79 protein-coding genes and 5 pseudogenes (2 of these 84 running past the window's edge) are annotated in these 55,386 nt (G+C 45.2%); 18 read left to right on the top strand and 66 right to left on the bottom strand.

Annotated features, from left to right (window positions below; translation table 11 throughout):
• The 8 genes from RS881_RS27205 to RS881_RS27170 form a co-directional block, all read left to right on the top strand.
• A protein-coding gene (locus RS881_RS27205) for a hypothetical protein (protein ID WP_315823982.1) crosses the window boundary here: on the top strand, positions 1-697 show its 3' portion. It extends 290 nt beyond the left edge of the window; the window shows 697 of its 987 coding nt (coding positions 291-987); its start codon lies beyond the left edge, outside the window; the stop codon is at positions 695-697.
• Positions 698-1,002: 305 nt separating this feature from the next.
• The gene (locus RS881_RS27200; protein WP_315823981.1) at positions 1,003-1,218 is read left to right on the top strand and encodes a hypothetical protein; all 216 of its coding nucleotides are present in this window, start codon (positions 1,003-1,005) and stop codon (positions 1,216-1,218) included.
• Between the two features lie 69 nt (positions 1,219-1,287).
• Positions 1,288-1,884, top strand: a complete 597-nt coding sequence (locus RS881_RS27195) for a hypothetical protein (RefSeq protein WP_315823980.1) — start codon at positions 1,288-1,290, stop codon at positions 1,882-1,884.
• A gap of 273 nt (positions 1,885-2,157) precedes the next feature.
• Complete coding sequence (locus tag RS881_RS27190) at positions 2,158-2,427, top strand: hypothetical protein (RefSeq protein WP_315823979.1); 270 nt, start codon at positions 2,158-2,160, stop codon at positions 2,425-2,427.
• Positions 2,403-2,873, top strand: a complete 471-nt coding sequence (locus tag RS881_RS27185; protein WP_315823978.1) for an AAA family ATPase — start codon at positions 2,403-2,405, stop codon at positions 2,871-2,873. The genes RS881_RS27190 and RS881_RS27185 overlap by 25 nt, the downstream gene beginning before the upstream one ends.
• Positions 2,874-4,218: 1,345 nt before the next feature.
• Complete coding sequence (locus RS881_RS27180) at positions 4,219-4,806, top strand: SDR family NAD(P)-dependent oxidoreductase (RefSeq protein WP_315823977.1); 588 nt, start codon at positions 4,219-4,221, stop codon at positions 4,804-4,806.
• A gap of 97 nt (positions 4,807-4,903) precedes the next feature.
• A complete protein-coding gene (locus tag RS881_RS27175; protein WP_315823976.1) occupies positions 4,904-5,011 on the top strand; it encodes a hypothetical protein in 108 nt (35 codons plus the stop codon).
• Between the two features lie 61 nt (positions 5,012-5,072).
• Positions 5,073-5,213, top strand: coding sequence for an NUDIX hydrolase (locus RS881_RS27170; RefSeq protein ID WP_315823975.1), 141 nt, complete (start codon positions 5,073-5,075; stop codon positions 5,211-5,213).
• A gap of 122 nt (positions 5,214-5,335) precedes the next feature.
• Here RS881_RS27170 and RS881_RS27165 read toward each other — a convergent pair whose 3' ends face one another.
• The 3 genes from RS881_RS27165 to RS881_RS27155 are packed head-to-tail and all read right to left on the bottom strand — an operon-like array spanning position 5,336 to position 6,003.
• Positions 5,336-5,566, bottom strand: a complete 231-nt coding sequence (locus RS881_RS27165) for a hypothetical protein (RefSeq protein WP_315823974.1) — start codon at positions 5,564-5,566, stop codon at positions 5,336-5,338.
• The gene (locus RS881_RS27160) at positions 5,550-5,798 is read right to left on the bottom strand and encodes a hypothetical protein (RefSeq protein WP_315823973.1); all 249 of its coding nucleotides are present in this window, start codon (positions 5,796-5,798) and stop codon (positions 5,550-5,552) included. Before RS881_RS27160 ends, RS881_RS27165 begins: the two co-directional genes overlap by 17 nt.
• Positions 5,782-6,003 (bottom strand): hypothetical protein, encoded by a 222-nt coding sequence (locus RS881_RS27155; RefSeq protein WP_315823972.1) that lies wholly within the window; start codon positions 6,001-6,003, stop codon positions 5,782-5,784. The genes RS881_RS27160 and RS881_RS27155 overlap by 17 nt, the downstream gene beginning before the upstream one ends.
• A 433-nt stretch (positions 6,004-6,436) precedes the next feature.
• On the opposite strand from RS881_RS27155, the gene RS881_RS27150 reads away from it, so the two are divergent.
• The 6 genes and pseudogenes from RS881_RS27150 (at position 6,437) to RS881_RS27125 (ending at position 9,292) form a co-directional block, all read left to right on the top strand.
• Positions 6,437-7,294, top strand: coding sequence for a chromate resistance protein ChrB domain-containing protein (locus RS881_RS27150; protein ID WP_315823971.1), 858 nt, complete (start codon positions 6,437-6,439; stop codon positions 7,292-7,294).
• An 82-nt stretch (positions 7,295-7,376) separates the two neighbouring features.
• Complete coding sequence (gene chrA / locus RS881_RS27145) at positions 7,377-7,832, top strand: chromate efflux transporter (RefSeq protein WP_315823970.1); 456 nt, start codon at positions 7,377-7,379, stop codon at positions 7,830-7,832.
• Positions 7,833-7,873: 41 nt separating this feature from the next.
• Entirely contained in the window at positions 7,874-8,089 is a 216-nt protein-coding gene (locus RS881_RS27140) for a hypothetical protein (protein ID WP_315823969.1), read from the top strand.
• Entirely contained in the window at positions 8,065-8,517 is a 453-nt protein-coding gene (chrA, locus tag RS881_RS27135) for a chromate efflux transporter (RefSeq protein ID WP_315823968.1), read from the top strand. The genes RS881_RS27140 and chrA (RS881_RS27135) overlap by 25 nt, the downstream gene beginning before the upstream one ends.
• 20 nt (positions 8,518-8,537) lie before the next feature.
• A pseudogene (locus RS881_RS27130) lies at positions 8,538-8,977 on the top strand (DUF1259 domain-containing protein); the annotation flags it as partial.
• Positions 8,969-9,292, top strand: a complete 324-nt coding sequence (locus RS881_RS27125; protein ID WP_350340254.1) for a DUF1259 domain-containing protein — start codon at positions 8,969-8,971, stop codon at positions 9,290-9,292. The pseudogene RS881_RS27130 and the gene RS881_RS27125, both read left to right, overlap by 9 nt.
• 696 nt (positions 9,293-9,988) lie before the next feature.
• On the opposite strand, the gene RS881_RS27120 is transcribed toward RS881_RS27125, so the two are convergent.
• The 6 genes from RS881_RS27120 to RS881_RS27095 form a co-directional block, all read right to left on the bottom strand.
• Complete coding sequence (locus RS881_RS27120; RefSeq protein WP_315823965.1) at positions 9,989-10,552, bottom strand: Wadjet anti-phage system protein JetD domain-containing protein; 564 nt, start codon at positions 10,550-10,552, stop codon at positions 9,989-9,991.
• 124 nt (positions 10,553-10,676) lie between these two features.
• Complete coding sequence (locus tag RS881_RS27115) at positions 10,677-11,117, bottom strand: DUF3322 domain-containing protein (RefSeq protein WP_315823964.1); 441 nt, start codon at positions 11,115-11,117, stop codon at positions 10,677-10,679.
• 41 nt (positions 11,118-11,158) lie between these two features.
• Positions 11,159-12,094: an SbcC/MukB-like Walker B domain-containing protein gene (locus RS881_RS27110; protein WP_315823963.1), complete on the bottom strand. Its 936-nt coding sequence runs from the start codon at positions 12,092-12,094 to the stop codon at positions 11,159-11,161.
• Between the two features lie 145 nt (positions 12,095-12,239).
• Positions 12,240-14,564 (bottom strand): ATP-binding protein, encoded by a 2,325-nt coding sequence (locus tag RS881_RS27105; RefSeq protein WP_315823962.1) that lies wholly within the window; start codon positions 14,562-14,564, stop codon positions 12,240-12,242.
• An 8-nt stretch (positions 14,565-14,572) separates the two neighbouring features.
• Entirely contained in the window at positions 14,573-14,884 is a 312-nt protein-coding gene (locus RS881_RS27100; protein WP_315824633.1) for a DUF4194 domain-containing protein, read from the bottom strand.
• 258 nt (positions 14,885-15,142) lie between these two features.
• Complete coding sequence (locus RS881_RS27095; protein ID WP_315823961.1) at positions 15,143-16,570, bottom strand: DUF3375 domain-containing protein; 1,428 nt, start codon at positions 16,568-16,570, stop codon at positions 15,143-15,145.
• A 488-nt stretch (positions 16,571-17,058) separates the two neighbouring features.
• Between RS881_RS27095 and RS881_RS27090 the strand changes: the two genes are divergently transcribed.
• Positions 17,059-17,628 carry a dihydrofolate reductase family protein gene (locus RS881_RS27090; protein ID WP_315823960.1) on the top strand — a complete coding sequence of 190 codons (570 nt, stop codon included), beginning with the start codon at positions 17,059-17,061 and terminating at the stop codon, positions 17,626-17,628.
• A 1,705-nt stretch (positions 17,629-19,333) separates the two neighbouring features.
• On the opposite strand, the gene RS881_RS27085 is transcribed toward RS881_RS27090, so the two are convergent.
• The 19 genes and pseudogenes from RS881_RS27085 to RS881_RS26985 all read right to left on the bottom strand — a co-directional run.
• Complete coding sequence (locus tag RS881_RS27085) at positions 19,334-19,693, bottom strand: beta-L-arabinofuranosidase domain-containing protein (RefSeq protein WP_315823959.1); 360 nt, start codon at positions 19,691-19,693, stop codon at positions 19,334-19,336.
• Positions 19,690-20,130 carry a beta-L-arabinofuranosidase domain-containing protein gene (locus RS881_RS27080; RefSeq protein ID WP_315823958.1) on the bottom strand — a complete coding sequence of 147 codons (441 nt, stop codon included), beginning with the start codon at positions 20,128-20,130 and terminating at the stop codon, positions 19,690-19,692. Before RS881_RS27080 ends, RS881_RS27085 begins: the two co-directional genes overlap by 4 nt.
• Positions 20,118-21,718: pseudogene (locus tag RS881_RS27070) on the bottom strand (beta-L-arabinofuranosidase domain-containing protein). Before RS881_RS27070 ends, RS881_RS27080 begins: the two are co-directional and overlap by 13 nt.
• Before the next feature lie 186 nt (positions 21,719-21,904).
• On the bottom strand, positions 21,905-22,396 hold the full coding sequence (locus tag RS881_RS27060) for a hypothetical protein (RefSeq protein WP_315823955.1): 492 nt from the start codon (positions 22,394-22,396) through the stop codon (positions 21,905-21,907).
• A gap of 166 nt (positions 22,397-22,562) precedes the next feature.
• On the bottom strand, positions 22,563-22,772 hold the full coding sequence (locus tag RS881_RS27055) for a hypothetical protein (protein WP_315823954.1): 210 nt from the start codon (positions 22,770-22,772) through the stop codon (positions 22,563-22,565).
• A gap of 147 nt (positions 22,773-22,919) precedes the next feature.
• Entirely contained in the window at positions 22,920-23,306 is a 387-nt protein-coding gene (locus RS881_RS61720) for a hypothetical protein (RefSeq protein WP_425476369.1), read from the bottom strand.
• 222 nt (positions 23,307-23,528) lie between these two features.
• Positions 23,529-24,032: a sodium:solute symporter family transporter gene (locus tag RS881_RS27045; protein WP_315823953.1), complete on the bottom strand. Its 504-nt coding sequence runs from the start codon at positions 24,030-24,032 to the stop codon at positions 23,529-23,531.
• Positions 24,033-24,170: 138 nt separating this feature from the next.
• Positions 24,171-24,698 (bottom strand): hypothetical protein, encoded by a 528-nt coding sequence (locus RS881_RS27040; protein ID WP_315823952.1) that lies wholly within the window; start codon positions 24,696-24,698, stop codon positions 24,171-24,173.
• Positions 24,698-25,096: a hypothetical protein gene (locus RS881_RS27035; protein WP_315823951.1), complete on the bottom strand. Its 399-nt coding sequence runs from the start codon at positions 25,094-25,096 to the stop codon at positions 24,698-24,700. The genes RS881_RS27040 and RS881_RS27035 overlap by 1 nt, the downstream gene beginning before the upstream one ends.
• Entirely contained in the window at positions 25,093-25,503 is a 411-nt protein-coding gene (locus tag RS881_RS27030) for a hypothetical protein (RefSeq protein WP_315823950.1), read from the bottom strand. The genes RS881_RS27035 and RS881_RS27030 overlap by 4 nt, the downstream gene beginning before the upstream one ends.
• Positions 25,504-25,523: 20 nt before the next feature.
• Positions 25,524-26,366 (bottom strand): hypothetical protein, encoded by an 843-nt coding sequence (locus RS881_RS27025; protein ID WP_315823949.1) that lies wholly within the window; start codon positions 26,364-26,366, stop codon positions 25,524-25,526.
• Positions 26,367-26,478: 112 nt separating this feature from the next.
• Positions 26,479-26,889 carry a hypothetical protein gene (locus RS881_RS27020; RefSeq protein ID WP_315823948.1) on the bottom strand — a complete coding sequence of 137 codons (411 nt, stop codon included), beginning with the start codon at positions 26,887-26,889 and terminating at the stop codon, positions 26,479-26,481.
• Between the two features lie 38 nt (positions 26,890-26,927).
• A complete protein-coding gene (locus tag RS881_RS27015) occupies positions 26,928-27,176 on the bottom strand; it encodes a hypothetical protein (RefSeq protein WP_315823947.1) in 249 nt (82 codons plus the stop codon).
• A gap of 47 nt (positions 27,177-27,223) precedes the next feature.
• The gene (locus tag RS881_RS27010; protein WP_315823946.1) at positions 27,224-27,865 is read right to left on the bottom strand and encodes a hypothetical protein; all 642 of its coding nucleotides are present in this window, start codon (positions 27,863-27,865) and stop codon (positions 27,224-27,226) included.
• Positions 27,866-28,139: 274 nt separating this feature from the next.
• Positions 28,140-28,313 (bottom strand): hypothetical protein, encoded by a 174-nt coding sequence (locus RS881_RS27005; protein ID WP_315823945.1) that lies wholly within the window; start codon positions 28,311-28,313, stop codon positions 28,140-28,142.
• The gene (locus RS881_RS27000; protein ID WP_315823944.1) at positions 28,310-28,651 is read right to left on the bottom strand and encodes a hypothetical protein; all 342 of its coding nucleotides are present in this window, start codon (positions 28,649-28,651) and stop codon (positions 28,310-28,312) included. Before RS881_RS27000 ends, RS881_RS27005 begins: the two co-directional genes overlap by 4 nt.
• 103 nt (positions 28,652-28,754) lie before the next feature.
• Positions 28,755-30,425 carry a RagB/SusD family nutrient uptake outer membrane protein gene (locus RS881_RS26995; RefSeq protein ID WP_315823943.1) on the bottom strand — a complete coding sequence of 557 codons (1,671 nt, stop codon included), beginning with the start codon at positions 30,423-30,425 and terminating at the stop codon, positions 28,755-28,757.
• Positions 30,426-30,452: 27 nt separating this feature from the next.
• Positions 30,453-31,454, bottom strand: coding sequence for a SusC/RagA family TonB-linked outer membrane protein (locus RS881_RS26990; RefSeq protein ID WP_350340185.1), 1,002 nt, complete (start codon positions 31,452-31,454; stop codon positions 30,453-30,455).
• Positions 31,455-31,655: 201 nt separating this feature from the next.
• Positions 31,656-33,125: pseudogene (locus RS881_RS26985) on the bottom strand (SusC/RagA family TonB-linked outer membrane protein); the annotation flags it as partial.
• A 14-nt stretch (positions 33,126-33,139) separates the two neighbouring features.
• Here RS881_RS26985 and RS881_RS26980 point away from each other — a divergent pair.
• Entirely contained in the window at positions 33,140-33,373 is a 234-nt protein-coding gene (locus RS881_RS26980) for a hypothetical protein (RefSeq protein WP_315823942.1), read from the top strand.
• A 501-nt stretch (positions 33,374-33,874) separates the two neighbouring features.
• Here the strand turns inward: RS881_RS26980 and RS881_RS26975 are convergent.
• The 26 genes and pseudogenes from RS881_RS26975 to RS881_RS26845 all read right to left on the bottom strand — a co-directional run bounded on the left by RS881_RS26975 (position 33,875) and on the right by RS881_RS26845 (position 48,290).
• Complete coding sequence (locus tag RS881_RS26975) at positions 33,875-34,030, bottom strand: hypothetical protein (RefSeq protein ID WP_315823941.1); 156 nt, start codon at positions 34,028-34,030, stop codon at positions 33,875-33,877.
• On the bottom strand, positions 34,011-34,217 hold the full coding sequence (locus RS881_RS26970; protein WP_315823940.1) for a hypothetical protein: 207 nt from the start codon (positions 34,215-34,217) through the stop codon (positions 34,011-34,013). Before RS881_RS26970 ends, RS881_RS26975 begins: the two co-directional genes overlap by 20 nt.
• A gap of 117 nt (positions 34,218-34,334) precedes the next feature.
• Positions 34,335-34,433 carry a hypothetical protein gene (locus RS881_RS26965; RefSeq protein WP_350340253.1) on the bottom strand — a complete coding sequence of 33 codons (99 nt, stop codon included), beginning with the start codon at positions 34,431-34,433 and terminating at the stop codon, positions 34,335-34,337.
• Positions 34,425-34,807 (bottom strand): annotated as a pseudogene (locus RS881_RS26960) (HAD family hydrolase); the annotation flags it as partial. The pseudogene RS881_RS26960 and the gene RS881_RS26965, both read right to left, overlap by 9 nt.
• 154 nt (positions 34,808-34,961) lie before the next feature.
• Positions 34,962-35,837 (bottom strand): phosphatase PAP2 family protein, encoded by an 876-nt coding sequence (locus RS881_RS26955; protein ID WP_315823937.1) that lies wholly within the window; start codon positions 35,835-35,837, stop codon positions 34,962-34,964.
• A gap of 57 nt (positions 35,838-35,894) precedes the next feature.
• Positions 35,895-36,065, bottom strand: a complete 171-nt coding sequence (locus RS881_RS26950) for a sterol desaturase family protein (protein ID WP_315823936.1) — start codon at positions 36,063-36,065, stop codon at positions 35,895-35,897.
• Positions 36,062-36,481 carry a sterol desaturase family protein gene (locus RS881_RS26945; protein ID WP_315823935.1) on the bottom strand — a complete coding sequence of 140 codons (420 nt, stop codon included), beginning with the start codon at positions 36,479-36,481 and terminating at the stop codon, positions 36,062-36,064. The genes RS881_RS26950 and RS881_RS26945 overlap by 4 nt, the downstream gene beginning before the upstream one ends.
• 68 nt (positions 36,482-36,549) lie before the next feature.
• Positions 36,550-37,080: a DUF4833 domain-containing protein gene (locus RS881_RS26940; protein WP_315823934.1), complete on the bottom strand. Its 531-nt coding sequence runs from the start codon at positions 37,078-37,080 to the stop codon at positions 36,550-36,552.
• A gap of 10 nt (positions 37,081-37,090) precedes the next feature.
• Positions 37,091-37,414 carry a hypothetical protein gene (locus RS881_RS26935; protein WP_315823933.1) on the bottom strand — a complete coding sequence of 108 codons (324 nt, stop codon included), beginning with the start codon at positions 37,412-37,414 and terminating at the stop codon, positions 37,091-37,093.
• Positions 37,415-37,419: 5 nt separating this feature from the next.
• Positions 37,420-37,908: a CDP-alcohol phosphatidyltransferase family protein gene (locus RS881_RS26930; protein WP_315823932.1), complete on the bottom strand. Its 489-nt coding sequence runs from the start codon at positions 37,906-37,908 to the stop codon at positions 37,420-37,422.
• On the bottom strand, positions 37,887-38,840 hold the full coding sequence (locus RS881_RS26925; protein ID WP_315823931.1) for a DUF5686 family C-terminal domain-containing protein: 954 nt from the start codon (positions 38,838-38,840) through the stop codon (positions 37,887-37,889). The genes RS881_RS26930 and RS881_RS26925 overlap by 22 nt, the downstream gene beginning before the upstream one ends.
• Positions 38,841-39,048: 208 nt before the next feature.
• A complete protein-coding gene (locus RS881_RS26920) occupies positions 39,049-40,194 on the bottom strand; it encodes a DUF5686 family protein (protein ID WP_315823930.1) in 1,146 nt (381 codons plus the stop codon).
• Positions 40,188-40,361: a peptidase associated/transthyretin-like domain-containing protein gene (locus tag RS881_RS26915; protein WP_315823929.1), complete on the bottom strand. Its 174-nt coding sequence runs from the start codon at positions 40,359-40,361 to the stop codon at positions 40,188-40,190. The genes RS881_RS26920 and RS881_RS26915 overlap by 7 nt, the downstream gene beginning before the upstream one ends.
• Positions 40,362-40,610, bottom strand: a complete 249-nt coding sequence (locus tag RS881_RS26910) for a GtrA family protein (RefSeq protein ID WP_315823928.1) — start codon at positions 40,608-40,610, stop codon at positions 40,362-40,364.
• 129 nt (positions 40,611-40,739) lie between these two features.
• Positions 40,740-41,185, bottom strand: a pseudogene (locus tag RS881_RS61715) (phosphatidylglycerophosphatase A family protein).
• Positions 41,182-42,507 carry an inositol-3-phosphate synthase gene (locus RS881_RS26895; protein WP_315823925.1) on the bottom strand — a complete coding sequence of 442 codons (1,326 nt, stop codon included), beginning with the start codon at positions 42,505-42,507 and terminating at the stop codon, positions 41,182-41,184. Before RS881_RS26895 ends, RS881_RS61715 begins: the two are co-directional and overlap by 4 nt.
• 17 nt (positions 42,508-42,524) lie before the next feature.
• Positions 42,525-43,025 carry an NAD-dependent epimerase/dehydratase family protein gene (locus RS881_RS26890; RefSeq protein ID WP_350340184.1) on the bottom strand — a complete coding sequence of 167 codons (501 nt, stop codon included), beginning with the start codon at positions 43,023-43,025 and terminating at the stop codon, positions 42,525-42,527.
• Positions 42,914-43,516, bottom strand: a complete 603-nt coding sequence (locus RS881_RS26885; protein WP_315823923.1) for an NAD-dependent epimerase/dehydratase family protein — start codon at positions 43,514-43,516, stop codon at positions 42,914-42,916. Before RS881_RS26885 ends, RS881_RS26890 begins: the two co-directional genes overlap by 112 nt.
• On the bottom strand, positions 43,513-44,079 hold the full coding sequence (locus RS881_RS26880; protein WP_315823922.1) for a GNAT family N-acetyltransferase: 567 nt from the start codon (positions 44,077-44,079) through the stop codon (positions 43,513-43,515). The genes RS881_RS26885 and RS881_RS26880 overlap by 4 nt, the downstream gene beginning before the upstream one ends.
• A gap of 17 nt (positions 44,080-44,096) precedes the next feature.
• On the bottom strand, positions 44,097-44,510 hold the full coding sequence (locus RS881_RS26875) for a hypothetical protein (protein WP_315823921.1): 414 nt from the start codon (positions 44,508-44,510) through the stop codon (positions 44,097-44,099).
• A 118-nt stretch (positions 44,511-44,628) separates the two neighbouring features.
• Positions 44,629-45,570 carry an aminotransferase class I/II-fold pyridoxal phosphate-dependent enzyme gene (locus tag RS881_RS26870; protein ID WP_315823920.1) on the bottom strand — a complete coding sequence of 314 codons (942 nt, stop codon included), beginning with the start codon at positions 45,568-45,570 and terminating at the stop codon, positions 44,629-44,631.
• A 524-nt stretch (positions 45,571-46,094) separates the two neighbouring features.
• Entirely contained in the window at positions 46,095-46,286 is a 192-nt protein-coding gene (locus tag RS881_RS26865) for a helix-turn-helix domain-containing protein (protein ID WP_315823919.1), read from the bottom strand.
• On the bottom strand, positions 46,244-46,594 hold the full coding sequence (locus RS881_RS26860; protein ID WP_315823918.1) for a hypothetical protein: 351 nt from the start codon (positions 46,592-46,594) through the stop codon (positions 46,244-46,246). The genes RS881_RS26865 and RS881_RS26860 overlap by 43 nt, the downstream gene beginning before the upstream one ends.
• Positions 46,595-46,664: 70 nt before the next feature.
• On the bottom strand, positions 46,665-46,796 hold the full coding sequence (locus RS881_RS26855; protein WP_315823917.1) for a hypothetical protein: 132 nt from the start codon (positions 46,794-46,796) through the stop codon (positions 46,665-46,667).
• A complete protein-coding gene (locus RS881_RS26850; protein ID WP_315823916.1) occupies positions 46,793-46,996 on the bottom strand; it encodes a hypothetical protein in 204 nt (67 codons plus the stop codon). Before RS881_RS26850 ends, RS881_RS26855 begins: the two co-directional genes overlap by 4 nt.
• 646 nt (positions 46,997-47,642) lie before the next feature.
• Entirely contained in the window at positions 47,643-48,290 is a 648-nt protein-coding gene (locus tag RS881_RS26845; protein ID WP_315823915.1) for a class I SAM-dependent methyltransferase, read from the bottom strand.
• A gap of 46 nt (positions 48,291-48,336) precedes the next feature.
• On the opposite strand from RS881_RS26845, the gene RS881_RS60050 reads away from it, so the two are divergent.
• A complete protein-coding gene (locus RS881_RS60050; RefSeq protein WP_350340183.1) occupies positions 48,337-48,540 on the top strand; it encodes an ATP-binding protein in 204 nt (67 codons plus the stop codon).
• Entirely contained in the window at positions 48,503-48,595 is a 93-nt protein-coding gene (locus RS881_RS60045) for a helix-turn-helix domain-containing protein (RefSeq protein ID WP_350340182.1), read from the top strand. Before RS881_RS60050 ends, RS881_RS60045 begins: the two co-directional genes overlap by 38 nt.
• A gap of 218 nt (positions 48,596-48,813) precedes the next feature.
• Here RS881_RS60045 and RS881_RS26835 read toward each other — a convergent pair whose 3' ends face one another.
• The 12 genes from RS881_RS26835 to RS881_RS26780 form a co-directional block, all read right to left on the bottom strand.
• Positions 48,814-49,416, bottom strand: a complete 603-nt coding sequence (locus tag RS881_RS26835) for a peroxidase family protein (RefSeq protein ID WP_315823913.1) — start codon at positions 49,414-49,416, stop codon at positions 48,814-48,816.
• The gene (locus RS881_RS26830; RefSeq protein WP_315823912.1) at positions 49,404-49,664 is read right to left on the bottom strand and encodes a peroxidase family protein; all 261 of its coding nucleotides are present in this window, start codon (positions 49,662-49,664) and stop codon (positions 49,404-49,406) included. The genes RS881_RS26835 and RS881_RS26830 overlap by 13 nt, the downstream gene beginning before the upstream one ends.
• 25 nt (positions 49,665-49,689) lie before the next feature.
• Complete coding sequence (locus RS881_RS26825; RefSeq protein ID WP_315823911.1) at positions 49,690-50,850, bottom strand: peroxidase family protein; 1,161 nt, start codon at positions 50,848-50,850, stop codon at positions 49,690-49,692.
• Positions 50,850-51,080: a hypothetical protein gene (locus RS881_RS26820; RefSeq protein WP_315823910.1), complete on the bottom strand. Its 231-nt coding sequence runs from the start codon at positions 51,078-51,080 to the stop codon at positions 50,850-50,852. Before RS881_RS26820 ends, RS881_RS26825 begins: the two co-directional genes overlap by 1 nt.
• 502 nt (positions 51,081-51,582) lie before the next feature.
• On the bottom strand, positions 51,583-51,858 hold the full coding sequence (locus RS881_RS26815) for a hypothetical protein (RefSeq protein ID WP_315823909.1): 276 nt from the start codon (positions 51,856-51,858) through the stop codon (positions 51,583-51,585).
• 86 nt (positions 51,859-51,944) lie between these two features.
• Positions 51,945-52,445: a tetratricopeptide repeat protein gene (locus RS881_RS26810; RefSeq protein ID WP_315823908.1), complete on the bottom strand. Its 501-nt coding sequence runs from the start codon at positions 52,443-52,445 to the stop codon at positions 51,945-51,947.
• Entirely contained in the window at positions 52,409-52,789 is a 381-nt protein-coding gene (locus RS881_RS26805; protein WP_315823907.1) for a tetratricopeptide repeat protein, read from the bottom strand. The genes RS881_RS26810 and RS881_RS26805 overlap by 37 nt, the downstream gene beginning before the upstream one ends.
• A 14-nt stretch (positions 52,790-52,803) precedes the next feature.
• A complete protein-coding gene (locus tag RS881_RS26800) occupies positions 52,804-53,229 on the bottom strand; it encodes a hypothetical protein (RefSeq protein WP_315823906.1) in 426 nt (141 codons plus the stop codon).
• A 228-nt stretch (positions 53,230-53,457) separates the two neighbouring features.
• Positions 53,458-53,790, bottom strand: a complete 333-nt coding sequence (locus tag RS881_RS26795) for a hypothetical protein (RefSeq protein WP_315823905.1) — start codon at positions 53,788-53,790, stop codon at positions 53,458-53,460.
• On the bottom strand, positions 53,787-54,377 hold the full coding sequence (locus RS881_RS26790) for an AAA family ATPase (protein ID WP_315823904.1): 591 nt from the start codon (positions 54,375-54,377) through the stop codon (positions 53,787-53,789). Before RS881_RS26790 ends, RS881_RS26795 begins: the two co-directional genes overlap by 4 nt.
• A gap of 115 nt (positions 54,378-54,492) precedes the next feature.
• Positions 54,493-55,038 carry a hypothetical protein gene (locus RS881_RS26785; RefSeq protein WP_350340252.1) on the bottom strand — a complete coding sequence of 182 codons (546 nt, stop codon included), beginning with the start codon at positions 55,036-55,038 and terminating at the stop codon, positions 54,493-54,495.
• A 70-nt stretch (positions 55,039-55,108) separates the two neighbouring features.
• Positions 55,109-55,386: the 3' portion of a caspase family protein gene (locus RS881_RS26780; RefSeq protein WP_315824628.1), read on the bottom strand. Its footprint extends 64 nt past the window's final position; the window shows 278 of its 342 coding nt (coding positions 65-342); its start codon lies beyond the right edge, outside the window; it ends in the stop codon at positions 55,109-55,111.

The raw sequence follows: 55,386 nt of genomic DNA, 5'->3' as shown, positions 1-55,386 counted from the left end.
CCTAAAAAAAACAAACATGGCAAAAGAACCATCAAAGGGGTTAGCCTCTGACAGGATCAAGAATGACCCCACCTTCGAGCGTACCAGGGAGAACATGGCCGAGTTTGGCCGTGCGGGCAAAGCGTCCAGACTGACACGCGAAATTTTCCGGGACGTAACCATCTTCGCAAAAGACAGCGTCACCCAGGCCAGGTTGCACAAAGTCTTTTCGCGGGTGCTTATGACCGATCCCGTAAGCCGGCGCGGCGAACGAACCGTTGGCAAAGGCGATCAATTGCAATTAAAGGGTTTCAATTTCAATGTACGTGCAGGTTTACGCGAAACCTTTTATGTACGCTGCCCAATTGTGATTAATCGCCCTACCGGCCAGGTAGTGATTACTATTCCTTCGTTTGTGCCCAAAGTAATGGTACAGGCGCCAGGCGGTACTACGCACTTTAGGATTGTAGCTGCTACGGCTACTGTCAATTTTGATACTGAAGCCTATGAATATATGCGGGCAAGTACGGATGAGGTGTTGTGGGATCAGGTTCCCTACCCAGGAACCAACCTGGAACTAACACTACCCATCAACAGTCCCGATACCATCCTGGTGGCATTAGGTATCGAATTCTCCCAAAGGGTCAACAATCAATCCTATGCACTGAAGACGGGCGATTGCAATGCCACGACTATCATGCGGGTGGATCAACTTTAATCCTTGAAACAATGGTTACCGGCAACCATGAATGACGCCTTTCCTTGTCAGGAATCCGCTGCCTGTTGTTACAGCAGCCATACCATCAGCGCTTATTTTCATCTGTTGTCAGTAACCGGTCCCAACCATTCCGCCTTACTGTTATTCGCTGGCAGGCATGTTTATTCAGAAGCTTCCATGCCAGCTAGTGAACCCCGGTTGCAACTGCTCATGCGCAGGAGCTGTGGCAACCGGGTGGCAGCAAGGCAGTTAAGATTGCTGAATAGTAGCAGGAGTTTTATTTATTAATCAGTCAATTATTCACTATGAGCAATATCATCAACCGGATGTCGGACAAGACACCGAAGTTCTTCAAGCTACTGCGTACCATCGGTATTTCGCTGGCAGCCGCCAGTGGTACCGTACTGGCCGCCCCGGTCGCCTTGCCTGCGATCGTGAGCACCATCGCCGGCTACCTCGCTGTAGCAGGTAGTGTAATGGGCGCGGTGAGCCAGACCGCCGTACTCAACGAAGAAGAGTAGGTTTTACCAGGGCGCTTCTTGCGGGAGGCGCCCTTTTATAGTTGATGATCGCTCACAAAATCTATCATAATGAAACAGTCAAAAGTTATGCATTTCTGGACCTGGTTCAGACGCAACCAGCACCATTACCTGAATTACGAAGCGCTGATACCAGCAGCGAAGGCCTACTGGATGGCCGAACTGCAAACACATGCGGCGGCTTACCACCGTTTCCTGGTGCCGTTCCTGTATGGTAGCCAGGATGGTCACAAAAGGCGTTGCAAACTGGTGATCTCGGCTTTAGGGCGCAGCAAGTCATTCAAGGCGGCAGACAGGTTGATCAACAAAGCGCCCAAACTGGCCACCTGGGAGCTGGTGGCGCTGATGCCCGCCACGGGTCCGGAGGAGGGTATGGCAGAGGAGTTGGAAACTGCCGGGCTGGGGGCAGACTCCTTTTGGTTTGATGTGCGGGAGACGCCGCAATTCCGGCAGTCATTCTATGTATTTGTTAACACCCGCCTGGGGTATACCCGCAACATGGAAGACCTGGCCCGGCAGGTCTTGTTCAATGTGCTGGGGAGCGGGTTTACGGGGAGTGCATCGATTATGTGCGGATCGTTTTATTTCCGGACGTACTACCCGAAAACATGGCTTTCCTGGCTCCCCTGGAAGAACTGCCAGGCATAATGAACATACGCGATCTATCGGGTATGGCAGTGGGAAAGGATGGCGGACTGAGGGTGAGGTGGTGAGTACAATTCAGTAGCCAGCTGGCCCTGCATTTCTATGCGGGGCATTTTTTAGGGACAGGGCTTATAGTTTTCAATCTATTGATAATCAGGGAGGTCTATTTTGGGGGCGCTTTGGATCCTGCTATCCCCGTCCAAAATCGCCTTTTTTACTACTTTTGGCTGGGTATAGAAATCTATATCCGTCCATTTTGTATAAAATTTACCTGTTTTGGCTGACAATAAAATAGTAGGGCGAAAGGAAGAACAGAAGATCCTGCAGTCCCGGTTGAACACTCCTGAAGCTGAATTGATCGCACTTTACGGGCGTCGACGAGTTGGTAAAACCTATTTGATCCGTACTTATTATAAGGAGTTCATTGCTTTTGAGTTTACGGGCGCTCAAAAGCCAGTTACAAAAGTCAATTGGAAAATTTTAGGCTTGCCCTCCAAAGTGCCACCCAAAGTACTATCCCGTTGGCCAATCCAGCTACCTGGTTAGAAGCTTTTAGCATGCTAACAACTTATATGCTGAATTTGCCGCCAGACAAACCTGCTGTATTTTTCTTTGACGAATTTCCATGGATAGAAACACATAAATCCGGCTTTTTAAAGGTTTTTGATCATTGGTGGAATACACAGGCATCTAAATTGTCGCATGTAAAAGTGGTCATTTGTGGGTCAGCGGCTTCCTGGATGATAGATAAAATTCTGAATGATAAGGGCGGGTTACATAATCGTGTTACACAAACGATCAGGCTTATGCCGTTCAATCTTGGTGAAACTGAAGCGTATCTACAGAGTCGCGGTGTGGTGTTGGAAAAGTATGGCATATTACAACTGTATATGGCGATGGGCGGAATTCCCCATTACTTAAGAAATATAAATGCCGGTGAAAGCCCCGCTCAAATAATTGACCGTCTCTTTTTACTAAAGATGGGCAGTTAAAAAATGAGTTCAAAAACTTATATGCGGCGCTTTTACCAATGCGGAACAGCACGAACAGGTAATCCGGATTTTAGCGATCAAACCTGGTGGGCTGACAAGAAATGAAATTATTAAAGCGTGCGGATTTACAACAGGTGGATCAACCAGCAATATTCTGAACGAGCTAGCAGAATCTGGCTTTATTGCTGCTTACGTACCATTCAAAAGAATAAAAACGAAAGCATCTACAAACTTTCAGATGAGTATTCCCTTTTTACTTAAAATTTGTTGAACATTCAAGGGACACAGGCGCTGGCGTCTGGTTAAGGCAATACAATACCTCCACCTACGCTATATGGAGTGGGTCGGCATTTGAAACCGTATGTCTGAAGCACGAACTTCAAATAAAACGGGCGCTGGGCATTGAAGGTGTTTTGACCAATGCCTGTACCTTTCGGCATAAGTCTGGTAAAGGTGGGCAGGGTGCACAAATAGATCTGTTGCTTGACAGGCAGGATCACTGTATCAATATTTGTGAGATAAAATTTTCCAATGCAGTGTTTGTCATTGAAAAAAATATGCACAGGAATTAGATCAAAAATAGAAGTTTTTCGGAGCGAAACAAAGACCAGGAGTAATCTGTTTTTGACAATGATCACAACCTACGGAACCAAGATGAATGAGCATTATCTCGGGCGAGTTCAGGCTGAGGTTAATATGGAAGATCTATTTAATTAAGAAGGTTACACTTGCTGAGGGGAATGGGTTTCCGGGATGACGGCTTCAAGCTATCATACAGGCGTAAGCATTGTCAATACACACACCCAATGAGCCCCATTCCATGTAAAAACGCTCGTCGACCATTCATAAAGGCTGAAAAACTCCCCTTATAGATACCTTCACTTATACCCTTTGCCGTGACGACTCCGGTATCTCCATAAATTTTGATCCTGCTTTCCTCCATACTCATCTTCGAATGGATCAGGTCGCCTGAAATAACCGATCCCAGGAAATCAGTCCGGGTTGTAATTCCACTGCCTGTTCCCACGATCACCCAGTCGGGGACATATACCGCTCCATTTCCGGAATATCGTTACGGGCCAGCGCATCATCCCAATCTTGCATTGCTTTTAGGAGTGTTTCTTCTTTTTCCATGGTCGTAAATGTTAATGATGTAATGCATCTGATACGGGCTCAAAACTAGCAGGAGAGCAATCATTAGAATTGTAAAAAAGCGACAACCTTAGCTCACTACTATTAGTCACAGGAAAATCGCCTATTTTCGGGGATGTTGGACAGTGAACGTTATCGGATAATTTGCAATCGTAGTAATTATGAAAATGTATAACCTATAAACGATTTAAAAATGGATTTAAAACTCAATAATAAGACGGTGTTTGTTAGCGGCTCAACAGCCGGTATTGGTTTTGCCATTGCGCATAGATTTTTGCAGGAAGGTGCTATAGTTATTATTAATGGCAGAACAAAAGAGGGGGTTGATAAGGCCATAGACGAGTTAAAGTCATTGGTTAAGCAGGCAAGTGTATCAGGAATCGCTGCCGACTTTTCCAGGGTTGAAGAAGTCAACAAGTTAATCACAGAATTACCTGAGATAGATATATTGATCAATAATACAGGGATTTTCGAGCCAAAACCATTTGCTGAAATACCAGATGAAGATTGGTTTAGATTCTTTGAAGTAAACGTTATGAGCGGCATCCGGCTGTCACGACATTGTTTTCCTAAAATGCTTGCGAAAAACTGGGGCCGTATTATTTTCATATCAAGCGAATCTGCTGTATTTATTCCGGAAGAAATGATTCATTATGGAATGACAAAGACTGCGCAAATTGCAGTGAGCAGAGGATTGGCAGAACTAACGAAAGGTACCAATGTGACTGTAAATTCTATTTTGCCCGGTCCTACCAGGTCTAAAGGTGTTGGAGGCTTTTAGAAGATCTTTCAAAAGCAAGTAATAAATCTATACGTGAGGTCGAAGAAGACTTTTTAAAAATATACGTCCGACATCGCTCCTGCAGCGCTTTGCCAGTGTGGAAGAGATTGCGGATACCACTGTTTATTTCTCCAGCCCATTGGCTTCTGCTACAAATGGAGCATCCATAAGAGTGGAAGGCGGATTGATAAAGTCAATTTTATAGTTCTTGCAAAAGGTGTCATTAAACGTACCCAACCGGAGTGATTGTAAAAATGACCTGTTATATGGCAGACTTTATGGGGGAATTAAAAGCAGCCGCTGAAATTGAAGAAATCAAATGGCTGCAATATTCAGATAGGGACAAGGTTTCAGCAGTAGATAAATTGATCTTTGGTTTCTTAAAAGAAAAGGGTATGTTGGATTAGCCAGGGGGCATGGGGTTTCATATTATAGGTAAAAATCAGGCGTTTGCCTTTCTAAGGTACTCGGAACAGGACAAGCTCTATGGCCTAATTGCTTTTAACGAATTTCAGGAATGTCAAAGTGATTAATCACCCGATGTTAATTTTTCAATATCATCTAAATCTTTATGGCGTCCTGCTGCTTTTTTAGCCTGAATCAGGTTGTCTAAATGCAAAAAGCGAATCATTAATTGGTTTTCGTTGAAAATCTGGGCATGAGAAAAAGCATCGTCGAATTGTACGCCTTTGAGCTCGGTTATTATATCGATACTTACCGGTGGTCTTCCATAGGAAAATACATCAGTTTTTTTTTGCATCCAAAAACTTTTCCTCCGTCATATCGAACAGTGGAAGGCGAAACTCAGCAAATGCATGAGTAAGTTTAGAATAATTGTCTTGGGTTCTTTTTACCCATATATCCATATCGCCAGTAACTCTCCTGTAACCGTGCAGAATAACAGCATAACCACCAACCAAAATATACTCAACATTATGGTTGTTCATTGCCTGAATAAAATCCCTGAAGTCATCGTTAAAAATATTCCCCATTATTTTTTTGTTTCCGGCTTGAAAAATGGGTTCTATCCAGTTTGGGCTGATCGGTCATTGAAAAGCCATAAGCCTGGGCGATAAGATAATAGGCTTGACGTAAACGTTCAGAATAGGAGATACTCTTTTCAAACACATTGGCTTTATCTGCTTCGTTAAAAGTCAGCATTCTGAATGCGGTTCTATCAAATCTATAATCTGACATAAATACAATTTGACAGTAAATGTACAAATCAGGAGAGACAGTACCTATTAGGGAAATGCTAAATAAGAAATACTTTGTAAACTAATAGCCTACAAAGCGTTGTGCCAAGAACAAAAAAGAACACCTGATCAGGGTATAACCAATTGTGAAATTCGCATATCAGATATGTGTCGTAAATATTTGATAGTGAATGCTGTATAATTTTTTGAACTTTTACCTGTCTGGGTAAATAGGCTAATCCCGATTAAACCGCAACCTTTTTTACGCATTATTTTGTATGTGTATTACCAGTGCATGGTGCTTATTGTTGTGCCGGGATAAGTAGATTTTGTATACGATCAACAACCAGGCAGGTGATCTATATTTGCTCCTATGCCCTCCACCGACGGGACGAAACCCTCACCATCAATTTAACCAACAACGGGCACTGACTATGAAGTGGATTACACGAGAACACCCCAAAATCGACCGCATTGCCTGCCCCTGGCTGATCAGGCGCTTTATTGATAAAAATGCCGAGATCATTTTTATGCCATTCGACCAGGTGATCAGCAAAGCGAAGGAATTAAAGGCGATTCCATTTGATCTGCCGGATGTAGAATACACACACTATGGGGACCACTGTACTTTTGACTACCTGATCAAAAAACATCACATCACCGATGAAGCAGTATTGGCTATGGCCCCCATTGTGCGCGGAGCAGATACTGATCGCCATGAAATAGCAGTCCAGGCTTCCGGCTTATGGGCAATCTCCGCAGGTCTTGCTTACAATCACAAGGATGACTATGAACTGCTGGAAAAAGGCATGCTTATCTATGACGCATTATACAGTTGGGCCAAACACTTACAAAAGGTGAAACATACGCAGCAGCCATTTGAAAACTTGCTACTCGGTGTGTTGCAAAAGTTTTTGAAAAGCAAAGCAGGCGCCGGAAAACGTATACCAGCCTGGGCGAAGGAACTTAAGGAACTCATACAAGACCATATCGACACGAACCTGAGCCTGAAAGAAATTTCCAAAAACCTTGATATTAACCCCTCCTATTTGTCCCGTGAATTTTCAAAGCATTTCGACAACTTATCCTTTGGAGATTACATACGAAAACAGCGCATTGAAAAAGCAAAGGAACTCATGGCGACTGCATCGTACTCCCTAACGGATATTGCCTACTTAACTGGTTTTTCCGACCAAAGCCATTTTACAAGGATATTTAAGACCCATATGGGCGTCAGCCCCTCCGGGTACCGGAAAAAAGTAAGAAAAAGTAAATTCCGTTCTAAAACGTAATTTCTATTCTATTTTCAGAAAGGCTGGTTTCATAAAATTGCGGTTTGATCATACCTGGATTGATCAACCAAAAGCAGTGCAAATGAGCCAGATAACCTATACTTTACGCCAGATGGTCTTATACTTCCTGAAACTTGGCACCATTGGTTTTGGTGGTCCGGTGGCCCTGGTAGGCTATATGCACCGCGACCTCGTCGAAAAAAGAAAGTGGATAGCTGAAGATGATTATAAGGAGGGACTGGCCCTCGCTCAACTCGCACCGGGACCTCTGGCCGCTCAATTGGCCATCTACATGGGATATGTCCACTACCGGACTTGGGGAGCGACATTAGCAGGTATTGCATTTGTCATACCATCTTTTCTCATGGTTATTAGCCTGGGATGGGTATATGTACTGGCTGGTGGCCTTCCGTGGATGCAGGCAGTATTTTATGGCATCGGCGCTGCCGTTATTGGTATTATTGTGGTCAGCAGCTATAAACTAAGCAAAAAAGCCTCGGAAAGGATTGGCTGCTTTGGGTTATTGCGGTCATTGTAGCCGTAGTCACTTTTATTACCGGGAGGGAAATGCTGTGGCTGGTGCTAGCTGCCGGAGTGATCGTGTGGCTGTATAAAGTGCCTCCCTCTTCAAAGCGATCACTGAACAGCAATTTCCTGATACCTGTCTTACTGCAGGTCATTAACAACGACTGGACAAATGAGAAGATCAATCAAATAGGCTGGTTCTTTTTAAGGCTGGTGCATTTGTATTTGGGAGCGGCCTGGCCATTGTGCCCTTTCTTTATGGCGGAGTAGTGAAGGAATACGGCTGGTTAACCGAGCAACAATTCCTCGATGCAGTAGCGGTGGCAATGATCACACCCGGGCCGGTCGTTATTACGGTAGGGTTTATTGGGTACCTGGTGGCTGGCTTCCCCGGAGCCAGCGTAGCTGCCCTGGCAACATTTTTGCCCTGCTATCTTTTTACCATACTCCCGGCTCCTTACTTTAAGAAGTACGGCAAGCATCCCGGTATCAAAGCCTTTGTTGACGGTGTAACGGCTGCCGCCATTGGAGCTATCATAGGAGCTGTTTGCGTATTAACGAAACGGCAGCTAACCGATGTAATAGCTGTTTTGATTGCTGTTACAACGGCGGCTCTGTTGTTCCGCTTTAAGAAAATTCAGGAACCTTTCATTATATTAGTGGCTGCTATTGCCGGCCTGCTCGTCAAAAGTCTTTGATCATACCAAATACTACATTTATGAAGTTACCAGCATTATTGTTGTCAGGACTGATTGTTCATGCCGTCTCCTGCTCCAGCCCTGTCCTCAACGATACCGCAACCACCACGGAAGCAAAGAAAGATACGATCTCCTGTCCGCCCGGTAGTAGCAAACTGAATATTCAGACAATAGAACAAGTGACCGGTATGAAAGGAGTTGAGAAGAACGGAGAATATAAGATCACAGTTCCCCAGCATGATTTGCATGTTACAGTAGATGGGTTTAAGATCATTCCGCCGATGGGTCTGGGAAGCTGGGCCGCTTTTACCCCTGTGCTGACACCGCAATGGTGATGGGCGACATCATCATTACAGAAAACGACCTCAAACCAGTTCAGCAGGAAGTGATCCGGCAAGGATTCAAAATAACAGCCATTCACAACCATTTTGTGCGCAATCATCCCAATGTAATGTACATGCACATTGATAAGGCGGGCGTTGTGCAAGACCTTGCAAAAGGTGTGAAAGCTATATTTGATAAGGTGAAAGAATCCCGTGGACAAGACCCCAAAGCAGTACCGGCAGACAGTGTTCTGAACACCCTTAACATAGCAGCCCTCGATTCTGTCATTGGCTATAAGGGTGAATTGAGCAAAGGCGTTTATAAGTATACTATAGGCCGTCCGGATATTCAGTTGCGCGAACACGGCATTCCTGTTAGCACATTTATGGGCTTCAATACCTGGGCTGCCTGGCAGGGTACACCAGAAAGGGCGGCTGTAGCATCTGCTTAAATTATAGTCCAACTGCATATCAAGCATAAAGGGCACAACTCATTAAATATATCTTCCTTGTTAAAATGCTAAAACAGTGCGCCATTCTTGAAAAATGGAAGCGTCTTCATAAATTATTTCTACATTTAATCATTCTATAACCGGAACCCAGCGAGAGAAATAACCCTTTTTATGAAATCCCTTACTGTACCCTTTCTTACTTTAATTTTGTTGTTGAGTTTCACTTCATTTGATACTTATTCCCAGTCGGTTGATAAAAAAACACTTCATGAAATTGACTTCAGCAAAGTCAATACAAAACAATTTGTCAGCTATCATCCACGCAGCCCGGGTAAGTTTATCTGTTTAACCTGTTGGCGGTGCTGCAGACAATAGCACCTACCGTCAGGCAGGACGGCCAGGAAGAGGCGGCTCTTATGGGCCGCCAGTATTGATTTATGATGCCAATCACAACATGTATCACCTAAAACCAAAGATTATTAAGGCAGAGCAATGAGCTTATTCAGATTAGCATAAAACCTGACTTATAGCGCATTCTTCCTCTGTCCACTCTACCGGTTCTTGCGTTTGCTGAACTCCCTCTTTTCTGTATTTTTTTATATGACAGCACTCCAAAGAGACTCCATTGCACATTTTGGCGCTAAGGTGAATTAACAGGGTATGATCGAACAAAGGATCGGATTGACATTCGTCCAATCATATATTGATCCCTAACTGAGAAAAAGCAACTTCAACATATTCCTGTGGAATCTTTTCCTGTTCCAGCCTGTTGTTTTGTATTGATTTAAGGGTTTGGTACAATGCTGCTTCATCCTCATTCAGGAGACTTAGTTTATCCGGCTTGTTTCGTTCGCCTATACTACTAAATTCCCGAAACCGGTCGAATGTTTTGTTATCCATCATCACACTTTTGACTTGTGCGTAGTAGCTACGTAACTGGTGAAGAATCTGGAAGCCATGTTCATCAATATCCCCCCAGTAATAAATTTGTTTGTCTTTCAGCCACCGGGCATTTTTAAGATAACTAAGCTTGAAACCACCGCCACTCCAAATGGCTATAGCGGATGGCACTGGAGGAAGGGTCAGGAAATTCATCTTATTCTCCGTGATCACCACATTTACGTTATTCCATGCTCCTTTTTCAAAATCCGACAGGCGGATACTGTAGTCCATTATATTATTAACTAAAGCCAGGTTTTCATCCAGCATCCTTGTCCGGATCAATGGTTCATCCCTTTGAAGGAAATACCTATCAGCCATTTTTTTCTGACCTCTATCCCGGATATGATCCGGAATAAGAAAATCCAACAGGGATTGGATCAACGCTTCGTTGTTCTCAATAAACTTTGTGTGAACCAGGATTGGTAATTGCCTGATATAAAGATCAGGTCTTGATTGAAATAAAGTATTTACAGACGGCTATAATGCCAGTCCAATCCCTGCCAGGTAAAGTAAGATGTAAGGGATTTTCGAGAATCCAGGCCTTCAGTTGAGGAAGTGCTTTTATCAGCAATTCATAATTCCGGTTAAACAGCTGCCATTCTGATTTTTTCCTGGTGAAATGAAGATAGTCTTCAGCAGTTTCAAATGCAATGCTCTCTGGCAGTTGGTGATTGCCTGTACGCCGGAAGTTCTTTTCCGTTGTTTTCACCAGGTAGCCCAATCCGGTTTCATTTTTTGCGTGCTTATACAAGACAGCTACTTCTTCCTGCAGCAAATCGAATCTCCCGGTAATATCCGCTGCCTTTGCTTTACCGATACGGTCTATCTCTTTAGGAAAAACCGATCGCCGGTTATTATGCTTTGCAGGAAAGGTTTCCACCATTTCAGGGCCTGTTGGCTGATTTCTTCCGGACTTATCATTTTTTATTGTGGTGATGTGGAAATATGCTGAAAAAGGTTGTTATGTTTCGCCTTTTCCTGCTCGTATTCTTCCTTGGTAAAGTTGCTGACCTGGGAATTGTTACCGTCCTTATTGCTGACAAAATGGAAGGAATTCACATGTCCTTCGATGATATGCAACTTTTGCAAGGGAGTAACGATCAGTAATTGCAGGTTTAGTTTATTGAACAACTCCAGCCCATACCGGGTACTTTCATCGCTTCCCCTCCCAAAAGCCTCGTCAATGACCACAAAACGAAAGCTACGACTCTTGACCTCTCCAAACTGCAAACCGAACTGGTAAGCCAGTGCGCTGGCTAAAATAGTATAGGCCAATTTTTCTTTTTGCCCTCCGCTCTTGCCGCCGGAACCTTCATAAAATTCTTTCTCGGAATCATCTGCCAGAAACCGCTCACTGGCATTGAATTCAAACCACTGGCGTACGTCAGTGACAGTATTCGTCCATTCGCGGTTGCTGTTCTCTGCGCTGGCAAACCGGTCCAGAATTTGTTTTACCTGTTCATACTTTTCTTCGGTGTACAGCTCGTTGTTGCTGCTGAATGAATGCATATAACATTTTTTCAACTCTTCCTTGAACAGCCTCACTTCCTTATTGGGAGTAGCGTCCATCAGGATGGTGATATAGGTTTCCTGGGTGGCATTATAAACGATCTCGCGAAGATGCTGGTTAATAGTCTTTATCTTTTGCCGGATATCCTTTTCATGCTTTTCCAACTGGTTATCGAATACGGCAATGCTGTGAATGGTATGTTTATTCAGTTCTTCCTTGAATCGTTCTTCGTGCCGTTTCAGGTCCTCTGTAACAAGCCGTTCGAACTTCTTTATATATTCCACCCTGGCATCTATGTTTTCAGGTATTTCGCTGTATTCTGCTTTGGAATGTTCTTTAATTTCACGCATCTTACTTTCTATCCGGGAGCGTAGGGTGCTATGACGGTAACGAAGTTTTTCAGTTCTCCCGTATCTCCCTCAAACAGCTTTCTGAACTTTTCCTGTTGGCTATCGACCGAAGTAAGCCGTAGATTATTGCCGGTCAGTTTTGATGCTATAAGGGGATAATAGATTTCTTTTTTGAGTGATCTGCCTGAGCGATGGTTTCATCTGCCCGCTGAATTTCTTTTTCGTAATGCTCAATATCCTTTTTAAACCCTCCTATTTCCTGGTTCTTTGCTGTTTCCTGTTGGACTAATTCATTAAGCAAAGCGATAACTTCATTTCTTTTTTGAGTCAGCAAGGAAAGGACGTCATTGTTGTGCAGCAGTTCATGCCTTTCCTTTTCAAGCAGATGGATCTGTTCCAGATGAAAGGTCCAGTCGATACGGCTATAGTCGGTAATGCTGAGCAGCAAGGTAATCTGTTGCCGGAGATCGGCATTTTTCTGCTGTTCCGCCTCTATAGAGGTTCTCAGTGATCGTTGTTGAAGAATTTGGTCATTCAGGTTGGCAATTGTTTCTTCCAAAGCTTTGATCTTAGAGGCATTGCTCCAACCAAGTACATAATTGCGCTTATCATTAATATCTCTTCTATCATCCTTTGTGTGGCGGATCTTACCACTTTTGATCAATCCTTGTCGAGTGACGCCGTAAGAAACATTGGGGAGTTGGCTGACATCAACACAAATAAAATCACCAAAGGTTCTTTGCAGGTAGCTATCCAACCAGGTTTTAAACGGAGAATCGGGCTTGATCTCCAGTTTGTATACAATACTGCCGTTGTCCAATTGCTTTTTATAACCAAAGGAGCCATCGGGATCGGCTTCCAGGTAGGTAAGCTTGATACCCTTTCCATCTCCCCCTCTTACCGGATTGTCGTTCACATATTTGCTCACACTCCGGTAATGCTGTTTGGGGACGAGTAAGCTAATACCCATATCGTGCAGCAGTTTTTCAATGGCGCCTTCCCAGGATTTTTCTGATTCACTTACCTGTAACAATTCACCGGCAAAGGGAAGTTCTTCTTCCCCGATAGCAAGGTCAGCACAAAGCTGTGACCTGAAACTGATATACTTTCCAGGGATTTGGGTTTTCCTTTCCATCAAGGAAGCAAGCTCTTCTTCTTCTACCTTCAAGATGTTCTCATTTCTCCGGAGCTCGCTCATCAGGTCATCCCGCTGATACCGAAGTGTTTCCTCACGGTTGGTACAATCCGTATGTAAGGATCTCGCTTTATGGATGTTGGTCTGAAAATCAAGGATGCTACCTGGAGAGGACAGGCCACAGAACCGGGCCAGCTTTTCATAATCCCCAAAGTCTGTTTTCTTAAGCTTCTTGTCCTTTTCATGTTGGGTGATCTCCATGGTAATTTGTTCCAGCCTTTTTCCCCCATTATTGGCAATATCCTGCAATAGCCCCATCTTCTTATTTTCCAACATTTCCCGTTCAACTGCCAGTTTTTGCTGGATGATAACTGCGAGATCCCACTCTTCTTTTGACGAATTTATAGCCTCTGTTAATAATTTCTTTTTCTGTTCAGCAAACCAGGCTGGTATCACTTCCAACATGAACTCAATGTTTTCAATTTCCCTGCCCGCATCCCCAAACTCTACAGCTGCTTCTGTTAACGGTTTCAGGATATGGAATTGTTCTCTCGCATGGACAACGGCGGCATGTGCTTTGTTGAGATCATCGAACCGCTTCAGCAGGGTAGCGATCTGCTCCTTTACATCAGTCCGTTCCAGCATTTGATCACGAACAAAGTCTGTCAGGCTGCTTACCGATTTCATGGAAACCGTCTGGTAAAACAAGTCGATAGCCTTATCGCTGTTCATGCCAAAAAGCCGCCTGAAATGATCGCTATACTGACTGAAATTGTCGTTGTACAACTGGATCCCTTCTGTTTGGCGTAATCTTTTCCGGAGGTCATTGATATCGGTGAAGCCATTGAAGTGACGTGTAATGGTCAGTGGCTTTGTACTGATGATGAGTAATTTCTCCACTTTCCCGTCATTGCCAATCCAGAACACCTGTGCCAGGCAGATATTTTCGCCGTATCCTTCATTGTAGAAATTCCCAATAACCACAGTATAGGTATTGTCATCCGGGCGCAAATAAACCCGCTTGGCGGTTTTGGTAATTTCCTCCTTTTCTTTCTTGTATTCTCCTTTTACATAACTAAGCAGGTTCCTTTCTTTTCCTTCTGCACCTGCGGCCTTGTTGAATACAATCTTATTGTGTGGAACCAGTAAACAGGTAAGGGCATCTACCAGCGTAGATTTGCCAGAACCGATATCTCCTGTCAGTAATGCATTATAGCCATCCGGTTCAATCTTCCAGCGAACCTTGTTGAAGGTTCCCCAGTTAAGTACTTCGAGGTATTGAAGCCGGAAACCGGCATTCGTGGAAGGCATTATATCAAAGACAAGTTGTTCCATGACTATTTTTAATCTGTAATGTTCTTCTCTGTTGCATAACGCTCCAATCTCCGGAGCATATCGTCGATCACACCGGCATTTACGAATCCCTTGATGATTCGATGTACCTCATAATTATGGACGTCGTCTTCCAGTTGCCTTAGAAAACCCATGTCGATCACCTTGTTGATGGTTGTCAGGATTTTGTCCTGTTGTTTGGCTTCATCAGAAGCAGGAGGCAGAAATGAACGGGTTCGCAGGATGATTTCCTGCCGGGAAATAATGGCACGTACAGATCCTCCCTGCGCATCCTGTTCCAGGAGATATTTGCGTAATACGATACAAAGGAGTGAAGTAAAGAAATTGAGTTGCCTTTTTCCGCCAGTTTCGGCAAGTCCGTTTCTTCTTCGTACTCTACTTGTTGTAAATAAGCATATCCCTCGCTTTTGTCAATATATACTTCAAGCCCTATGGAGGCAAAGTATTTTTCACTTCTGGTTCGTATTGAAGCAAATTTTCCCAGGCTGTCTTTTGATGGCTATATAGTATTCCCTTTAAAAGGATGATGAGGCTTAACGAATATCCAGCTGTCATATATATTACCTATTGAATATAATAAGAGGTGTTTTTAAGGAATAGGGATTTCCGTTACCCGTATTGGCAATATATACTTGCTCAGTTTCCTCGTTATTCACATAGTGTCTTCTATCACTTGTTGCGATCTGCATATACCCCAAAATTTCTGCTATTCCCTTTGTGGGTTGATAGTGGTCTACCAGTTCAGAAAGCGCTACCTGTGATTTTGCCCGGAGAAGAGCTTTGACGTTCTCCCGTAATTCATTCATATCCACGTAAAACTGGTCAAATAGCATATCGGTATCTGCATCGGCTTTACCTTCCTCAACAGCGTTTTCCATAAAGGATATCTTAACAGGAGGTGTAAACAATGGACGTTCCATCAGAAGAGAAGGACGGAACAGGCCATCAATTTCCATTAATATATCCTGCTGGTTTATCTTTTCCCTGTATTCCAGCAACAAATGTTCGATGGATTCAATACTTTTTAAAATATGCCTGCTCTCGGCAAGATTCTTTTGTTCCACGAACTTTCGCAGTTGTTCGATCAGGCCGTCATTACTTCTGTTCACCTTGTCGCCTGCATCTACCAGGTTGGTTTTGATCCTGTCGACGACCTGCTCTTGTTTTATTTGCCGGATAGCAGGAATTTCATTCAACTTAGTGATCAATCCCTCCAGTTCCTGCTGCATATTTTCGCTCATCAGGAATTCCCAAAAAGCTTTAAAGCTTTTGCCCTGGTCTGTGTTCCACAAATAATCCTGTTGCTCAAAAATAGTATCTAGCAAAGTTCCTTTAGCGAGGTTGCTTTTGATGATGGTTTGCCGGGTTTTTGTATCCAGCTCTCTAAAGTTTTCTTCCACTTGCCTGAAGTCGGACAATAACCGCCGGGCCGTTTCCTCTGCCAAAAAATAATCTTCTTTGAGTTGAGTTTCGGTAGGTTTAGTATAGTGACCTTTCTTTATTTGCTCAATCTCTTCCTCTATTTTTTTCTTTTCCTCCTGTAGCTGCTGGATCCTTTCATAGGGACCGGCTGTTCTGTTGACTATCTGTTGCAAAAGCGAAAAGAATTGCAATAAGCGGCTGTGAGTTCCGATAAATTGCTGTTTATTCAGATCTTCCAGCCATTTCATTGCATTTTCACTGGCCGGTGATAATTCATAAATGGGTTCGTCAGACGACTCGTAATAACGGCGTAAGTAGCCTTGCTGCGCCCATTTTTCAAGAAATCCTACAGGCGGCTTCCGCTGGTAGTCCAATATTCCTTGCCTTTCCAGGGCAAACAGAAAATCTCCCAGCAGGCTTGCGAGATCCGATTGGGTATAAGCGATTGCTTCCTGTTGTTTGAAAGCCAAATGAAAAAAGCTGGCCAACAAAGGAAAATGCTCAGCACGAAGAATTTGCAGGGTCTTGTCATTCCGGTACAAGACCATCGCTTTTTCAAAATTCATAGAAAATGGCAGGATTTAAGCACATCAATCCTTGCAAATTAGTAAAACTAAATATATTAGTAGTGTTTTATTAATTGTTTGAGGGTACGAGGATCATTCTACCATACCGGATTTTGTAATTTTTGCTGATATGCGTCAATATCCCATTGGTATACAGAGCTTAAAAAAATAAGAGAAGGCTACTACCTGTATGGAAAGAAAATCAGTGGAAATGGGAACAAAAGCATCCTGTTATCCTACCTTGCTGGTAAAAGGGTTAAAAAAAACAAAGGCAATACGAATTTGACCGGGTTAAAGTAACGCTAACAGAACTGGGTAGCTTTGATCTTAACAATCCTGTATCTGAAGCACTTTCAAATTTCAAAAATCTTACCCTGCTTATCTTGCAACCAAATGGTTGAATAACACCCGTATAATGTCGGAATCGCCCCCAGGTGGGTATTGGGTCTGCCCTACATTTGAGCAATCAATAAACAAAAAGCTTTAAAATGAGAAACATTAGAATATTCGAGCATGTCTCGCTGGATGGAGTTATTGAGCACGACAAAAACTACACGTACGGCGGATGGACAGCACCTTATCGCACCCCTGCGGGGATGGCTATGCTTCTCGAAGGTTACGGTACAGGGTTTGACATGCTGCTTGGCCGCAAGACCTACGATGAGTTTTTAGGATACTGGCCAAATGCCGGAGACTTTCCGATGGCCAACGCTATAAACGCCGCAACAAAATACATAGTCACCCACAGGCCTGAGAGTCTTGAATGGGGACCAGTAAAGAACCTGAGCAAGGACATCATAGAGGAGGTTCGCAACCTCAAGTCGACAGACGGCCCTGACCTGGTTCTTTGTGGAAGTATATCACTAACGTCTTTACTACTCGACGCAGGATTGACAGATGAGGTTACCCTGATCGTATACCCGGTATTACTGGGCAGGGGCAAACGCCTTCTTTCAGATAGTTTTGACGCACGCAAACTCGAATTTGTGAGAACAGCAAACACGCCAACAGGGGTGCTGCTCAATACTTACCGCCACCTGGGATCGCTGAAAAGCTGAGGATGCAAAGATTTCAACACCAGGGTCTCCGTAGAAAAGGCAGAAGCTTTTACGCGATCCCAATCCGATCCGTACCAAGCTGAACTATACAGTACCAGGGCAATCATGGGGCGGGAAGGCGGGTGAGAGGCGCCAGCCCCCTTCCATTTTGTGTAAAAATGGGCTGTTTTTGTGTTTAGTGCTATTAGCATACTCTATCTATAGGGAAGGTATACTGAAGCTATAGAGAAGCTATACTGAAGGGGTTGAGATTATTGATTACTCCGGGCTTTGTATATGCTTTACTGTTGTCTTCGGTACTTTTCTTCCCGTCCTAATCCTTTCTTTTCTTTTTCAGTAACACTGCAGGGCAAACGTACGACAAAGGCCATGCCATTTCCAAATGCCTTCTGACAGTTATCGAAATTTTCGTGCGAAACGATGCATAATGGTTGATTTTCTCAATCAAAATAACCAGAAACAAACGAAAATTGCGATATCGCTCATGCCAGATTTGGAAACGGGTATTTGCATGTTGTATGTTTGTCTCTGATTCATTGTTTATGCCTTTTTTGAATTCCTGGAATTACTCTATGGTCTCTTCGGTTTGTAACACCTCTGTGCAAACGTACAACACAGGATATGCCATTTCCAAATGTGTTGTTGTCGTTTCGGCTATTTTATGTCGAAAGTGCTATAAATCGACGTAATTGACGTCGATTTATAGCCGAAACAACATAAACCGGCAATGGGGTATTGGAAAGGGGTAGGTGGATGTTGTATGTTTGTAATCGCAGATAGAATCGCTGATTAATGGATTAAACGGATTTCGCAGATTTAAACGCGGATATAATCGCGGATTAAGGGATGAGGGATTTTGATTTTTAAGATTTCAACTTTTGCTTCGCTGAGTGCCTGTGAGGGGATTGAGCGGGGTATCAATAAAAATGCTGATCGACTGTGTGGACGGGGCCCCTAAGCACGGTTGATGAATGGTAGTGTTGTGCAACACGAATTGATGAGTAAGAAACAGCTTTTAGAGGTCAGGAGTTAGCGGTTACCTTTTATCAGTTAGGAATTAGCGGTTAGTCAGGAATTGGTTTTTCGCTATTGGCGGTTGGTTTTTAGCAGTTTGCTTGTAGGTTTTGGCTGTTTGCTATTTGTTTTTCAGGTAGCTACCGGCTGAGGGCTATTGCCACTGGTTTTGGTTTTGCCGCTGTGATAAATAAAGGCCTTCGGTGAGCCAGCCACCAGGCACTGGACAATGGTCCGCAGGCAGCGGGAAATGAAAGGCAGGTTTTGGCTGGGAATAAAAGCAGCGAGCCTTAGGCTTCGGGCTGCGCGCCAATTGCTATTAACTGTGATGAGTTAACGGTTAGCTATTAACTTCAGGGCTTTGGTTAAGTAGTCATTTATTAACATTTTAACTGTATCATATGTGGCCCCGTTCGCAAGAGCGGGGCTTTTTTTATGCCCCTACCTGTATATCCTGAGCGCCCCGGCGGGGGTAGCGATTTTTTTAAAGTACCCCTTTTCAATTAAGTACGCATGTCAGGACCTGGCCCAGTAGGCAAACTGCCGCCCAGCAATCAACAGCTCCCGGGTGAGCCGTACAGGCAAGTAATTTGAGCTATAGGGGAAAATGACGGCAGGCCCCGGGGCAGAACTTGCCAGACAGATGGGGAGAGATGATAGGAAGACCTCATCCTGGGTTTTGGCTGAAGGGCTATTTCAACTTAACATCCAGGTAAACGGAATGACGCCCGTATGATTCATAAAATGGTTTAAAGACGACCTCATCAATGGTGAATTGTAATTGTTTAGGATCACCTTTAATTGACTTGCCTATCTCTTCCGCATCCAGGGCTACCCTACGCCATTCTTTTCTTGCTTCGGGCTCCTGCGCTGCCAGTAATACCGGCCCGTAAAACAGGCTGGCTATGTTCTGCTGGTCCATCACGGGATCGAGGTGAAACTGGAAAGGCATTTTCAGCTCTATGACGTCGCCGTCTTTCCACTTGCGGCTTATTTTCAGGTAGCTGCCGGGCTTAGCCTGCAACTTTTGTACTGCTCCATTGATGGTCACAAAAATCCTTTGGTTGCCCAGCCTGGCACACGCACATGGATATCAAATTTTCCGTTGCCCTTAATTGTCAAACGGGTATTGTCCTCATTGGGGAAATTGGTAGACTGCTCCACGCTTATTTTTCGCTCTGTCCATTCCAGTGTTGAGGGGATGTACAGGTTGACATAAAGCGCCTGATCATCCTTACTTTTAAAGTATATGGAGTTTTGGAGCTTGGTACTGCTTTCTATGGCTGTACCATTGCAGCAGGTAAAGCCTGTCATATCCGGATTGCCAAACTGCTTGGTTGACCCTGGTCTGAGTGGTACGTGATAGGTATTGGCAGGGCTATTCTCGGCCACAGAAGCCAGGATATGGTTGTACAAGGAGCGTTCGTAATAGTCCATGTATTCGGCCCGCTGGTCGAAGAGAAACAGGTCGCTGGTCAATTTAAGCATATTATAGGTAGCACAGGTTTCGTTCTGTCCACCGGAAGAGAAGCCATTTTCATACAGGGTTCCCGGCTCGCTGATAAAACATTCGGCATTGTTGGGATTACGGGCACCTGCAACACCTCAATGCTGTACATATAATCATTGACCATCTTGTACCAGAAGTTATCGGCTATTTTGTAATACTCCGGATTATTGGTAGCCCGGTAGGTTTCGATACTGCCTACGACCTGGGGTATATGCTGATTGGCATGCAATCCACGGAAAAGGTCTACATTTTTGGCCAGGCCATGGGAATGTTGTGTATCGCCATAGAACACCCTGATGTTATCAAACAATTGGGCCGTTTTCAGGTGATTGGGTTTACCGGTAAGCCTGTACATGCGGGCCATGGCCTCGTTCATGCCGCCAAACTCACCAGCAATATAGGTGTTCCACATCTTGATAAGTGTATCTGTTGGCACTTTGCTCAGGCGGGCATATACCCAATCGCCCATACCAGCTGCCATATCAAGTGCTTTTTATTACCGCTCACTTCATATACATCCATCAGGCCGGCCAGTATCTTATGGAGTGTATAATAAGGCGCCCAGATCTGGTTCTTCTGTCCGCCATATTTGGCGCCATTCTCTAACATAATAAACTGATCGGGAGGGTAAGCGCTGATGAAACCTGTTCCCCAGTTTGCATAATCGGTACGAATGCCTGCATCGCTAAGGTCTGAATCATAAGCTGTTTTTCCTGGACCAAAGGGCACGGCTGCCGGATCGGATACATGTGCACCACCGGTTTCTTTTGCCTTTCCGGATAATTGGGATAACTGGTAGAGGGTATTCACCATCGTCTCCATTTTGCCGGAGAAATTGGCCTGCAGGGCCTTGTCATATCCTGTACTGGCATAGGCTTGTGCAATGGCGGTCAGGTAGTGACCTGTAGCATGGCCTCTTAATTTGGTGTCCTTGCTGTCCCATACGCCCAGCGGTTTTGCTCCTTCGGGTTGTTGCTGGCCAAAAGTATGGCGGAACATATAGAGAAAGGAGTTGGGATCGGTTGTAGCTAATGTATTGATAAACTTATTGCGATTTTGGATGAATTTGGATTCGTGGCCATGGGCATCATTTTTCAGGGATACCTGGTCCAAATGAAACGCCTGCAACTTTAACACGGGCGTTGTTGATTTTGGGGATTCCTTGATGGTGACTATTGCCTTGGGTTGAAAATTAGTTCCTGCAACACGCCCTGTAATGGTATAGCTTCCGGGTTTAAGAACAGCCGTATTGTCGATAGCAGCAGGCCACACCACACGTACTTTAGGGCCCTTGCCTTTCATGGCATCTTTATAGGTACCTGGCAGATAGGCAGGCAACCGCGGCAGGTCTCCTACGGCTGTTTCCACCTTCACATCGGATACATTGGCTAAATAAGTATTATACAGCTGGGCTTCGGTTGCGGAAAAGCGGGGAAGGGTATCCTCTGCCCGTCGGCCCGTCGTATTGACTGAGCCCTGATTGATGCCTCTGCGGGAATTGGTATAAATACCGGCCACCTGTGTGCTGCTCAGGGGCACCCGGTAAATTCGAAAATCGCGTATCATGGCATTGAGATGGGGATCTCCCGGCAATAACGATTTTCCGATGTACAGCAGTTTTTCTCCTGGTTGCTGACCGAATACGGCTGTCAACTCCTGGGAATGTCTTTCGCTTCGCCCACTTGCTTACTATCAACATAGGTAGTGATGGATTTTGAAGGAATGTCTATCACAATGGCCAGGTGGACCCACTTATTCGTTTCTATAGCCGGAGAAACGGCGCCCTTTTATCACTTTTTCCGCTGTTATCAACGCCTGGAACCCTTCCTGGGCAGTGGTTCCGGCTGGAGCTGCAAAAAAATGTTTGCTGGCATCCTTTCCGAAATCAAACAAACGTTGGCCAGGTTGATTGGAACGCAGGTATATCCATCCTGATATGCTGAGTGATTCCAGATCTGTTAGGGCTTCTGCTGGCAGTGTAATAAAAGCATTGTTATCGCCGGAGAGTGATAAAACCTTTCCAAAACGGTTATCGTTTACGAATGTGGCTTCGGCGCCCTGAAATTTAGCATGCAAATTATTCCGGGACCAATCTTTGAGGTCTCCGTTGAACATATACCGCGCAATCATTCCCGTTTCACCAATCCCATCTAATATCTGATCTCCATTTTGTGCCTGAACAGTGTTTACTCCCTGGATCAAAACAGCAACAAACAGGATGACACGCAAGAAAACTTTGTACATTTTCAATATTTTGATAATTCGCGATAAAACTAGGAAGAACGCACGTATCTCTATACGTATATTTTAACTAAAAATGGCGAGATATTAACAGGTATCCTTTCTGAAAACTCAATATAGGTAGTTCAATTTTCATGAGAGACACCAAACCATGGAAGTGCCTCAGGGTTCATTTTACCAATACCAAGGGGGAAAATAAGATAAACAGGGATACGGCCAGCAGGACCAGCAAAGCTGTATAAAAGTGCCTGTTCTTCCAGGGCTTTACATCGATCAGGCTATTTTCCTTCAACCTAAAAGGAACTGGCATAGGTTTCCATTTCCCGATCAATAGCATAATTAGTGTGGTTAATACAAATAAAATGGCCAGTACATGCAAAAATGTAATTGTATATCAAACACTAATTGGGTACAGGCGTAACAAACAACAAAAAAAAGTAATCCAATTTTGGCAGCCAGCGGGGTACTTTCTTAGTTAACATGCCCACCAGCAGTATGGTAAATATGGGCACACTAAATAACCCTCCTATTTTTGCAGATAGGTATACAGGCCTCCTTTGGCAAACATAATGAAGGGGGCAATAAACATGGCGGCTACGCAAATGATAAACTCAAAACGTTTGGCCGCCCGCAAATAATGCAACTCACCTGATTCCCATTTCTTTTTATGGCCAGTGGCTTGTAAATATTCAAGGTAAATAAGGTGCCGGAGCTGTTTAATCCGGCATTGAAAGTGGTTAATGCCGCACCAAACAATAAGGCTGCCATAAAACCGGAATAGACCGGAGAGGAGACATCGGCCACAAGCCTTGGGAACACCTCCACGGCGTTCGGCAACCCATGGTACAGATGGACAGCGATGATGCCAGGAATATTGATCAATAAAGGCAATAGCAGCTACCGAGTGCAGCAAGTGCAATTCCTTTTTGGCAATCGGCTAAACTTCTGGCCCCCAGCACCTGCTGCACGATGTATTGCTCTGTTCCCCAATAATAGAGATTCACCAACGCCATTCCGGTAAAGAGGGTCCCAAACGGGATAGCATCGCCAGGATCTCCTATGCTGTTGAAGTGGCTGGTATGGGAAGATAACAAGGTATTCAATCCAGCCTGGATACTGCCCGCCCCCAAATGTTTCAAAGCAAAAAAGGGAGCAATAATCCTCCTGTGAACATCCCAATGCCCAACAACACATCGGATACGGTGATCGCCTTTAGGCCACCCAGGAAAGTATACAATCCACCCAATACGCCCATGATCCAAACCAATAGCCAGATTGTTGTCCAATAGTCGATCTTGTAATACCCGGAAAAATGAAAAAGCCCATTAAAAGCCACTGCCCCGCTATAGAGCACAGAGGGCAACAGGTTAATGATATAATTCAATAAAAAAATAATGGATACAATGGTCTTGGTACTGTTGTCATACCGCACTGCCAGAAAATCGGGAGTTGTTGCAATGCCCACTTTCAGGTAAACAGGAATAATAAACTCTGAGACAGCCAGCATAGCAAAAACAGAGGTAACGCCCCAGGCCATTACGCTCATATTGTTAATATAGGTCAGTTCATTTTCACCAATAAACAATGCGGTATTGATATTGGCAAACAACAGGCCACAGCCCACGGCAATAAAACCCAACTTACGATTGGCAAAAACAATCCGGCTATTGTATGCAACTGCTCTTTCCTTGTTTTAAGCCATGACAACAGGGCTACGCCAATGGTAATAGCAAGAAAGGTCAAGAGAGTCATTGTATTCATGGGCTAAATCTATAACTTACAATACAAAGTGCAGCGGCTTTATACCATTCCATGAAACTGTTTTTGCTGGTTTACCCAGTTCCTGAACGCGAATGCGGTATTTATCCCCCACGCGATGCACTGAAATATTGAGGCTGGTATTAAAAGCATGCATGTTTGTCAGGGACATTTCTTTCCACTCTTTCGGCAGTTTAGGACAAAGGGAGAATTCTCTGAAGCCATCCGGATCAAACGCCCAAAGCCCCTCTACAATTGCCCGGCAATAAAGGCCGCTTTCGGCCGACAAATGACGCTGATCACCTTCCGGCCACGCTTCAATAGCATAGGGCACATGCTCGCCAAGGAGTCTTTTGGCGGAGTAATAAGCAAAATACGGATAGGTGGTATCTGTTGCGCCGGACCTGAATAATCCACGAAAACCATACAAGGTTGACCGGTCCCAGAATGTAGTTGAGCCCGACTGGGTGAGCAGTCCATTAGCCGTCCATAAATGGGGAGACAATAAGGCATTGGTGGTTTGCACCTTTCGATCATTAATATCCATTACGAGTGGCAGGCAGATCCAGGAACGCAGTTTGTCATTACCCTCATAATAACGATAGGTATGGTAACCTTCAACTGATGCCCCGAAGTAAAGGTTGATATTTTTTTGAGTGTTTCTGCCTCTATCTGCCAATCTTTGGCCTGGGTTGGTTTTCCCAGTATTGTGGCCAGCTTTGCCCCATACCGAAAGGAGGCATAAGCCAGTACATTGGTAGAAAGGTTGATCTTACCTGCCGGGAACCTTCCTTCCAGTTCATCGGACTCGGAGGCTATCACACCTTCCGGAGATTTTTTCCTAAGGAGGTAGGCATTGCACCAATCGATCAGTGGCCAGAGGGATGAAGCAACTGCGGTATCGCCACCCGTCAATGCAAAAAAAGCGGCTCCGTACGCAATCATAGCCTGGTCTCCCTATCTCCTGCACCGTTCCAATAACCGGCTCCTTCGGCAATGATTGAGCTGGGGATAGGATTGAAAGCCGGATTGATGTAACTGGCAAACAGGCGAAAACTATTGCGGGCGGATTCAATCCCCGGAGCATATCCAAGGTAAGCAAACAAGGGGTTGATGTATTCGGCCTGGTCATTGGCCCAGATGGCTGCATAATACTCTCCTCCGCCAGGGCCATGCATCAAACCCTGTTTTGTATCGTAAATACTTTCGCCTGCCCGTATCTTGGCAAAGGCAAACATCCTGTTGATGGTATCATTAGGCGTTTTTAGCACGAGTTTCTCCTGCAATTGCTCCACCAGGGCAACCCGTTTTTCGCACTCGTACCTGTGGGCAAACTGATAAGGTTCTTCCACTGCTTTGCGCGCCGATATGACTACGGAAAACTGCAACGCCTGATGTGCAGCAAGTGTTTTTGAGCCGCCATCGTATACTTTATAATTAACGGTATAGGCGCCGTATACTCCTTTATTTGCCTCTGTGAGCTGGCTTCTATCCACCTCGGGTATGTGAACATCAATTGTGGCTTCTCCGTTATTCCGGATCGTATAGCTTTCAATGAAGGCGGCTTTATCAACAGACGGAAATACCCTTTATGAATGCTTACCCCGCTACTTAAAAGCGCATTACCTTCCAATACTCCTTTGATATAAAACGATTGGGGTGTTTCTTTTACCAATTGCCCGCCGATCGTGATCGAATCGGTTATATTCTCGGTAAACTCCTTAATCAAATTGCCCCTGGTATCATTGGGAATTGTTCGAAGCATCGGGAAAACCAGTTTTCTACTATAAATAGCTCTTCCCGATTGATCTACTCCATAACGAACAATAGCGGACACCTGTTTTCCACTCATCTCTATATGATCTGAATGAGCCTGGTTTGTTTGAACGGTCCATCGAATGCCACCATCCTGTGTCATTTGCCAAAATTGCTGTTGAGCAGACAAAGATATCCCTGCCAGCAAAAATGCCAGCACCATCAGTTGTTTCATGTGTTTGTATTTTATGCTGCTTTTATCAGAGTGAGGTTCTTCTTGCCAAAACGCTGGGCAGGGTAACCTGTATGTTTTCTTTTTCAGTATTGATTGAGCGGCCATTGTTCCCATTAAACCAAAGTCGGCCGAATAGGTAGTTATTCCTACAAACTGCTTTGCGGGTTCATCGTTATGGGATAGAACACCTACATCCTTTCCCGGCTTTAGTTTTTTGATTTGCATTCCTTCAATATTTCCCACATAGCAAAGTTATCGAGGGTAAAATACACCTTACCTCTTTCAATGGTGCCCGGCACAAACTCGCGGATGACCCGGCCTTTTACTTTGTAAGCTTTCAGGAATTTGCGGAATGCCTGAACAATCTCTTTCGGATCAAGTGAGTCGGGGAATGATAGAAGATTATTTCATCAAACAGTTTGATCTCCTTCGCCAGCTCACTGAATACTTTATAAGACGATTGCTCAAACTCCTGGGTGATATGATTAAATTCCCCTTCTAAAGCCTCATAGCGGTCAAACATCAGGAACTTTTGGCGGGGAATGCTTTCCAATAATTCTTTTGATCTCGGATCGGGTATCGGAGCGATCACATACATGCCGAAACGGCCTTTGATACGCTGTAGAATGGTTTCAAAGATCTCAATATTCCCGTGGTGGAAGAAGGTCTGGAGATCAACGCCGCTGCCCAGTGTATTCCTGAAATTCCGGTAAAATTGCTCCTCAAAACTATCGAGGTTGTACATCAATAGCGCTACTTTCAGGAGTTGTTCGGTGTTGCCATTGGCTACAAAATAACCCAGGCGGTTCTTTGATTCAATGATCCCCTGCTCACGAGTTCATGGTAACCCTTTATGATGGTTTCCCTGGAAAAGCGCAGTTCTCTGATCATTGTATTGACTGAGGGAAGGGTATCATCGGGTACCAGTATCTTTTCATTAATAGCAGCGATAATGCCTTGCACCAGTCGATCGTGCTTGGAATAAGCGGCTACTTTTTCGAGTTCCTTAATCTTTTCATACAATACTTTCGTCATCCATCATCTATTTAAGTCTACAGGCTATTTATATATCCTAACTTTTCCTAAACCCCGCCACCAGCTTTTACCGGGGGCACACGTACTTCCACGTAGGAAATAAAATCACCCATTATTCCGCACTCCTGGGTGGTTTTCATTTTCCGTCCGGCCACTTCAATAAAGGGTATCCTGCCATTGCAGGCAACCTGCCAGTTAACAGGTTGCTTACCCTCATTTGTTATTGAGCTGCCGTTTGCCCAATGGCTGATGGTTACGCTTGTTGACAATACAGGCAAATGAGAAATGACAGCACTATCGGCGGTCCTGTTACGGTAAAGTGTCGTTACGCGGTTAAACCTGGCATCGACATCCACCCCCATCAGGCCCTGTACAATTCCCTCTATTGCACCGAACGAAACTTCAGGATAATCTCTTCTTTTTGTAGTTGGGTTGGTAAGGTACAGGATGTAGTTATATGCTTTGTCCCAATATCCATACTTATACAACTGATAAGGCTGGTAAGACAGATTCTCTACATTCGATTCGTTGTTTATAAGATGCGCAATCGTTTTCCTTATTCTACCGCTATCATTCAACGCATTGAACCACAAAAGAAAGGTTTCGCCTTCTCCTTTTCCAAACACTCCCTGATTGGTAATATGGGTACGATAAAGCGCAGACTCCTTATCCCACCATACTGATTCCAATTGCCGGCGATATGCCGCTGCCTTCCGGGCATACAGGGCTGCTGCTTTTTATTACCCTTCCAGGCCTCTGCTTCTGACCATGTTTTTGTAGCCCGATACATGGCAGCTACCAGGTCGACGCCCATTTTCAGATCGGCCACATTTTCCACATAAGAAGGCAGGCCTCTGCAACGATGAAAATAGTCGTTTATATTAAAAGGTACCGGTGCGTTGGGGTAAGCCGGCCGCTGCAATAAAGCTTCGGGCTGCAATGACCAACGCTCAATAAATTCATTTAATGAGTGAAGATGAAAGGATTCAAAAGCGGGTGCCTGATATACGCGGTGTCGCCCGTCCACAAATACAATCGCCAGCAGGCATATATAATATCAAAGTTGGCATTGAGGTTGTACCAGAAGGCGGTATCATTCCGATAATCTTCCGGCGCAGGATTGCCCAGGTAGTTCATTTCCCAATAGGTGCACCAATCTTTTTTTCTGAAATATTGGATACAAAATGGAGGAGCATATTTTTGTTTTCGTCACGCATACCCAATGCTTCCGCCGCCAGGCATTGATGCGATACATCCCTGATGCAAAAGGCCCGCCTTGTGGGTAATGCGGCTTCATACCACGGGCCTACGGGGTCTGCCGGGCTTTGCCGGTAATGGATTGCCATTTGCCTGGCATTGGTGAAAGCGATTTGTAATGCTGTATCCGAAGATGTAAACTCAATAGGTTTCGCCTGGGCACAGGCTATATAATTGGCCCACAGAAATATTACTACCACTATAAATCTCCTGATCATGCTAAATGCCATTTTTTATTGAAAACTACCTGCCTACCCAAGCTTACCTCTACTCACAAATGTACGGTTTCGGCTTAAGTTGGATAGGCAGGCAGCTGTGATCTTAATTATACCCTGGATTTTGAGGTAATCCCGTCCTTTCAATCTCTGTGCGGGGGATGGGCAACAAGTAATTGCCGGGTTTAAAGTAGCGTTGCTCCAAATCCTTATACTGGTATGTTTTTGTACCATTCTGTGCCCGTGTAATGATTACCTGGCCGATGGGCTTGTTCTGTGAAACCTCTGCGATCTTCCAGCGACGTACATCATAATAACGATGCCCTTCAAAACACAATTCAATTTGCCTTTCATTACGTATCCGCTTTTCAAGATCAGCACCACTTTCTGTAAGATCAACCGTAATGCCAGCTCTTTTTCGCAACATGTCCAGGTATTGTCTGGCAGTAGCTTCATGGCCCAGGTAAAACTCGGCTTCTGCGTAGTTCAGATAAATTTCTGATAGCCTTGACAAAATCCAGAACTTATTGTTTTGGGTAGTTACATTGAAATCGTAAGTGGTGTCCATGTATTTCCGGAAGGTATACCTTGTTTCGCTGTTATTCCAGGTATCGATGCCTTGAGGAGAATCCAGTCCGCCTTCATAAAATTCGGCGAGTGTGCCGTCGGGATTGGAACTGCTTTTTCTCCAGTCTACAAAATTGGCGCTGCCCAAAGAACGACCATCATACACAATATTGGCATAGAACCTCGGATCACGGTTCACATAGGGTTTCTGGGGATCATAACCTGAAGTGGGATCGGAAATATACTTTCCATTAGCAGTGCCAAATGCGTCTACCAGGTTTTGTGTAGGCGCAAGAGCCGCCCAACCGTGATAGCCACTGGGATAGCACATCATTTCAACGCCATTAAATGCGCTCCAGTCATATTGTTTATTAGACAGTTTGACGCCGATCAGCTCGGAATTGAAAGTGGTAAAAATATCGGCATAGTTACCATTATACAAACTAAACTTGTTCAGGTCTATCACAGCTTTGGCAGCGGCAGCGGCAGCAGCCCATTTTGCCTGCTCATTGGCAGGGTTCCATTGGGAGCTGGCGGCATACAACAATATCCTAGACTTTATAGCTAGTGCCAAAGGGGCAGTAATGCGGCCAACAGGCGATCCTTTAGCCGCAGTATTCAACAGGTCCGCAGCAATATCCAATTCCGAAACGATGAATTTTACAACCTCCTCATACGAACTACGTGGTTCTTTGAAATCGGAATTGAGCTCGAATGGCTTTTTGATCAGGGGTACACCACCATAATCAGTCACCAATTGATAATAGGCATAGGCACGTAAAAACGTAATTTCTCCTTTTATCCGGTTACGGAAGGTTTCGTCTCCTGGGATGGCATCAATTTTAGACAGGAAAATATTGGCATTTTGAATATGGCTATAATTCTTTGCCCAGATATCAAAATCCCCGGCATTGTCTGGCGACAGTATTCCTTTTGTGATCACACTCCGTATGCCGGCATAATCAAACTTATTATAACCTTCATCAACTGCACCGGATAGCAGGAAACTTCTGTTGATCGACTTGCCCCAGTCGTAGGTGCAAGTGGGCAGTATATTATAAATATTATTGGCAAATGCTTCCGCCAATTTGAGGTCAGTCCATACAGACTGATCTGTATAGGAATCCAGCGGTGCTCTATCCAGCACTCTGGAACATGAAAACAACAATGTATTGCTAATAAAAATACCAACCAGTATTTTGAGTTTCATATAGCCTGTTTTAATAGTAAAAAGTAATTACAATCCGACATTGACCCCTACTCTGAAGATCCTTGACTGTGGATAATTGACTCCTGTTATATTATTTGTTTCCGGATCAATACCATACTGCTTCATTTTATCAAATGAAAGGAGGTTATACCCACTGGCATATACCCGCAGGTTGGTGAATCCAAATTTCGAGTAAAGCTGCGCAGGTAAAGAATAGGATATCTCTACTGATTTCAATCTCAGGAATGCAGCATTCCTGAGCCAGAAATCGGCGTAAATGCTGTTGTAGCTATCATTGCTATTGAACGCTCTAGGATATTGTCCGCCGGGATTATCAGCAGTGGTTCTACCATCATACAACCATTTTGGTGGTGCGATTAGTGACCCTTGCATTTGCGACAGGATCATTTGTTTAGCCATTGCCTGACCAGCAAAAAGAATGTTAAGTCCTAACCCTTTATAAGTTGCTCCCAGGTTAATGCCATATACCAGTTTTGGTGTGGCCGACTCGAATTTTCTGACGCGGTCATTGCTTGTTATACTGTTGTTGCCATCGATGTCTTTGATCCACAGGTCGCCGATCTTTGCACCTGGCAGGTGTACGGAACCATCCAGCTCCTCTTTTGTATGGTACACACCGTTGGTTTCATATACCAGCCAGGAATCAATGGGATGGCCCTCCGACTTTTGCCATGCTGGAATATTAGCCGCCTCGTCGCGGAATAATACTTTGCTTTTGGCATAGGTCAGGTTTACGCCAATATTGTATTGGAGGGCACCTTTCCGGTTATTATAGATGGCAGAAAGATCAAATCCCCTGTTCAGTGATTTGCCAATATTCTCCGCCGGCAGTGACATTCCCGCATATAAGGGTATAGAAGCACTGCGTTGGGCTAGAATGTCCTTGCGGAGGTAACGGAAGTAATCAGCGGTGATGTTCAATTTACCTTCCAGGAAGGTGGCATCAAAGCCAATATTCCTGGTATCCTGTTTTTCCCAGGTAATATCAGGATTGGGGGTACTGGACAATAGTAAGGAAGGAGCCAGGGCATAATCATTACCAAAATAGGTGTAATAATTTTGTTGCTCACCAATTGATACCTGGTGAGGTATAGGTATTGCGCTACTGCATCGCTACCCATCATTCCCCAGGATGCCCTTATCTTCAACTGGTTGACGAAATTGAAGGTTTCTTTAAAAACTTCTCTTCCGAGATCCTCCAACCTGCGGTTACGGCAGGAAAAATCCCCACCTGTTGGATGAAGGGAAGTTGAAGGAGCCGTTGTAACGGAAAGAAACTTCTGCCAGGTACCTATTGTCAAAATTGTATGCGAGTCTGCCGAGATAGCTGGCCCGGCCATCCTGCGCAGCCGCCCCCGTTGCATTTTGCCCCTCTGCATTACCGGTAAAGATCTGGTCTATCTGATCGCTCAATAGGTCTTTCCGGTAAGCATAGGTTTGCGAATAGTTGGAAGAGGTTTGCTCATAACCCGCAAAAGCATTGATATTGTGGACACCAAACTGCCTATCATAGGCCAGCTTAATAAAATAGGTGCTTGCATAGGTCAACCTGTCATCTTGCGTGATGCTGGTAATCGAGGTGGATGTTTTTTGATTGGCGTATTCACCGGTAGTCCTGTTATACGAATAGGCGTCCCATGGTTTGGTAAATATCTTTTCGTTGCGCAGGTTGATATCGTAAGAAGCATATCCACTAACCGACAAACCTGGGGTCACAAACGGTAGCTGCAACTCAAATCCGGCCAATGGGGTCAGTGCATAGTTCTTGATCTTATCATACCCCGGGTCTCCCGTAACCAGGATGCGGGGATTTCTTCCATTGGCCACGCCAGCGCTCAGTGATTCATTGGGCCAGCGTACCGGTATGAAGGGGTACACAGACCTTGCTTCATGAAGAATGCTGTTAACACCATAGGTAGGGTACATCCGGTCTTCTCTGCGGGCTGCCAGATCAAGGTTCAATTTAAGGTTCTTCGATATCCTTGCATCGATATTAGAACGGATATTGAATTGTTTATAATGTTCAATACTGTTGCGGAAATTGCTTGACTGATCGAGGTATTGACCTGAGAAGTAATATTTAATGTTATCAGTTCCGCCACTCACGGAAAGGGAATGCGCTGTTTGGGGAGCGCTTTTCCTGAACACTTCGTTGATCCAGTCGGTACTGGTATAATTGGGGTCATTTCCTGCCTTGTACTTATCAATATCAGTCTGTGTGTAGGTACCAGGTTTAATTTCGTTATAGTAGGTCATGTATTGCCAGGCATTCACTATTTCGGGCAGGCGGGTCAACTGTTGAACACCATAAGATCCATCATATTGAATGGTAGGTTTTCCTGTTTTCCCTCTTTTCGTAGTCACCAGTATCACTCCATTGGCAGACCGGACCCCATAAATGGCAGCAGATGCATCTTTCAGCACTGTAATGTTTTCAATATCTACAGGATTAATGCGGCTAAAGTCCCTGTCGGGAACACCATCCACTACCACCAGCGGGCTGGTTCCACCACCAAATGAATTAAATCCCCTTATGAGGATGGTAGCTGCATCATCGCCCGGACGGCCGGAACGATTATTGGCTATTACACCGGGTATACGTCCGGCAATAGCATTGGAAAGATTGGCCGAGCTGCTTTGTACAAGGTCACTTCCTTTTACTGAAGCGACAGCGCCCGTTACGGAAGCCTTTTTTGCGAACCGTACCCTACCACCACTACCTCATTCAATCCTTTGTTTTCAAGCGACAGTACAATATTCAGCGTTCTATTGTCGCCAATAATTATTTCCTGTGGCTGGTAACCCGTATAGGAAATGGCCAGGATGGTATTTTTCCAGCTACGGTTATACTGAACCTACCGTCTTCGGCGGTAACGGTTCCGTTGGTCATTCCTTTTTCCACAACAGATGCTCCTGAAACAGGTTGATTTTTTCGTTCCGGACAATGCCAGTTATTACCTGGCGATCAGTTTGGGCAACTGCGGATAGCTGGAGCCCAAATATGAACTGCAAAAGCAGCAAGGCAACCAGCAGGCATTTCGTTAAAACAGGGCATGCGAAGGCCAGGCCCCTGGAAGAACATTTTTTTCATAAATAGCTTTTTTGGTAAATAACTGTAAGGGGTAAAACAATGAGCAAGTATGGTAGCGGGATGCTAACTACTGTCGTGCGGATGACAAGAAGCAATTATTGGCATAGCAATCGTTTTGTTATATTGGTCTGGTCTGGTCTATTCTGTTTCAAAAATAGAATAATTCCCCATACCGTAAAAAATATTTTATGCCTGCCTTAGCTACCTGGATAATTTGGGCCAAAAAGTATTACTCATCGGATTGGGTCCGATAATTTAGTCTATTGAAGTACAAGGAGGTGGGTGCTTCTCCTGGAGGGGAAGCAGTGCAAATTGATTACTATAGCTATTGTAGCCGTTACCGGGCGGCCTGTTTTTCCTGCCAGGGCGTGTAGTTTTCCCAGTACCTTGCATCAGGACGTCGGGGAAACCCAAAACTATTGCCAGTAGCATCATGGCCCACCACCAGGTTTTCCTCAAACCTTGGCTGCCATTTATAGCTGGTATTGGCCATCTGTAATGGTTGAAATACCCATGCCTGTGACGTGGGCGGTGTCGACTAATTGTTGGATGCGTGAAGTGAGGGCTGTGGCTGTAAGGGTACTTGCATCCAGCCGTTTGATGGTTTGCGGCTGGGCAGGTGAAGCGAAGAACAATATGAACAAAAGGGTACCTAAACGCTGACCAATAGTTAGTTTCATCCCGGTAATTTGCAAAGGAAAATACCCATTTTCTACAATACTATAAAATAAATGGTGTTGGGAAATGTCACCGTTTTCACTAAAAATCTGAACAAGGGCCTCACCGGGGCTATTACATCATAAATGGTCTACGCGTATCCATCGCATGCCAGCAGCTTCGGCGGCCTGGACACCGGGCACTCCATCCTCAAATACCAGGCACCGGGCAGGCTCCACGCTCAGTTGTGCTGCAGCCTTCAAAAAGGATCGGGAAAAGGTTTTCCCCGGACGGTTTCTCCTGCGCATACCAATACCTCGACCAGGGAACTGATGCCTATCATCCGGAGTGTACGTGACACAGCCGCGCGACTACCACCTGACACCACAGCAATACGTACTTTACCCGCATGCGCCCTCAAATGTTCCACCACAAACTCAATTGGCCTGGTGTCCTGGATAAAAGAGAGTTCATACATACTATTTTTTTGCCGGGTAAAAACTTCCGGATCAAAATCAGCATCATACCGTTTCCTGATCTCCTCTGTTACCTGCAAAATGGGCCATCCTGCCAACTCATCAATAATCGCGTCATCCAGCTCAAATCCATACATGGAAGCTACCGCCTTATAAGAAGCCTTGTGGCCCCCATATTATCAGCTAAGGTACCATCGCAATCATACAGAAAGGCGCCAAAATCGCCGCTGCTGAGCCGCGTAAGGATCGCTTGTTTATCGGGTAAGGAAGAAGCTGTCATAGTCGAAATACTTAAATAATTTTATGCAGATATGAATGGAAGAATCCCGAAAACCAACCCTGCCGGGCAATGCCCCACTCCACCAGGGAAATGCCAACACCTGCCGTACAAATACCCGCCAGCACATCCAGCACATAGTGATGGCTTGTATACACTGCCGAACACCAAATGCCTACCATGATCAGGGCAAAAACAATATTTACATACCCGAACCGGCCCTTTGCACCATAAAATAGCACAATTAGGGGATACGCTGAATGTAAAGAAGGCATGGCCGCAAATACATTGGACCCCTTGGCATACAAAGATTGAAAAATAGTGACGCCTGTCAGTTCATCAAACCGTTTGAGCCCCGCCGTATTTCCAGGGGTTGAGGCAATGAAATTAAACCCATGCTCGTGCACATACCAGGGGGCCGCCGGATACACATAATATACTACAAAGCCCAGCAGGTTGACCACAAACCAGGCAAATGCAAATTGCAGAAACAAAGGCCGGTTCTTAAAAAACAACCAGGTAGCAAACAGCAATGGAATGGGCACCCAGCACAGATAAAAGATACCGCTCAGCAAATCCAATATCCAATGATGCTGCCGTTGAAAAAACTCATTGGGTGTAAGGGTTCCTGTTTCGGTAGCAATGCCAAACCAGGCTTTCTCCGCATTGTACAAACCTTCAATATGCACCTCCCTGAAAACATAATTGGGAAAGGCTTTCATATAATCATAAATGATCCAGTAAACTATAAAAATGGAAAACCCAGTAATGAACTTTCGAGTTGACTTAGCTCCATAATACAGTCCATTAAAAATAGCGATCAGCACGAGTTGGTCCTGCTTAAAACCTACGAGCAATACGGACAGGAGCAGGTAGGCAACAGAGATCAACGATGTTATCAAAACAGTTTTGGGGGCAAAAATACAGACGGAGCAGATTTATACATATTACCTTTTCTTCTTTCTGGGAAAACCCGATCTTAAAATAAGATCCCACAAGGAGGAGCTAACGCCATATCCCTTGGTGGGGTCATCATAATGGTGCAGCATATGGTGTTGTTTTACCCGCTTCATCAGGGAGCTCTTAAAATTATAATGATGCATGGCATAATGCATCATATCGTATACCAGGTAGCCTGCAATAAAACCGCTGTAAAAGAATACAGGTAAACCTTTTGTTCAAACAGTAAAGAAAACAGGAAATAAAAACCAATGGCCAGCGGAATACTGGCAGAAGGAGGCATCACCAGGCGTTTGGCATCTTTGGGGTAATCATGGTGCACGCCATGAAAAATAAAATGGATACGCTTGCCCCAGGATGAAGAAGGCTCAAAATGAAAAACAAACCGGTGTAGTAGGTACTCCGTACCTGTCCATACCGCTAAACCCGCTGCCAGGAACAACAAATAATATCCCACGGAAATACCGGCATCAAATGCCTGCCAGCTCATAAAGACAATTACGGGGATATAGATAAACAAAGGAATTGAAAAATGAACCTTGGACAAGGCTTCCATCCAGTTGCTCTTGAACATCCGTATCGATTCGGTAGAATTTGAAACATACAGTTTTTCATCACAGGAAATTTATGCAACAACAAAAATCATTCTTTGATCTCACTGCTCAATACCTTCCTTCGTTCGGCAACGGGGTGGCCCGTAGCGGGATCAAATCCACTGACTTCAAAATATTCGATATCCGGCGACCACATGGAACCGCCGGTGATCTTAACGAAGATGCGGTTGAGCACCATCAACTGTCCATTAATGGGCGCATATATCCGGTACTTTCCATCAGTCCCTTTCTTCAGGTACATGGAGTAACCGGCGTAAGAAACCAACTTAACCCGGTAACTGCTATCCGGCAGCTGCTTGATCTTCACCCCATAAGCAAATACACGCTGGATAAAATTCAACTCGGCCCTTTGGCTTTGTTCGGTATACCGGATCCAGAAGGGATGAACAGGATTGCGCATATCCAGTTTCCCATTCTTATAATTCAGCTCATAAACAATAGTATTGTGGTTGGATGTTCGTTGCAGGTAAAATAATTGGTGGGCATTGCCTTCCGGAACAGGAAACCCCTGCTGTGCAGTGCCCAGTAAAAAGATAAGCTGCACAATATCATTAGCCAATATTTACGCATCATACTTTATTTTCAAGTGCTTTTTTAGCATCGATTAGTCTTTTAATAGCTGTTACATTGGTCAATACGGCCATCACTGTAATAGGGATGGTAAAAACCGACATGGTTTCAAATACATGGAAAGGTATGCCTGGTAGAGACAGTTTATAATCACCGCCAATAACCGAAGCAGTAACTCCACAGGCAATCGCCGAAACGGCTGTCAATACCACTCTTTCGGGCCGCTGCATCAAACCGCCTTTATTCTCAATACCCAACCCCTCGCTACGCGCCCGGGTATAACTTACCATCATTGAACCAATAAGGGCTATAAAGGCAAACAAAGAGCTCAAAAATAATGATGGGCCACCAGGTAATAACAGATGCCCAGGAACATAAATAGTTCACTGTACCGGTCCAGTACAGAATCATACAAAGCGCCAAAGGAGGAACTCATATTTCCAATCCGTGCTACCTGACCATCCAGCATATCAAACAAGCCGGCAAACAGGATCAAAGCCCCCGCCCAGCCTACATACGATAGGTCGCCCCGGTTACCTTCCTCGGCACCGACAATGAAAACTACTGCTACACCAATATTGAGCACCAGGCCTGTCGTGGTCACGAAATTCGGGGTCACCCCCGCCTTTACGAGCCCCCGTACTATAGGGTCAATCACATTGTATATGCCCCTTTGCAAACGATCGCGTACTGCTATTTCACCCATAGTCAAAAAATTTGGATCAAAATCAAACTTTACTCTTGCCCTGATGCCCCAGTTGGGCGCATCCGGATTTTCGAGATAAGTAAGTCGCTTTACCAGGTCAACACGTAGCACTTTGAAAATATTCCCAATGCCCACATTGGCTTCGATATACGGTTTCTTGTCCAACAAAAACGTAGTTGTTTTACCATCTTCATCTGTAGGGAATAAAAAGTATTGGTGTTATATGCCGGATTGTTTTCCTTGCGCACACCGCCATAAAGCAACTTAAAGCCAGCCACTTCCCGTAGCTTCAGTTTTTTGATCAGGGGCAGCTTATTGAAAATAAACCCGTTGAAATAATAATCAGTGCTCACAGAAACATAGTGATCGCTTACAAACTCCATGAAGTTCATCATGTTGAAAGAATTAAGCTGGTAAGCATAGGTCTGATTGGCCCGGTGAATAGTGAGCAAGGGATAAGGCAATTGCCCAAACGTATACCCACCCTCTGTTACCACATCTGCATAACCAAACTGCGACAGGTAAAACCGTTTGAATATATTAAGGGTTACCTGCTGGTAATCATAATCTCCCTTGACCAGTCCTTTAATTCCGGAAATATAGCGAAGGCGGAAAATGGGATATTTATTATAAATAGGAATACGATAAGCTTTGCCCTGGTAAAACTGTTCATTAGGCGCCCAGCGCAATTCCGCAGAAAGTTCGGTAGTGGTAATATCCGGAATGGTGGTTACATCAGGGCCATTGGGCTTTTGATAAACAATGGTACCCGCAGCCTGCTGCTTCCAGTTCTTAAAACCAAAAGTGTAGCTGATATTTTTACCAAACTCACGCACATATTCGGCGGTGAAGATGTCATTATACAACCACTTATTATTATCGCCCCTTTTAAAAGAAAGGAGGAAATTATCTTCCTGTACAAACTGCAATTCCTGTCCTGGTATCTTCGTATCATGTTGAAAGCCCACCCGTACAAAATTGAGCGGGAAAGAATAAATAGACTTTCCGTTGAAGGAATAAGCGCCCGATAAAAAGTACTTCATTCGCTCATCCTTAAAACCATAAGCTGCATAGGTTTCAAAATAAAGCCGCTTGCTAAACTTTGGTGTACTGCGCCCTCAAACCGGAGCCTGAACCCTTCCACGGGGTTAAAACTATAAAATGCATTGACGGGCCCAATATCAAAAGGTCCGGCCGATTTGTATCCGGCCAGGAAAAAAGTAGCCCAGTCCATCAGCCTGCGGTAGGATTTCATATTTTGCAGGCTGTCCATATTGGTGTAAGCTTTTTCTTCTGTGGAAGAGAGCGCCGTATGGCGGTTGGCCACCCAAAACTATCTGTGGTGGCAGCAGGTGCATCCACCATCACTTCAGATCGGCCTTCGTATACCGAATCGGGACCCGGTTTGTTGACTACGTAATCCCTGTAAGAAACAGCGCGTTCACCCACCAGGCCACCGGAAGCTTTTTTAGATAAGGCAAACTCTGAAAGTATATCGCTCATGACTACATGGTACCGGCCATCGGTACCACGCTCGAAATCCTGTTTAATGCGCAGCTCCCTAGTCCAGTTGAGGTTGGCATGCTTTGTCAGCTCCATTTGTATCTTCTGCACCGCATAGTTACTATCGAGGGTGACGTACATCATTCCCCTGAACAAAAGGTCATTGGGATTGCGGGGAGCGAAATTCAAACGCACTAGTTTGATACCATCTAATTCGATCGTATCCCGCAGGTAAAACCGGTAAAAAGTAGGGGCCAGGTCGGAAATGGGGCTTAATAATTGATTTGACAGTAAGGTAATATTGGGTTCGTAAATGTCGATGGGCATGTACATGCTGTTCAGGTAGCGCGTAATGCCGTCATTGTCTACAAACTCACCCAGGTTGACTTTCTTTTTGGCCAGTACATAGGTCTTTTCCTTGCGGGGGTCTTTACGGTAGAACTTGTTGGAGATTGTTTCTTCGATATAAACAGGTACAAGGCCTTTCCCTTCGATCTTTGAAGTATCCTGGTTCTCTACGAGGAACCTGTAATTTTTCAAAAGCCGGTTGTTCATCAGCTTTTCCGGTTTGTTGGTAAGGGAAAGCTCCATTTTCTCGTACTGCTGGTACTGTAGGAAATCAGCAGCGCTCATGCGGTTGCGGTCTCTGTTGTCCACTACCTTCCTGATGAGGTCTACTGCCGGGTTGTTCTTGTTACTGTATTTGGTTCTTCTTCTCTTGTTCACCACCACCGCTTGCATCTCCTCCAGTTCCATAGCAACGTCGAGGTCTTGTGTGGTGCCGGCAATGATAGTTTGCTGCAATACTTTATACCCGGCAAAGGAAAACTGCAAGGTTACATTTTTCGGGTTGGTGGTGGAAATTGAGTATCTGCCATCCTCGTCGCTTACCACCCCTTGCTGCCTTTGAAATAAACGCTCACAAAAGCAAGCGGGGCACGTGTTTGGGCATCCTTTACAATACCCTTCACCACCGTTTGGCCCTGTGCAGTACCAAACAGGCTGGCCATAAAAACGAATAAGGTTAATCCCTTCCTGAAATCAATCAAACTAATCATCATCTACCAATTATTGCTAAACACAAAATTCTTTTGCAACGGATAATTATACAGAAAAGCAACCGCCAGGGAAGTGACTACTTTCGACGTCACATAATGAAAACCAGCACAGGAAGCCAGCAGGTATACCCCGCCTGTATTCAACAACAAATTGCCGGCCCATACCAGCAAGTACCTCCAAAGCTGCCTTGCGGCCTTGTGGTCACCCGTTTGAAAAACCCAATGCCTGCCCATTAAAAAATTGATCCCCACCTGTTACCGTACCTGCTGCAACTGCCGCCACCACCGGTATTTTAAACGATTGCACCAACAATATGGTCATTAAAAATCACTTCCGGAAGCCACTAGCGATGCCATATTCGCTTTCAAAAAAGTGATCATTCAAAACAATTTAGCCATCACGATTGCCCGTAAAATGATTTGAGCATAAAGCCCCGCCAGCACATCATCGGCCATTACCCCTACTCCACGGGGCAACAATTCGGCCCTACGGATGCCCAGCGGCTTTACGATATCAAAAAAGCGAAACAATACGCAACCAATAGCTATATACACGATATCATAAGGTAAAAAGCCAGTGTGATCATCATGCCAGCCACCTCATCAATAACGATCCTGTTGCTGTCATGCTCCCATACTTCTTCCATCTTTGAAGCACTCCAGGTGCCTGCTGCCAACAGCACGATCAGCAACAAAACCTGGTAGATATACCCCATTGGAAAAAGATACCAGGCTATACAAAAAACAACTGCGGCGGCTGTACCTCCTCCTTTTCTGAGGAAGCCAATACCGCCCACAGTCGCAATTATGCTGGCAATACCCGTCATAAAGCCGGCACCGTTTCTTTGATCAGTGCCAGTGCAGGGATATCCATAGGCGCTTCCTGCATCATAGCACGCAAAACATTCTTCAAGGTATTCAGTTGTTTGAAAATATCATTCTCTGCAGGTTCACCATGCTGGGTTTGTGGCGATTTGAGGTAAAACGACAACCAGTCCTGCACACCATACATACCAGCGCGTTGGGCCAGGTCGGCAAATAATGCCAAGTCAAGAACAAGTGGAGCCGCCAATATAGAATCGCGGCACAGGAAATTGATCTTGATCTGCATGGGGTAATTCAACCAGCCAAAAATGTCGATATTGTCCCAGCTTTCCTTATTGTCTCCGTGAGGAGGATAATAATTGATCCGTATCTTATGGTACAGGTCGCCATACAGATCAGGATGCAGGTCGGGACGCAAAATATCTTCCAGAACTCCCAGCTTGGAGACTTCCTTCGTTTTGAAATTCTCTTCATCATCCAGTACCAGGCCATCCCGGTTGCCCAGGATATTGGTAGAGTACCAGCCTGTAACACCCAGTGAGCGGGCTGCCAACCCCGGCGCCACCACGGTTTTCATCAGGGTTTGTCCTGTTTTAAAGTCCTTTCCACCAATAGCGGCCCTGTTCTTACGGGCAAGCTGTATAATAGCAGGAATATCGGTCGTTAAATTCGGAGCGCCATTAATAAAGGGGATGCCCTGGCTCACTGCTGCATAGGCATACACCATGCTGGGGGCAATGGCTGGATCATTGTTCCTGAGCCCTGCTTCAAAAGAAGCGATGGTTTCATGCACTGCTGATGCCTCGATATACTTCTCTGTTGAGCCGGTCCAGATAACCACCACACGGCTTAGGTTATTGGCTTTCTTAAAATTGTCAATATCCCGGATCAGTTCCTGGGCGGCATCCCACCTGGTAGCTGATTGTTTGACAAACTTACCATCCAGGTTCTTTACATAATCCCTGTCAAAAAAGGCCTTCATCGGCTTTATAAGTTCCAGTTCGGGCCTGATGGAGTCCAGCAAACGCTGGTCAAGCACCCTTGCATGTGTGGCTGCCTGGTATACATTGTCCTCATAAATATCCCATCCTCCAAATACTATATCCTCCAATCTAGCCAGCGGAACGAAATCTCTGATCAAAGGATAACGGTCACCTTTTCCATTTCCCAGTTCGATATGGCCGGTTTGCGTAAGCGATCCAATTGGTTTGGACAAACCCTTGTTGGTTGCGATAACCCCTGCGATCATAGTAGAAGCTACTGCACCCAACCCAGGGAGCAGGATACCTAATTTTCCTTCTGCCGGCAATATTTGTTCTTTCATAATCCTTATTTTATTAATTATATCCAATTGTGTTGACGGTACCATTGCAAAGTCTCTCTAAGCCCCTGCTCCAATGAATACCGGGGACGATATCCCAATTCAGTTTTTGCTTTATCAATACTGCATTGCCAATTCGTTGCAGTGAGTTCATGCAGTTTCTCTACATTCAGTGCAGGTGTCTTCCCCCGCCATTTGTAGATGCTTTCCATAACAATGGCCAGCCCTTTAATAACACCATGCGGGATATGTAGCCGCCAGGTTTTCCTGTTCAGTATCTGCTTGGAGAAATTAGCCAGTTCATATTGACCATAACTCCTGCCATCAGAAATATTAAAAGCGGCATTGGCAGCGCTGGAAAACAAAGCATTAATAGCAACAGAAGTAAGGTCTTTTACATATACAAAACTCAGTTGCTGATCGACCTTTCCGATATACGCCTCCATACCCCGACTGATGGCACGCAATACGATAAAAATATCCCGCTCGCGCGGACCATAAACAGCAGTTGGTCGCAGCACAATAAGGGGAGAAGCCCCAGTTCCTGTAAGCGGTGCTCGGCCAATAATTTACTTCTTCCATAAGCTGTTACAGGAGCAGGAACAACTTCTTCTGTGATGGTCATTTCCATGTTGTTCAATGGGCCAAGTGCTGCCAGGCTGCTGATTAAAATAAACTTCAGCAATTTGCTACCCAACCCCTGTATGGCTGCACTGGCCAGGTTGAAAGTATAGTCGGCATTGATGGCATTATACGCCTCCTGCGACCCCGTACGGGTAGTACCGGCAGCATGAATAATATATTGACACCCGATCTCTTCCAGCTGTTTAGCCAACAGCTCCACATTATTATAATTCAATTCACAGAACTTGATATCATACCCCTTCAAATGCCGTACATCGCTGCCTGTCCGTACCGCTGCATAAACCGTTAATCCCCTGTTCAGGGCCGCTTCAATCAAATGAAACCCAATGAACCCACTAGCGCCTGTTATGAGCACACTTTCCTTCATAGCGGTTTTTCATAAATGCGGTAACGCTTATACACTTTACCGTTGATGCGTTCAATACCCTTATTCATCGGTTCATTGTGCTCCAATATCCACGAAGCTTCACCACCTATCATCTTACGTGTTCCGGCCCTTCTGATCAGGGCCGCATAAAAGCAGGCCTCAATGCCCATCTTCCTGTATTCCTTGGTGACACCCAGGGCCAACACCCGCACACGGTTGATCTTCTTCATCCGGAGCAACAACTTAAAGATCCCTGTAGGAAGCAGCCTGCCACGTCGTACCTTGATCAGCGCCTGGTTAATATCAGGGATGGCCAAGGCAAAGCCAACCTGCTTACCCTGGTGTTCGGCAATCAGGCAAAGCTGATCATCCAGCACCAATTTCAGGTCTTTGGCCAGGTAGCTGAACTCTTTGTCTGTCATCGGTACAAAACCCAGGTTATTATCCCAGGCGGCATTATATACCTCCTTCACCTTCAATGCCTCGTTGGCCAGGTCCTTCTTATTAACCGTACGAATGGTAATCTCCTTCATTTTTAGCCTGGCCAGCAATTGTCCTTCCAAACGTATGGGTCGTTCATCTACGGTCCCAATTGGAATGTCATAAGCCAGCAGATCGACCTTTTACGCAGGGAAATAGATTCCAACAAGGAAGCGTAATAAGGTTTATTATAGACCATCATAGCCAATGGGGGCATATCAAATCCTTCCAACAATAGGCCGCAAGGCTCATTTGTAGAGGGGTTGACAGGCCCAATAATAGTAGTAGCGCCTTGTTGCTTCAACCACTCCTGGGCCGATGCAAACAAAGCGGTAGCTATTCCCAGGTCATCAACACATTCAAAAAAGCCAAAGAACCCATCTGTTGTTTTATTAAAAACATTGTGGTTATTATTGAGGATAGCGGCAATCCTTCCACAGATAACACCATCCCGGTAAAACAGGAAAAGCTGCACCTTTGAATGGTCATGGAATGGATGTTTGCCGGGCGTCAACAAGTCACGCTGTGCAATAAAAGCTCGGGAACATAGTTCTTATCGCCCACGTAAAGATCATGTGGAAAGTCAATAAAAGCTTTTAATTGCTTAGCTGTACGTACTGTTACAATCCCTGTCATGCGCTTGCCTTTTTCATTTCGAGGTCAATACCCAGCATAAGGGCTGTTTCCCGCATCTTGTCCACCGCTTCTTCAATTTGGCTGAAAGAATGGGTGGCCATGAGGGAGAGTCTTATCAGGGATGATTCAGAAGGAACAGCCGGTGATACTACCGGGTTCACAAAAATGCCATTGTCCTGCAATGCTTTGGTGAACAGGAAGGTTTTGTGATTGTCTCCTATGCGTACGGGGATGATCGGGCTTTGTGTATCGCCTGTATTAAAACCATTTTCCTTCAGTAGCATGATCATGTGGTTGGTATTGTTCCACAACTTATTGATGCGTTCAGGTTCTTCCGCAATAATGTCCAGGGCTGCAATTACACTGGCGGTAGAAGCAGGTGTCATACTGGCGCTGAAAATAAGCGACCTGGCTTTGTGCTTCAGGTAATCAATTACCTCCCTGTCGCCCGCTACAAAACCTCCCAGCGAAGCCAGTGATTTGCTGAAAGTGCCCATGATCAGGTCTGTTTCCTCTGTAAGATTAAAATGAGAAGCGGTGCCTGCTCCATTGGCGCCAATAACACCTAATGCATGGGCATCGTCGACCATAATGGCGGCATTATACCTATCAGCCAGCAGGGCTATTTCCGGCAGGCGGGCAATATCCCCTTCCATACTGAAAATACCATCGGTAACGATCAGCTTAAAGGCATCTGCAGGAAGATTCCTTAACCGGTGTTCCAGGTCGTCCATATCATTATGGCGGTACTTGATCACTTTGGAAAAAGAAAGCCTGCTGCCATCGATGATGGAAGCATGGTCATATTCATCTAATAACAGGCAATCTGCCCGGCCAGCCAAAGCCGATAATACGCCCAGGTTGGCCTGGAAGCCGGTACTGAACAACACAGCATCTTCCTTCCCGGTATAAGCGGCCAACCTACCTTCCAATTCCACATGAAGGTCGAGTGTGCCATTTAAAAACGGGAACCGGCACAGCCGCTGCCATACTTTTGAATAGCCCTATTGGCTGCCTCGGCAATTTTGGGGTGGTTGGTAAGACCTAAATAGGAGTTAGAGCCAAACATCAACACACGCTTACCATTTAGCATAACCTCTGTGTCTTGCCCGGACTCAATTATCCTGAAATAAGGATATACATTTTGTGCTCTGATCAGATCCGCGTCCTTAAACAATGAAACCTTTGCTGTAATATATTTCGCATGTATCAACTTTCCACGCCGTTTATTCCGGCGTTGGAACAAATGCAAAGTTGAAGATGCACGGACATTGTGGCAATGTCTGAAAGTCCCCGGAATATGTCTAAAATTCCTCTCCTTACAGACCTATTCAATGATCCCAAAAATACATCCCATCAGAGTGAACAATCACTCGTCCGGCTTTGTTTTACGGAATTTACTCAGGGTATGGGACATGCAAAAAGGGCCGCCGGGCAGGCAGCCGATCCATACCACTCACCACTAAGCGCGCTTGCGGTAATCGGAAGGAGTAACGCCGGTATAACGTTTGAAAAATTTGCTGAAGAAGAACTGGTCACTGAAGTAAAGGCGGTCGGCCACCTGGGCAATAGACAGAGAAGGATCCCGTAGTAAATTCTTGGCTTCTACAATTACCAGGTCGTCGATATACTTGCCTGCGGTTTTACCCGACACCTTTTGATGGTTTGAGTCAGGTATTTAGGCGTTACATAAAGCATATCGGCATAAAATTGTAAGCTCCGCTCCGTCTTTACATGCACAGGAAGCAAAGTAAGGAACCGCCACAAAAGGTCTTCCTTACGGTCATGTACCAGTTTTACCTGATTGGTATATTTATAATAAAGGCCGGCCAATTCAAATTGGAAGACATTGAAGAAGTGACGAACCACCTCGGCGGCAAAGGGATTATCTTCCCCGGAATAATTTTTTTCCTGCAACATACGGATCACGGCCATCAGCCGGGAGGCATCATCAGCCGACAAATGCAAGTGGGTACAGGGGCTCCGTGACAAGTATTCGAAAGAGTCGATATGCCTTTGGGATATGCCCGCTTCAAAGGAAATCGGGCCTGAAGGCTACGCAGGCCAGGTCGCAGCCATGACCTGCTTCCGATGGCTGCCGCACGGTATGCGGCGGTACGATCATCAGGTCATTCTCCCGCAACCTATATTCCTGGGCGTTCAATTGAATACCCAGGGAATCAGGCGATACATCTTTTGTAGCGAGTACAACCCAGTAAGAATCAGACCGGAAAGGCTGTTGATAAACATGGTCATGCCCTTTGGGCTTGCGCAGCAGAACCTGAAGATCATCCGGATACCAGGGTGACCGGTAACATCTTTCAGGTCGCCGATTGTATGCAGGCCAATAGGATTAGCTTTCATACAAAGTGGCTAAAGTGAGTATGAAAGAATAGATAGCCCTGGTATATTTATGAATATACGATAGACCAATATTATTTGTCATAGCAGTATAGGTTCTCAATTCCTTGTCATATAAGCATGACAGTGGAATCAGGTTTAATGTCGACCAAAAGAAACAGCGGAAATGGATAGATTGTTCAACAATTTTAATAAAATTCACTTTTTGCCTTTGGACATCCAAGTAATGGATTTGCCCAGGCAATAGCATTCAGATGGGGTTGAACTTTTAAAAAAACCTCCAGCCTGACATAAATTCTTTATTGCACAAAAGCTACAACCCGATTGACTATCAACGACTTTAAGTCATATTAAAGCCTTTCATCCGTATAAAAGCAGCGTAATAGTGAGCCAGCTTTCCGATCAATGACTGGGGTGTGAAGCAATCATGAGCTATGCGCTGCTGGTGAGCCTTTCTCACTGCGCTGCAGGTTGTACAGGATTTTGGAAATGATGTTTGGCGGCCCGGTGCGATTGAGATTGCATTTTCGGCAGGTATGATAGCCGGAGGTATTCTGCTGGTTTCAAGCAGCAACCTGCGTGCCAGGGGCCCCACGGAAAATGAAACCTGATCAACATCCACCAGATACGGTCCGTGGTCATCTGACAGCTATTGCTGCAGTACCAATATACTAATGGGAGTATGCTGCTTCCACTGCTCAATCTCCATTTCATAACTTTGTTTGCACCAGGGCAATAACTTTTCAATAAAGGGTTTGGCCATGAGCCGTTGGGGTGTAGCCAGCAATAAAATCGTTCCCTGGTCGAGGAACCGTTGCAATACCTGGTACAGCCTGTCGAACTGATCCGGATCATAGTTGATATCGCTTAGTAACAATACATCTGCACTAAGCTCTTCTGGCAAGCAATCCCAATCCAATATGCGGCAGGTGACATTGGATAGTTGTAAATGACGGACTGAGCTGGCGATAACGGCAACAGCTTCTTCGAGGTAGTCGCTGCAGCAAACAGTTTTCGCATACCGGGCGGCAACTAAAGAGGGCATCCCCAGACCAGCAGCCAGCTCGACTACATTTTTATCCTGAACCAGTTCAACATGCTGGTGCAGAAAATCGCTCAGGGCCAATGCAGCAGGCCATAATTTGGCCCAGTGTGGAAAGGGCACTTCTACCCCTTCGTTTTTACATTGAAGGTAGCTGTCCTGCACTTCCTGTGGATTGGGTACAAACAGTTGGATGGAATAACCTGGTCTTTCCAGGTGTTGCAATTGCAATGATAGCTGCATGAATATGTACAATAAGCCTGTAAAGTAACAGCTTATTTCGCATTACGGGCAATCTTCAGTGCCACAGGATAGCAATGCGGTCCGACACAGCCAGGCCACCAGGATCATTGTACAATGTATCCAGGACAATAAAAACATCCTGATCACGGTAGAGGATAATGGCAAAGGATTTAATGCGGAAAGCCCCCAACATGTGATTGGAATTGCATTTAAGCCGATTTACCGTGGATACATACCGCAAAAACCTATTGCAAAAGTTTGATGTTAAGAATACGACGGAACTTTTAATGCTCCTGGTACAGGAAAAATTACTTTAATTAATCATGCCTGCTTCTCCACCTACCTCCTATAGTTAGGAGGGTAAAATCCCTGCTTCCCGGTATTGTCATGCCTGGCTGGCCATAATACCTTTGCTCCATTAATCACTTTCAACCTAAGAAAATGGAGGTAACAACACCAATTGTTGCCTATCTGCAAAAAAATAAAACCGCCGGTGCGGGCGGTTTTATTTTTATGATGGATGGAATTTATCCTTCTAATCGAACCGGTCCAGGTTCATGACTTTATTCCAGGCCGCTACAAAGTCTTTCATAAATTTACCCTGTGCGTCTGAGCTGCCATACACTTCTGCAATGGCTCTCAATTCGGCATTGGACCCGAACACGAGATCGGCCCGGGTGGCTGTCCATTTGGATTGACCAGTGGCACGGTCGCTGCCTATATAAAGCTCTTTGTCTTCAGAAGCGGCTTTCCAGGCAGTGTTCATGTCGAGCAGGTTGGTAAAGAAATCGTTGGTGAGTTGTCCCGGACGTTGGGTAAAAACACCGTGTTTAGAACCATCGAAATTGGTATTCAGAACACGCAACCCACCCACCAATACGGTGAGTTCGGGCGCTGTAAGGGTGAGCAACTGCGCCTTATCGATCAGCAATTCCTCGGTAAAAGCAGGAATTTTTGCTTTGCGATAGTTACGGAAGCCATCAGCAATAGGTTCCAAATGACCAACCGATTCAACATCGGTTTGTTCCTGCAAAGCATCCATACGACCGGGTGCAAATGGAATGGTGATGGTATATCCGGCATCTTTGGCTGCTTTTTCAATGCCAGCGTTACCTGCCAGTACGATCAGATCGGCCAAAGAAACCTTTTACCGCCGGCCTGACCATTAAACGTTGATTGTATGGCCTCCAGCGTATTCAATACCTTTTGTAATTGCACAGGGTTGTTGACCAGCCAGGATTTTTGAGGCGCCAGGCGAATACGAGCTCCATTGGCACCACCGCGTTTATCAGAACCACGGAAAGTAGAAGCCGAAGCCCAGGCTGTAGATACCAGCTCGGCTACGCTCAACCCGGAGGCCAGTACCTTTTCCTTCAGGGTTGCCACATCCTTTTCTTCGATCAATGGATGGTCAACGGCAGGGGATAGGATCCTGCCACAGCAGTACTTCTGCCGGCACATCCGGACCCAGGTAACGGGCACGCGGTCCCATATCGCGGTGTGTTAATTTAAACCAGGCCCGCGCAAACGCATCCGCCAACGCATCGGGGTTTTCCAGGAAGCGCCTGGATATTTTTTCATATACCGGATCGAATTTTAATGAAAGATCGGTAGTAAGCATGGTGGGTAGATGCTTTTTTGAACCATCGAATGCATCCGGGATAATTGCTTCGGCGTTTTTGGCCACCCATTGGTGAGCACCCGCCGGGCTTTTAGTAAGTTCCCACTCAAAGCCAAAGAGGTTTTCAAAGAAATTATTACTCCATTTGGTCGGTGTTTTTGTCCAGGTTACTTCCAGGCCGCTGGTAATGGTATCGGCTCCTTTACCGGAACCGTAACTGTTGCTCCAGCCCAACCCTTGTAATTCCAGGCCGGCGGCTTCGGGTTCTTTGCCAACATGAGAGGCCGGCGCTGCGCCATGGGTTTTACCAAAGCTGTGTCCACCGGCTATCAGGGCTACGGTTTCTTCATCATTCATAGCCATACGACCAAAAGTATCACGGATGTCTTTTGCAGCCGCAATTGGGTCAGGATTACCGTCTGGGCCTTCAGGATTTACATAGATCAATCCCATTTGTACGGCACCCAGTGGATTTTCCAGGTTACGGGAATGGGTATCACCATCAGCATTGTCGTCAGATACCACCACCCCATGGGCTTTGGCTACACCATGTGAGCCATGGGCATAGCGTATATCACCACCCAGCCAGGTGGTTTCGGAGCCCCAGTACACATCTTCATCAGGCTCCCACACATCGGCCCTGCCACCGGCAAAACCAAATGTTTTAAAGCCCATTGATTCCAGGGCTATATTACCCGTCAGGATCAGCAGATCGGCCCAGGATATCTTGTTACCATATTTTTGTTTGATTGGCCAAAGCAACCTGCGTGCTTTATCGAGGCTCACATTATCAGGCCAGCTATTCAGTGGGGCAAATCGTTGCTGCCCTGCACCAGCACCGCCCCGGCCATCACCGACCCGGTAGGTACCTGCACTGTGCCAGGCCATACGAATGAACAATGGACCATAATGCCCAAAATCGGCCGGCCACCAGTCCTGCGAGTCCGTCATTAGCGCATGAAGGTCTTTTTCACCCCTTCCAGGTCAAGGCTCTTAAAGGCTTCGGCATAATTAAAATCTTCCCCCAAAGGGTTGGTTAAGGACGAGTGCTGACGCAGGATACTTAACTTTAATTGGCTGGGCCACCAGTCACGATTCCTGGTACCACCTCCCCCTACATTGTGCTTCATACTGCCATTATGAAATGGGCATTTACTGATGTCGTTTGATTCTTTTTCCATTGTATTAAGTTTATTGTATCGAATGAACACTTGCCTGCCTGGTATTTATGCAGGATGATAAAATTATGGCTTTGAGGAAATAATCATAATCAATTAATTCTATACTTTGATAGTCAAAACCTATCAGTCGCTGGGGAAAGGGGATTATGCAATGGTAGCAGTAAAATAAATAGCCGATCAAATATAGGCACAAATTACAATACATGGTGACATTGTGTAGGCAGTCGCTATGGCTTGTTCCTGTAATTCTGCAAAGCAGTTAAATTTTCCTGGTAGCCTTTTTCGTCCGGGAATTGTTCAATCAATGCTTCCCGGAGGCCCTTTGCTTTCAATATTAATTCCTGGGCAATCGCAGGATCACCTTCTTTTTCGAGGTAGTATACAGCTAGCCGGAAATGGGCAAAAAGCCAGGCTATGGGTCACTTCGGGATCTGCTGGAAAATGGTCATGTACCACTGGCCAGGTTATACCCCATCATGAACTGGTTGCCTGACTCCTGGTGTTACTCATTTTCGTAATCATTGCTTAGCAGGTAGTCCAACATTACAGGATAATATTCAAGTGCTTTTTTGTATTCCTCATTATCAGGCATCATGATAGCAAGCTCCTGAAATATGCCGTATGCTTTCCGGCAGCAATAAACGGAGGAATCACGTTGTCCACAAAACCTGTATAATAAATACAGGCCGGAATATATTATGCCAAGAAAATGCTTATAGTCAACCACATCCGGATATTTCTCCACCAACAAAATAGCCAGTAAGTTGGCTTCATTCATAAACGGCTCAGATTCTGCAAACTCACCGGCCCTGAAATGTAGGTTAGCGATATGGTGTGCCGCCGACATTAAATTGACGGTTTTCCTTAAATCCGCGGGATCATCGTCATATAATTTTTAACGATGGCATACTGTTCCTCATATGCCTTCAGCGCATGCTCAAAATCGTCTGCAGTAATAAACCAATTCCCCAATTTCTCCAGTGCAACTACCAATCCCGTTACAAATTCATAATAATTATTGTAGGCTATAGTTAGCTGGCGGGTTATTTCATAGGCTTGTGTATAATACATGAGTGCTTCCTGCATGTTTCCATTTAACCGATAGGCCTCGCCCATATAATTCCCGGAAATTGCATATTTCATTTTGAAATCTGTATCTTCCGGGCAAGCCACTACAAGCTCAACCATCAGCTCATTAAATTCTTTAGCAAACATCAGGACCTCTTCCCCTTTTTGATGTATAATATTCAACTTAATGAGGTATTCGCATGATGCAGCATGCAACCGCTTCCATTCCAGCAAAGTTGCCTGATCGGGTTCCCCAACATTCAAATCACTGCCGGTGACATTGTAGAGTGCTTGCAAAAATAGGTTGCTTTTTCTATATCCCCCAATTTTAAATAGATCCTACCCGCACCTCCCAAACACGCTTTAAGGGAAACCCCGGCAATGATATCATTCGCATCACTACTTAAAAGGGCTACCGCCATACCACTTATTTCTTCAAAATACGACAAAGCCTTTTCCAGGTCCCCTGCCTGCTCATACCATTCAGCCAGATAACCAGCTGCTTTTAAATAACTATGGGTATTCATTGCCTTTGCCATTTCCGTTGCCTCTTCGGCAAGATTAATAGCACTTTCTAAATTACCGCTACCAGCATAGGACCATGAAAGCGTAAGCCTAATTTCCAACATGTCATAATTCACTACCATAGCCATTCTCAAAAAGCATGAATAGAACACTTACCTGAACAAAGGCTAATAACGTTAATTGCCATTGTATTTTTATGCAATAAATCCAGTTTATCGATAATCGACTCTGCATACCCCTGGTAAGCCTGCGGGTTGCGCAAGGCGCCGCTTAATATTTCAGTAACGGTTAACACCAATGGCCTGCAGGTGCTGATATCTGGTTTTAGCTTCTTATAAACCACTTCCTTTACCAGGGGATGCATTTTATAGGCCAGGTTTTGCCAGCGAAGCTCAACTGGCTCTATTTGCTGTTTGCCTTGTATCCAGCCAATCTGTTTGATCTCATCCAACCTGTCTTCAAAAACATTAGCCCCTTCCTCCGGCACCCGCCATAGCACTTTCAAGTCACCAATAGGAATATCGGATGAGGGCAATACGGAAAAGAAACGCAGCATGGTGGCCTTGGCTTCGTTTTCAGCATCTTTCGCCGCGTTACCTGTCTTTTGTTCGAGGTATTCTGTTTCAAAAGGTTTAACAAATACAGATGTAAAGAGGAAGTATTCAATTGCTCTCTGAATGTGTTGCCGGCATGGGGTATATGAATTACCCGTTGCAGGTCGGGATGGTTCAAATCCAGTTTTTCCAGTATAACCAATAACTGATCCAATGAAAGGCCTTTCTTTTTACCGGCTTTGGCCAACAGTTCGGTAAGCAGGGTATGCCTTTACAATATGTGTTAGCAGCTTCTCCACATTCGCTTTTATTCCTTCCTGATCAATCACATTCCTTAATTGCTCATTGATCCTGGCGGGATCAATATGATCAATTTGAGTGGTGGTATTGTGGTAAACAAACAGCAATACGGCATCCTCCATATCCAGCTCATCCACATCCATAGCCACGAACTCATCAGGCGCCGTACGGGTAGTGATCAGGAATTTCCAACCGGTTTGAATGAAAGCAGTCCTCATATTGCGCAGGTCCTCAAAATCGCGTTCATTTACGTTATCAATCACAAACAGGTTATTGCCGTCATATTTTTCATTTCCTGGATTACCAGGTTCAATTGGCCGGCCAGGTACTTCGCCTGCCGTTTCTTGTCATCCAGCCCCAACGCCGTACAAGCGCCATCAACAAAAGCTGTGGTCAGGTTTTTATCCACGGACACAAAAACGATACGATTGAAATATTGCTGGCAAGCATCCTGGTGCAGGTACTCCTGCATCAGGGTGGTTTTGCCCATACCACCAATACCACTCAGTAAAAGAACAGGCAGCCTGCCCGAGGGATCTGCAAGTAACTCATGTATTTTTTCCAGTTGCTTTTCCCGTCCAATAAAATAAGGCGGCCTGAGGGGAATACCGGGATGACGGGCATGGCTGGTGCTGCTGGTGATACTGCCAATAAATACCTTCAATCGTGTGATATAACTGTTCTGATCAATGACCGGATTCAGCGCGTCCCGTTCAAGATGTACCAAAGCAGGTTTATCGTATTGAAAAGCCGATTGCCTGATCTCTTCAAATACCGGGTGTAAGGCAGTAAAGCCATTGTCATCCAGCAGTTGGAGTAATTTTCGCTTGAATACATCCAGTTGGAGCATAGATTGCAGGTTAATATTTCAGAAAAAAAGCAGCTATTTTAAACTTAGGAAAGCATCCCGATAAAGATCTTTAATCGGGTGATATAATCATTGGGCGAAAGCATGGCCAGGTTGGTCAACCCGTCATTACGCAGGTTGGCGTAGGCTGGTTTATTATAACTAAAACCAGACTCCTTAATTTTCTCCAGGACTGCCGGTACGGCTGCAAAGCCCAGGTCATCCAATACCGATACCAAATAGCTCCTAAATTGAGCACGCCCGGTAACAGACTGAGTGCTTCTGCCCGCGGCTGGTAAACAGCCCCCAGGTAAGCAGCTGTATTTTTAAATGGCTGTAATAAGTCCCTGGCCTTATCAATGCGGCAGATGGCGAAGTCTTCCAGCCCATGCGCATCAAAAACAGGTATTTGCAGGGCGTCTGTTGCTTTTTTGACCATGTCGCTAACATCAGCAACTGTTCTGAGCAGGGTAGCATACTGGCTGCCATTGCCTGCTCCCGAATCCAGCGCCTGCACCAACGCATCGGTAAACACGCTGTATTGCGCATGGGGAAGTATCCGAGAGTATTGATCGTGCCGGGAGGATGCCACCACTGCCCGCCCCACACCTTTCTGCAATTCCTCGTACAAAGGCTGGTTTGAAGGGCGGAAATCATGCTGTATACTTGATTTGGTAGCGATACCCGCTGCATGACAGCAATCGAGTAATACCAGTAATTTCCGGGATTTAACATCATCTATCTTTTGGCAAACTCATCCTTAAATAAGGCTGTTTTCCGGTTATTCCAGTTAAAATCAAAAGGCGCCAGCAGGTATTCCTTTTACCACTGATACCGCCATGGCCTGAAAAGTAAATAATGGCTGTTGCTTTGGGATCTTGCCTGGTACATTCGATCAGCCAATCGAGCCCATCCAGGATACCCTGCCTGGATGCTGCTTCATTGACCAACAGCTTTACCTGGTTTTCCGGATAGCCAGCCCTGTCGGGGTTAGTCAATAGTTTGTATAAAA

The organism is Paraflavitalea speifideaquila (assembly GCF_032395985.1).
Taxonomy (GTDB): domain Bacteria; phylum Bacteroidota; class Bacteroidia; order Chitinophagales; family Chitinophagaceae; genus Paraflavitalea; species Paraflavitalea speifideaquila.
This window is presented reverse-complemented; position numbering and strand designations above follow the sequence as displayed.

Excerpts from the sequence above, each read along its gene's own strand:
- RS881_RS27200 (WP_315823981.1), top strand. The coding sequence starts at position 1,003 with ATGAGCAATATCATCAACCGGATGTCGGACAAGACACCGAAGTTCTTC.
- RS881_RS27195 (WP_315823980.1), top strand. The coding sequence starts at position 1,288 with ATGAAACAGTCAAAAGTTATGCATTTCTGGACCTGGTTCAGACGCAAC.
- RS881_RS27180 (WP_315823977.1), top strand. The coding sequence starts at position 4,219 with ATGGATTTAAAACTCAATAATAAGACGGTGTTTGTTAGCGGCTCAACA.
- RS881_RS27170 (WP_315823975.1), top strand. The coding sequence starts at position 5,073 with ATGGCAGACTTTATGGGGGAATTAAAAGCAGCCGCTGAAATTGAAGAA.
- RS881_RS27165 (WP_315823974.1), bottom strand. The coding sequence starts at position 5,566 with ATGCAAAAAAAAACTGATGTATTTTCCTATGGAAGACCACCGGTAAGT.
- RS881_RS27160 (WP_315823973.1), bottom strand. The coding sequence starts at position 5,798 with ATGGGGAATATTTTTAACGATGACTTCAGGGATTTTATTCAGGCAATG.
- RS881_RS27155 (WP_315823972.1), bottom strand. The coding sequence starts at position 6,003 with ATGTCAGATTATAGATTTGATAGAACCGCATTCAGAATGCTGACTTTT.
- RS881_RS27150 (WP_315823971.1), top strand. The coding sequence starts at position 6,437 with ATGAAGTGGATTACACGAGAACACCCCAAAATCGACCGCATTGCCTGC.
- chrA (WP_315823970.1), top strand. The coding sequence starts at position 7,377 with ATGAGCCAGATAACCTATACTTTACGCCAGATGGTCTTATACTTCCTG.
- RS881_RS27125 (WP_350340254.1), top strand. The coding sequence starts at position 8,969 with ATGTACATGCACATTGATAAGGCGGGCGTTGTGCAAGACCTTGCAAAA.
- RS881_RS27120 (WP_315823965.1), bottom strand. The coding sequence starts at position 10,552 with ATGGCTGATAGGTATTTCCTTCAAAGGGATGAACCATTGATCCGGACA.
- RS881_RS27115 (WP_315823964.1), bottom strand. The coding sequence starts at position 11,117 with ATGGTGGAAACCTTTCCTGCAAAGCATAATAACCGGCGATCGGTTTTT.
- RS881_RS27110 (WP_315823963.1), bottom strand. The coding sequence starts at position 12,094 with ATGCGTGAAATTAAAGAACATTCCAAAGCAGAATACAGCGAAATACCT.
- RS881_RS27105 (WP_315823962.1), bottom strand. The coding sequence starts at position 14,564 with ATGGAACAACTTGTCTTTGATATAATGCCTTCCACGAATGCCGGTTTC.
- RS881_RS27095 (WP_315823961.1), bottom strand. The coding sequence starts at position 16,570 with ATGAATTTTGAAAAAGCGATGGTCTTGTACCGGAATGACAAGACCCTG.
- RS881_RS27090 (WP_315823960.1), top strand. The coding sequence starts at position 17,059 with ATGAGAAACATTAGAATATTCGAGCATGTCTCGCTGGATGGAGTTATT.
- RS881_RS27080 (WP_315823958.1), bottom strand. The coding sequence starts at position 20,130 with ATGCTTAAATTGACCAGCGACCTGTTTCTCTTCGACCAGCGGGCCGAA.
- RS881_RS27060 (WP_315823955.1), bottom strand. The coding sequence starts at position 22,396 with ATGTACAAAGTTTTCTTGCGTGTCATCCTGTTTGTTGCTGTTTTGATC.
- RS881_RS27040 (WP_315823952.1), bottom strand. The coding sequence starts at position 24,698 with ATGGATATTAATGATCGAAAGGTGCAAACCACCAATGCCTTATTGTCT.
- RS881_RS27035 (WP_315823951.1), bottom strand. The coding sequence starts at position 25,096 with ATGATTGCGTACGGAGCCGCTTTTTTTGCATTGACGGGTGGCGATACC.
- RS881_RS27025 (WP_315823949.1), bottom strand. The coding sequence starts at position 26,366 with ATGCAAATCAAAAAACTAAAGCCGGGAAAGGATGTAGGTGTTCTATCC.
- RS881_RS27015 (WP_315823947.1), bottom strand. The coding sequence starts at position 27,176 with ATGACGAAAGTATTGTATGAAAAGATTAAGGAACTCGAAAAAGTAGCC.
- RS881_RS27005 (WP_315823945.1), bottom strand. The coding sequence starts at position 28,313 with ATGAACTACCTGGGCAATCCTGCGCCGGAAGATTATCGGAATGATACC.
- RS881_RS27000 (WP_315823944.1), bottom strand. The coding sequence starts at position 28,651 with ATGATCAGGAGATTTATAGTGGTAGTAATATTTCTGTGGGCCAATTAT.
- RS881_RS26995 (WP_315823943.1), bottom strand. The coding sequence starts at position 30,425 with ATGAAACTCAAAATACTGGTTGGTATTTTTATTAGCAATACATTGTTG.
- RS881_RS26975 (WP_315823941.1), bottom strand. The coding sequence starts at position 34,030 with ATGGCCAATACCAGCTATAAATGGCAGCCAAGGTTTGAGGAAAACCTG.
- RS881_RS26970 (WP_315823940.1), bottom strand. The coding sequence starts at position 34,217 with ATGAAACTAACTATTGGTCAGCGTTTAGGTACCCTTTTGTTCATATTG.
- RS881_RS26950 (WP_315823936.1), bottom strand. The coding sequence starts at position 36,065 with ATGATGCATTATGCCATGCATCATTATAATTTTAAGAGCTCCCTGATG.
- RS881_RS26945 (WP_315823935.1), bottom strand. The coding sequence starts at position 36,481 with ATGTTCAAGAGCAACTGGATGGAAGCCTTGTCCAAGGTTCATTTTTCA.
- RS881_RS26925 (WP_315823931.1), bottom strand. The coding sequence starts at position 38,840 with ATGAAGTACTTTTTATCGGGCGCTTATTCCTTCAACGGAAAGTCTATT.
- RS881_RS26915 (WP_315823929.1), bottom strand. The coding sequence starts at position 40,361 with ATGATGATTAGTTTGATTGATTTCAGGAAGGGATTAACCTTATTCGTT.
- RS881_RS26895 (WP_315823925.1), bottom strand. The coding sequence starts at position 42,507 with ATGAAAGAACAAATATTGCCGGCAGAAGGAAAATTAGGTATCCTGCTC.
- RS881_RS26885 (WP_315823923.1), bottom strand. The coding sequence starts at position 43,516 with ATGAAGGAAAGTGTGCTCATAACAGGCGCTAGTGGGTTCATTGGGTTT.
- RS881_RS26850 (WP_315823916.1), bottom strand. The coding sequence starts at position 46,996 with ATGAAAGCTAATCCTATTGGCCTGCATACAATCGGCGACCTGAAAGAT.
- RS881_RS26825 (WP_315823911.1), bottom strand. The coding sequence starts at position 50,850 with ATGACGGACTCGCAGGACTGGTGGCCGGCCGATTTTGGGCATTATGGT.
- RS881_RS26820 (WP_315823910.1), bottom strand. The coding sequence starts at position 51,080 with ATGGAAAAAGAATCAAACGACATCAGTAAATGCCCATTTCATAATGGC.
- RS881_RS26815 (WP_315823909.1), bottom strand. The coding sequence starts at position 51,858 with ATGAATGAAGCCAACTTACTGGCTATTTTGTTGGTGGAGAAATATCCG.
- RS881_RS26800 (WP_315823906.1), bottom strand. The coding sequence starts at position 53,229 with ATGCTGCGTTTCTTTTCCGTATTGCCCTCATCCGATATTCCTATTGGT.
- RS881_RS26790 (WP_315823904.1), bottom strand. The coding sequence starts at position 54,377 with ATGCTCCAACTGGATGTATTCAAGCGAAAATTACTCCAACTGCTGGAT.